Source organism: Mycolicibacterium arcueilense (assembly GCF_058536225.1).
This window is the reverse complement of sequence record NZ_JBZTYL010000007.1, coordinates 2,038,059-2,095,729: the sequence shown is the minus strand read 5'-3', so window position 1 is coordinate 2,095,729 and position 57,671 is coordinate 2,038,059. Positions and strand designations below refer to the sequence as shown.

Genomic DNA, 57,671 nt, shown 5'->3' with positions numbered 1-57,671 from the left:
ACCGCGATGCCCTCGACCAGTCCCAGTTCGACGGTGTGGCTGAGTGCCGGCGCCATCCCGTGGTAACGCAGACCACCGGCATGGATGGGGTCGGGCACGAAATCCATTCCAAGCGTGTGCATCTTGAGCAGCGGGGTCAGGCCTGCCACGTCACCGTGGTCGTAGCGGTACTCCCCCTGCGTGATCGACGGGCACGCCGCCGGCTCGGCCGCCACGACCTTCGGGTTCGACCGGCCATGGATCTTTTCCCGCAGGAACGGGAATGCGAGCCCGGCAAGGTTGGAACCGCCACCGGCGCAGCCGAAGACGACGTCGGCCCCGTTCGGCTCGACGGCGGCGAGCTGCGCCACGGCCTCCTGACCGATCACGCTCTGATGCAGCACCACGTGATTCAGCACGCTGCCCAGCGCGTAGCGCGTGTCGGGATCGCCGGCCGCCACCTCGACGGCCTCACTGACCGCCATTCCCAGGCTGCCGGTGGTGTCGGGGGTCGCCGCCAGGATCGCGCGCCCGGACGCGGTGAGATTCGAGGGGCTTGAGTGCACGGTGCCGCCGTACGTCCGGATCAGATGACCGCGGTACGGCTTCGACTCGTAGGACGCACGGACCTGCCAGACCTCGACCTCCAGGCCGAACTGGGCCCCGGCGAACGACAGCGCGCTACCCCACTGCCCGGCGCCGGTCTCGGTGGTCAGCTTCCGGACCCCGTCGATGCTGTTGTAATAGGCTTGTGCCACAGCCGAATTGGTCTTGTGGCTGCCGACCGGACTGACGCCTTCGTACTTGACGTAGATGTGGGCACCCGTATTGAGTTCCCGCTCGAACCGCCGGGCCCGGATCAACGGGGACGGTCGCCACATCGAGTAGATCTCACGCACGGCATCCGGGATCGCGATGTACGGCTCGGTGGACACTTCCTGCGCGATCAGCCCGCTCGGAAACAGCGCTGCAAGGTCGTCCGGGGCGACCGGTTCCTTGGTGCCCGGGTGAAGGTGCGGCGGGATCGGCTGATCGAGCTCGGCCGGAAGGTTGTACCAGTGCGTCGGCACCTCGACCGTGACCAGATCGGGGTCGGCGGCGTCGGCGTGCAGCGTCATGCGGACACTGTAGTCAGGCTTGCCGTGCTGCTCTGAGACCCGGCAACCCGACGCTGGGCCCACGTGACAAGCAGTGCGGCGGCAATACCCGCTGGCAGCGCGATCGGCGTCACGGATGGCGATACACCGACGAGCATCAGGAGCCCGAATCCGATACCGATTGCCAGCAACGACAGCCGGGGCGGCGTCCAATGCGAATCAGACCGGAACCGGATCGACAGCAGAATTCCGAGGATCAACGCGACAGCGTGGCCGATGGCGGTGAAATCCGCCCCCGCGGCCGCGACCACCAACGCGGTGGTCACCCAACCGCCGATCCATGCCGGGCGCCACCTCATGGGTATCGCAGCGGTCAAGGTGCCGAGGACTGCGAGGGCGCCGTAGCTCAGCCCGACATCGTTGGCGTGCGCGACCGAGATGGGCAGCCAGCCGAGTTTGATCGCGGCGGCCAGTCCCGCGGCGACGATCAGGGTGGCACCCAGATGGCCGAGGGCGAACGCCTGGATCAACCGCCTGCCGCGCCAGAGCAGCTCGGCCAATGCGAGCAGGCACACCAGGCCCGGGAGTAGCAGATACGTGTATCCCTCAGCAGTGACGAAGGCGCTGCCGAGGAGTGTTCCCAGATGGCCCCGCCCGAGGTTCTCGAGGTTGGTGCTCAGATGGCCGACCACCCGGTCCTGCGTCTGGGGTCCCAGGATCAGCAGCAGCGACGCGATCACGAAAAGTGCCGTCGCGTAACTCAGGGTCACTCGGACCCGTAGCAGGCTGGAGAACACGCGCGACAACATCTCGATTCAGCATACCGGCGCCGAAGCTACCGAAATGCGCTGGTCAAATGGGTCGAACGGTGTGGAGTGAGTTCCAAGGTCAGCAATGCGGCCGCCGCCGGAATGACATCGACCAGTGGCAACAACACGTACCGCCGCTTCGCCATGGCATCGAACTTGCGGACGTACCGATACAGCGACTCCAGCTTGATGAGCCGGTCGCCGACGTGCGCGAGGGCCCGCAGCGCGCGCACGGTGACCTCACCGCTGCGCTCATCGCTGAAGAGCTCGGGGAACGGCGCGAAGGCCAGCGACACGCGCTCACCCTTGTGCGACGCCGCCCACCTGATCATGTCCACGGTCAGTCGCTCGTCGATCCCGTTTGGTGCGCCCGACCGGCGCCACGGCAGGTCCAGGCTCAGCTCGGTGCCACCACCGGCACTCACATAACGTTGAAATGCCTGAATCCGACCGGCACGATCGCGTCCGTAGATCAGCCACACACCGGGATATCGGCCGGACAACGTGCCGCCGAGCATCATGGAGAATCCACGCTCGGCCGTGACGGCCTTTCCCGACTGCCGCATCACGTCGAGAAGTTCTGCCCGCAACACACCGTCGATGTCGGATTCGGCGACCACCTCGGTGCTGACACCGGCGTTGTGAGTCCGCTGGACCGCCTGCCTGAGATTGCGGCGGCGCCGGCCCCGGAGGTCGAAGTCGTTGACTTCCACCACGACGTCACGCCCGATCGGAATGGCCCGCAATCTGCCGCCCGTCACGGCTCGGTCACGCCACAACATCAACCGATGTTCCGAGGCTCCCAACACCACAATGCGCCAACCCCGCGCCCGGCACAGGGCCGCAAACGCGGCAACTACTTCCTCATAGCGGGCCCGGTTTCCGATCGGATCGCCGCTGACCACCGCCATACCAGCCAGGGCGCGGTAGGCCAGGACGGCTGTGGCGTCCGCAGAGAACACGTAGCTCTTGTCCGAACACATCGCAAACGGCGCCAGTGGATCGCGCGTGGTCCGGTCGACCAGCGTTGACACCGCGGGCAGAGCGCCTGGCTGTGATTTCGATGGTCTCGGCCTGACCAACATCGCCGCTGCGAGCACGAGGCAGATCCACCCGTCCGCCGGGTGCCCGATCACCAGCGCAAACGCCCCCAGCATCACTGCGGCTGCCGCGGTGGCGCCGTGGGCCACGGTCATCGGGCGTCCGAGGAGCAGACCGTGCAGCAGAATCGTCGCGGCCAGTGACACCGCGATCAGACTCATCAGCACCGGCTCGTGACCGATCCGGCCCGTGTCGTGATCAACGAGCAGTGCCGCCGTACTGCCCGCGAGGGTCAGCACCACCACGGCCAGCAGCAGGTGCAGCCGTAGCCTGCGGTGGGCACCGAGACCGACACCGACAGTGTCCGCCGTCACGCCGGTAGGTGGGCGTGAGGCCGGTGCCGGTGACGAAGTCACATCTACGATCTCCCCGTGCTGCCCGAAGTTACGGATCAATCCCTCACCAACCAATATACGAACCGGGAGTGAATCGCGCCGCCCGAAAAGGACCGATCGGCCGTCAATTGGGGTAGCCGCGGGAGTGGTTGCGCCAGAACAGGTTTCAGCGACGTCCCGAAATACGGTTGGACCTGGCTCGGTGCCGCCTGACGGCGTCACGGTTGGCGCAGCCGTGACTGCAATACTTCTGCGTGCCGGGTCGGGTGAAGTCGACGAATGCCGTGGCGCAGTCATCCAGTGCGCATCGGCGGATACGTTGCATCCCGCGTTCAGTGAGAAAGTGGGCTGCGGCAGCGCTTGTGGCGCCGGCCAGCGTGGCGGCGAAGCCCGCGTCGGCGTCGCGGTAATGCAGATGCCAACCACTGCCGTCATGATCGGTGATCGACGGACCGGTGGCGAAGCGAGCCAGCAACTCGTTGAGGATGAGCACCCGGTTCTCCTCGGTGCCGGCATCGATGACGTCCGTCCAGCGCTCGAGAAAATCGCCCACCTGTTGGAGGTCGGCGCGCGTGACGCGACAGTGGATCGGCATGCCCAGACCTGTCCAACGCCGTTCCAGATCACCCGGCGTCGTGGCCGGGCGATTGACCAGATCGAGCGCATTCCGCAGCAACGGCTCGACGTAATGGTTTACATGCACAAGACCATTACAGCAGGGTCGGATCATGCCGTCGACCTCTCCCAACTCCATTCCCGTCCACGATGCCGCAGGCGATCGAGACACCGATTGGCGCCCCTTGGTGACCTGCTGTCTCGCGACTTTCCTACTGCTGGCGTTCACGACTGTCGTGACGGTCAGCGCCGAGTCCATCGCGGGCCGGCTCGGCGCCGGATTCGCGGTAGCCCAATGGATCATCGACGTCTACACCCTCGCGCTGGCGGCGCTCGTAATGGCGATGGGCACGCTCGGGGACCGGCTGGGTCATCGCCGGTTGTTCTTGATCGGGCTGATCATCTTCGGGGTTGCATCGGCGGCTTGTGCGACGGCAACCAGCGGCGCGGTGCTTGTTGCGGCGCGGGCCATTCAGGGCGTGGGCGGTGCCGCGATCTTCGGTACCGCCGTCCCATTGTTGACCCAGCACTACCACGCCCGGACGCGTGGGATCGCGTTCGCCGTGTGGGGTGCAGTGGCCGGGATCGGCAGCACCGTGGGGACCATTGCCGGCGGAGCGGCAACCCAATTCGTCACGTGGCGTTGGTTGTTCCTGGCGGCGCTGCCGATCTGTGCGGCTGCAGTGACCACCGGCAAGCGGTCGCTTTCGCGTGACCATCACGCGACCGTACGACTCGATGTCCCGGGATTGGCACTCATCACCACGATGATGACGGGGGCGACCTACGCGGTGATCAATGCCGGCGAGTCCGGGTGGACTTCACCCGGAACCATCGGTACCGCCGCGGTGAGCCTCGCCGCGATCTGGATTTTCGTCGGGGTCCAACGCCGCGCCGCGAATCCCACGCTGCCTCCGGACCTTTTCGCCACCCGCGGTTTCCTCGCCGTCCTCATCGCCGGATTCGCCTACTACTTCGCTGCTTTCGCCGCACTGCCGGTCCTGTCCCAATGGTTGCAGTCCAGCGCCGGCATGGCGCCACTGCAGGCTGCCCTGGTGCTGACGGTGCAACTTGCTGCGTTCGTTCTCGTTTCGCTCGCATTCAGCGCGCGCTTGCACCATGCACCGCGCAGCTGGGTACTCGGCGGTGGGACCGTACTGACCGGTCTGGCCTGCCTGGCCGGTGCCGGACTTCTGCTTCGCCCGGATTGGACCTCCCTGATCGCGGTGCTGATCGTCACCGGCATCGGGGCGGCGATCGTATCCCCTGTGCTTCCCGCAGTTGCGGCGACATCGGTCCCGCCCGCGCGGGCGGGAGTAGCGGCCGCGGCTGCCAATGCTGCGCGCCAACTCGGTCTGACCATCGGTATCGCATTGTGCGGCACCATCAGCCAGTCAGCACACACCGGCAGCGGCCCGACAACAGGTGTAGTGGTGGCCGCCCTTCTCACCTCTGGTGCGGTGGGGCTCTGTGGCGGTGCGCTCAGCGCCCTGTTGCTCCGTGACCGACGACCATTGAGCGAATGAGATCAGGTTTAGGGCTCGCGCAGACCGGATAGCCAACGTGTCCGTGAGATTCATCCGCATACGGATTGGAGGTCTACGGCTATGAATATCACCAGGATTATCGCCGGCGCGGCTGTCGCAGGTGGACTGGCGGCTGGCGCCGCCGGCCTGAGTGCGGCCACTGCGGGTGCGACCCCGGCACCGATGCCGAATCAACCGATGGTGGCAATGACCATCCCCGGCGGGCCTAATCCCGCTCCGCCGCCTGCCTGGGCGCCGCGTACACCGGCTCCGCCGATGTGGGGTGCCGGCAATCCTCAGGTCTGGGATCAGGGCTGGCAGCACTGGGGCGTCTGGATGAACGGAGTGTTCGTGCCGACGTTCTGACCGGAGTACGTCCTCCGTCACCGTGGGGTTTCCCGCGGTGACGGAGTCGTATTCAGATCATGTTCCGTGAGACGAGACTGCCAACGGCGCGACGCTCCGAAGCCCGTAGGTTGGTCGGCATGACCCAGTTGGAACTGAAGCAGATCGACACACCCGCCGGAGTCCTGCGGTATTGCGACACTGGTGAGGGACCGACGCTGCTGTTCCTACACGGCTCGGGTCCCGGGGTCACCGGCTGGCGCAACTTCCAGGGAATCCTGCCGACGTTCTCGCGGCAATTTCGTTGCCTCATACTGGAATTCCCGGGATTCGGGGTCACCGACGATATCGGCGGCCACCCCATGGTCACCGCGCAGGGGGTGGTGGGGCCGTTTGTGGATGCCCTCGCCATCGACCGCGTCCACATCGTCGGCAATTCCATGGGCGGTGGCGTCGGGATCAACTTCGCCATCCGCCAACCTGACCGCATCGGCAAGCTCGTCACCATCGGCGGAATCGGAACCAACGTGTTCAGCCCGGGACCCAGCGAGGGCATCCGGCTGCTTCAGGAGTTCACCGAAGACCCGACCCGCCAACGCCTGATCGACTGGTTGAACTCAATGGTCTACGACCCGGCGCTGGTGACCGACGAGTTGATCGAACAGCGCTGGGAGTTGGCGACCGACCCCGAGACGCTCGCCGCTGCCAAACGGATGTACGGCAAGGCGGCCTTCGCGGGAATGATGGCCGCCATGCGGTCATCCGACGCCCCGATGCCCTGGGCGCAGATGCACAAGGTGGCCGCCCCAACGCTGCTGACCTGGGGCCGAGATGATCGGGTCAGCCCCCTCGACATGGCCCTGATCCCGATGCGGACGATCCCGAACGCCGAACTGCACGTGTTCCCCAACTGCGGGCACTGGGCCATGATCGAGGCGAAAGAAGCCTTCGAGCAGACCGTGCTGGGCTTCCTGACCCGCAGCTAGGGCACAAGAAATTCATCATTGAATCTGCGATACAGCTCTGTATATTGATCGTGTGCGCCACGCCACATGAGTCGCTGGCCTGCCCTCACCGCTCCTTCAACGGAAAAGGACCGCAATGGATCTGGTCGATCGCATCGCCAAACACCGCCGTATGGCCGAGAGCTACCGGGACAAATACGTACTGCGGAAGGTCCAGGAAGGCGAGTCCTATGACGAGTGGGAGTTCACCGACGATGCCGTGTACACCTCGCCCTACTTCGTAGCCGGACAGGAACTCGTCCTCAAAGATGTGGCGACGTCCTTCGACGTCGCGGCCACCGTCGAGGCCAAGGCCTACTCGGTGGTCTTCCCGGACTGGAAGCCCGTCGACCACAAGTTCTGGCCGGCAGAGAACGGCCTCGTCATGCGCTACCGCTGGGAAGGTACGACGGCCGACGGCGAGACGATGGGCTTCTACTCGATCAGCTTCATCGACACGAACGAGGACGGCCAGATCACCCATTGGTCGACCTACGTCAACGACGAGGAGTACGGCCCCTTCCTGGAGAAGGCGATCGGCGCTCGCGGGCCGTTCCACGGCGACGAATACATGGAGGCCCTGGCCCGCCACTTCGAAAAGCACAACCTGACCTGGTGAACGTGGGCTGCCGTCCCGAATCTGATAGTCGGCTGTCAGCGCTCAATATCGTTGAATCCACGAAGTTTTCATCCCGTTACCGACCGCACAGCGCCTACCAATCATCAGCACAGGGCAAACACAACCCTTCGAAATAGCTTTGCTCTCCGTGCGGCACCGTCGTCGCACTGGTCAGAAACGGAGTAGAGCAATGGGTTTCAAGAGATCCGTGGGCATATCGGCGATGGCGGCAGGAATCGGCATGGCTGGGCTACTGGGCCTCGGCATCGGTACCGCCGGCGCCGACCCGGGCCCTGGTTGCGACCGCCCGGGCGCGCCGCAGTGTGACCGGCACGACGACCGCGGCGCCAGGCCCGATGACTGGCACGGCCGCGGCATCGACGAGGGCCGTCGCGACCATCAACCCTTCGAATGGAACGGCCAACGGGTGACCCCGATGCCCTCCGGTGACGGCCGCGGCTGGGGCTTCTGGTTCCTCGATCGTTGGGTTCCGATGTAGACAACCGGCTCTGGTGGGGCACTCATCCCCTAGTGCCCCACCAGAATCCGGAATCAGGATGCTCAACGTGGTGTGGAGCAAACTGCTTTCACTGCGCCGTCCATCGCGGTGGCCGCGGTCCAGTCCGCTTGGTCGGGCGGCTCGAACTTCGGCAGCTTGGCGGCGTAGGTGTCCGTGTACCGCGACTGCGCCCGCAACAGACCGGCCAACAGCGGATCCGAGGCCTTGTCCGCCAAGCGGCGCAATTCGGCGGCTTCCTGATGCAGAAGCGGGATGACCGACATCGTCACCGACCGTTGCTTGCGCGACCAGCGCGCGGCCGGAATCCGATGATCGGTCTTGACCCAGGCCTGCTGCTTGCCGTCGTACCCGGCGCTGGACCGCTGCCACTGCGCACAGACCGGATCCGGCTTGACAGCGGCAAATGCCTGCGCAGGCTTGCCGCCGGGCTCATCGGTCACAGTCGACGCAACGACTTCGGCGGGAACAGGTTTCGCCGTGGACGGGGGTGGCCCCGCGGTCTGCTGCTCATCGTCGCCGGAGATGGTGACCGCCACGACGCCACCGACGAGCAACGCGACGGCGGTGGTCGCACCGATCGCTTTCCACATCCGCGCAGCGGGCATCCTGGCGCTGACCTGCCGGCGGCCGGCACCCCCGCCGGCGCCGAGGGCCACGTTGAAGGCTGCGTCCGGCCGTGCCTGTAGCTCGGTGACAGCCACCTCGACCGCCGCGGTCGGCGTTCCCAGATCCGTGAGTGCCTTGACGAACCGCGCGACCGACACGAGATCGCGTCCGTAGAGATTCGTTTGCGGTTGTCCCGCCGGGAGGAACCGCTCGACCAGGTCCTCACGCAGCTGCGACGCCCGGGCGATTTCTGCCGCGGTCAGCCAGTGCCCCGGAACATCTTCTGTCCCAAACCCGGTCATCGTTTCGCCCTTCCCACCCACACCTGAAGATTGGTACCGGATCCTGTGCACGCTCGGCAACCGCAAAGCGCTTCTACGTCACCACGTTGCTGTCACAAGTTGGGCACCGAAAGATCACGGCCCCTCGAAATCGGGGCGACACGGGATCGCCTGGCAAACAACCACTCTCGGTCAGACCGCGGTGTTCACGACGGGAAGTTCACCACCTGGCCCGAGAACAAGGTGTCCGGGCGGCTGATGTAGTTGGCCGCGGCGGCAACTGCTGCCCGAGTCTTCACATCGTGGTCTCCGTACTCCTCGACGCACAGTGATTCGAGGGTGTCACCGGCGATGTGTCTACGACGGTTCAGGCCCGGAACGATCAGGACCTGGCCCGGTGTCGGATCGATGGACGCGTCGAGATTGTTGGCGTTGGCGACGACGGCCGCGAGGTGATCATCGCCGTACCAGCGGCCGGCCAATCCCGCGAAAGTCTCCCCTGCGGCTACCGTGTGGTGTCCGACGTTGGTCAGGTCGGGCAGCAGCAACCACGTGCCGCGATGGATCTCTCGCTGCGCCACTCCGTTGACCACTTCCCAGATGAACTGGATGGCCGTGCTCGGTGTCCCATAGAAGGACTGCGTGAGCTGTTGCCGGACAGCCGGACCGTCATCGGCGGTGAACAGGTGCCGATAGGTGACGTACGGGATCAGCAGCTCCTGCCCGATGTCGATCAGGGCCGGATTGCTGAGGTGATTCTGTTCGGCGATCACGGGATAGAGACCGCCATCGCCATATTCGCGCTCGGCGATCCCGAACAAGGTGTCCCCGAGTGTCACGGTGTAGTTCTTCATCTGTCCGTGCCTTTCTGATTGTTTGCGGCGTCGATCGGCTCAGTGTCGGAGCCAGGGACAGTGGCGGTCGCGCGTAGCGCACTACCTCAAGTCGCGGAATCGGACTTGAGGTAGTGCGCTACGCGTGACCACGCCCGCCGGATCCGGCCATGCTGTGAATGCCCGACCTGTCAGTTCAGTTGCCGGACGGTGATGACGATGACGAATGAGACGTGGACATGACCGCGTTGACCACACAGCACTCGGCCGTGGGCGACCGCCGGACTCTCACGCTCGCCGGCGCCGCGAAGGCGACTGCCGGTAACCGACCAACCGGTTCCTCACTCCGGGACACCTTGCGCCACCGGCCGCTGTCGGTGTGGCGTGAGGTCGCCCGGGGCCGGCTCGCCGATCTCGAAGTCGACCTCGACGAGCTCGCCGCCGACCATGGCCACGACCCGCGTTACCTCGACGCCCGGCGGCGACTCGTGGAGGCCATCGAGATCGTCAACGCGCCACGCACGGTGCGAGGGCTGCTCAACGGGGCCGCCGTGGAAGCCACCTGGCTCCGGATTCACGCCGTGGACATCGCGGTCATCCGGCTGGCGACACCCGGAGTGGTCCGCGCCCGGCTGCCCGAAATCGTCGCCACCGGCAAGGAATTGATCGGCGACACAGATCAATCGGTCGTGGCGATCCGCGAAATTCTGGGGCATTCGAAGTGGACCGAACACGATCGGGAAGTTTTGGCGCACAGTGCCAGGGCGGTACATGCCGCCTCCGACAGCGAGAGCATGCGACTACGCAGCTTCCGCAACATCCTGCTGGGCGCGACGGCGGTGTTGGGATTGTTGGCCATCTGTTTCGGGGTTGTCGGCGCCCTTCGACCTGACACTTTCGGTCTGGTCTCAACCGGCACGTCGACACCCCGTGCCGACGTCGCGATCGCCGAGCTTCTGGGCCTGGTGAGCGCCAGCCTTGTCGGTGCGGTGGCAATCCGCCGGATGAAAGGAACATCGACGGCTTATGCGGTGCCGATGGCCTCGCTGCTGCTCAAACTTCCCACCGGCGCATTGACCGCTGTCGCCGGATTGCTGATGGTCAAGGCGGGCATCGCCGGGGACGGGGTCAGCGTCACCACCAGCGCCCACGTAGTCGGCTACTCGTTGCTTTTCGGAGCGTCGCAGCAAGGCATCACCGGAATGGTGGACCGCCAGGCCCAGAGCCTGCTCAACAACATCTCGTCGAAGGACAATGCCTGACCGACTCGTCTACTTGGCATGATGCTGCTCATGGAGCAATACCGCCGCGGGGAATTCGTATTCGACGTCACGGACAGCGGACCTGCCGACGGGCCGGTGGTCATACTGCTGCACGGCTTCCCCCAGCAGAACACCAGCTGGGCGCAGATCGCCCCGCTGCTCACCGCAAAGGGCTTCCGGTGCCTGGCACCCAACCAGCGCGGGTACTCGCCCGGTGCCCGGCCGACCCGCCGCCGCGATTACCGTTCGGTGGAATTGGTCGAGGACACCCTGGCGCTGATCGATGCGAGCGGTGCCGACCGAGTACATCTCGTCGGCCACGACTGGGGCGCCGCGGTCGCATGGGGCGTGGCTGCCGGCGCACCCGAGAGGCTGGCCTCGTTGTCCGCGCTGTCGGTGCCCCACCCGATGGCGTTCGTGCGGTCCATGCTGACCAGCCGGCAGGGTCTGGCGTCCTGGTACATGTATGTCAATCAACTGCCCTGGGTGTCCGAACGATTGATGCTCGGGCGCGACGCCCGTGGTAAGGCCATTGCCAAATCCTTGATCCGCAGCGGGCTGACACCCCAAGCCGCTGAACGTGACGCTCGGGCCATGACGGAAACCGGGGCCCTGACCGCGGCGCTGAACTGGTATCGCGCCATGCCGCTGAACGGATCGGGCCTGCGCGCAACGGACAAGATCACGGTGCCGACGCTGTACGTCTGGAGTGACCGCGACATCGCGATCACCGCGAAGCCGGCGCGCGACACCGCGAATTACGTGAGCGGTCCCTACCGTTTCGAAACGCTCCACGGAGCGTCACACTGGCTTCCGGAGGAGAAGCCGACGGAGATCGCGGACATGTTGTTGCAGTGGTTCGCAACCCATCCCGTGTGAGCGGAAGGTGACAGAGTGCTGACCTTGGGAGTGCTTCTCGGCGACGGTATCGGCCCTGAGATCGTGGATTCGGCCACCAGGGTCGCCGAACGGGCTCTGGCCACGGCGTCGGTCGACGTGCACTGGCGCGAACTGCCGTTCGGCCTCGAGGCGATCGGCGAGTACGGGACCCCCCTGCCGGAACCGACACTGGCCGAACTCGACGGGCTGCCGGGATGGATCCTCGGACCGCACGACAACGCCGGATACCCTGAGCAGTTCCGCGGCACCTTGTCGCCCGGCGGGGCAATCCGCAAGCGCTACAACCTGTTCGCCAACATCCGGCCTGCGCGCACCTTGAGTACTGCGATCGCTGCGGTATGCCCCGATCTCGACGTCGTCATCGTCAGGGAGAACACCGAAGGGTTCTACGCCGACCGCAACATGTACGACGGTGCAGGCGAATTCATGCCCACCCCCGATGTCGCGCTGGCCGTCGCCGTCTTCACCCGGACCGCGTGTGAGCGGATCGCCCATCAGGCGTTCCAGTTGGCCGTCGCTCGGCGTAGGTCGGTCACCATCGGCCACAAGACGAATGTCCTGGCCAAGACCACCGGGCTGTTCCGCGACGTGTGTCTGACCGTCGCCGCTGACTACCCCGATGTGGAAGTCCGTGGCGAGCACATCGATGCATTGGCGGCTCGATTGGTGAGCCATCCCCGCGATTTCGACGTGATCGTCGCAGAGAACATGTTCGGCGACATCCTCTCCGACCTGGCCGGCCAATTGAGCGGCTCACTGGGGATGGCGCCCTCCATCAACGCCTCGCACACTCACGCGATGGCGCAGGCCGCACACGGATCGGCGCCCGACATTGCCGGACGCGACATCGCCAACCCCGTGGCGATGATCCTGTCCACCGCGATGTTGCTGCGCTGGTTGGCCGGGCGCGACGGCGGCACACCGGCACTCGGCGTCGCCGCCGACCGGATCGAGGAGGCCATCCGTCGTGTCCTCGACGCCGGTGTCGGAACGCCCGACATCGGTGGCAGCGCGTCGACCTCGTCCTTCACCGAGCACGTACTCGCCGCACTGCAGTGACTGCTAGGAACGGCGCGCCACAAGTCGATAGCCACCGTAAATCAACAGCGCCGCAAGGAAATTGACGAAGTAGGCAATGTCGGCGCCATGCCAGGCAGTTGCCACCGCACCCTGGATCAGGGTGGTGTTCATGAACGGCATGGCCACCACGTAGGCAACCAGGAACGCGAGCAGGGCGGCCACCGCGTCACGTCGGGCCGTGGGTTCGGCACTCGGGTCGATGCTGGTGCGTCCCCTGGTGCGGAGCAGCCAATCCACCACGTTCACCGCGACGAACGCCGGGATCCAGTAGCTGACCAAGAGCAGGACATCGGTGAACCTGGTCGCGGTGTCGGCGGCGTGCAGCCACAGGATCAAGCCGAACGCCAATGCCGTCACGATGATCGCCGACACCGGCCTGCGCACCCGCACGCCGATGGTCTGCAAGGCCAAGGAACCGCTGTAGTCGTTCATCACCCCGGACCCGATCGCCGCGAGCGCGATCACCAACAAAGCCAGGCCGCCGAGCAGACCGCCACCCATGACCGCGTGAACACCGTCGGCCGTCTGCTCTCCGATGACCGATGCGGCCGCGATTCCGATGCCCTGGACGAAGACGTAGGCCAACACGATCCCGGCGAACGAATAGCCGAACACCTGCCACCGCGACGACTCCGTCGGAAGGTACCGGCTGAAATCGGCGGCATAACTGGCCCACGAGATGGCCAGACTCAGCGCGATCGTGACCTCGAAAACGAAGGCTCCGGCCAGATCCGCGCCGCCCGCGGTCGGCGCCACCACGATGTCGTGGCCGCTGATCAGTTTGACGGTGAACACGGCGAACGTGAGAAACAGGATGACGGTCAGCACTGCCTGCAGTCGGTGGATCAGCTCGTAGCCGAAGAAGCCGACGACGCCCTGCACGGCCAGCACGATCAGTACCGCGCTCCAGAACGGGATGCCGAGTAGCGCCGCGAGCGCCTCGCCGCCGAACAGGCCGACGAGTGCGTCCCACGCTATCGACGATCCCCATTGCAGGATGCCCGGCACCACCACCAGACCGCCGAAGGCCATGCGTGCGTTGGGAAGTTGTCCTGTCCCGGTCCGGGGCCCCCACGTCGACAGGTAGGCCACCACGGCCGAACCCAGGACCGTGCCGATCACCATGGCCAGCAGTCCGAGCCAGAAGCCCAACCCGAGGGTGATCGCCAATGTCCCGGTGAACACTCCGGTCATGTTCACCTGCGGCGCGAACCAGACCGTGAACAGCCGGGCCGGATGTCCGTAGCGCTGGTCGGCGGCGAGCGGCGCGATCCCGTGGGTTTCGACCGTCAGATCGCCCGCACCTGTCGGGCGGCGTCCGCTGAACGTTGACGCGTTGAGTGCGCTGACTCCGAAAGCCATTTGTCTATTCGACCACGCACCCGGTGTACGGGCGCGTGCCGCACCATGGCCATAATCGAGAAACACAAAGATTAGCTATGGATCGGAGCGGAAGTGGCGAGGACCGAAGCTGACCGGTCCGACTCCCCCGCGGTGATCGGCATGTCGCGCCGCCCCGGTGTTCTGATTGCCGGCCTCAGTCTGGTCGCCCTCACCGTCGCCGTCCTGCAGACCGCGGTGGTCCCGATCCTGGGCATCATCGCCCATCAGCTCAACACCTCCTCGGTTGCGGTCAGCTGGGCCGTCACCGCCAACCTGCTGGCGGCGGCGGCCTCGACTCCGCTGATCGGGCGGCTCGCCGACCTCTACAGCAAGAAGCGGGTCCTGCTGGGTGTTCTGGTGGTCGTGCTGACGGGGTCGGTGCTGGCTGCGGTCACCGCGTCGGTACCGCTGCTGGTCGTGGCTCGCATCCTGCAGGGCGCCTCCTATGCGCTCTACCCGATCAGCATCGCGATCCTGCGGGAAGAACTCGCCGAGGATCGATTGGTCGGCGCGATGTCGGTGCTGTCCGGAACGCTGGGCTTCGGAGGCGGTGTCGGCCTCGTCGTCACCGGGCTCCTGATGTCCGGTGACGCCGGATATCACCGCGTCTTCTGGCTCACCACCGCTTTCACCGCGGTCGTCATCGTGGTGGCGGTGATGGTCGTTCCCAATCGCACGCCCGAAGCGGGTGGCGCGATCGACTGGCTGGGTGCCGCCGGTCTGGCGATCGGCCTGTCTTCGGTGCTCTTGGCGATCACCCAGGGCAATGCGTGGGGATGGAGCCATCCGGGCACGATCGGTTTTCTGCTCGGCGGCGCCGGCGTGCTGGCCGGCTGGTGGTGGTGGGAACGGCGAGCCGCCGATCCGCTGGTCTCGACAACGATGCTGGCCCGACGACCCATCCTGCTCACCAACCTGGCCACGATCCTGGTCGGTATGGGTCTGTACTTCGCGTTCCTCGGCCTGACCCAGTTCGTGCAGATGTCGCGCGAGGCCGCAGGCTACGGATTCGGGGCCGGCGTACTGCAGGCGAGTGTCTACTTCCTTCTCCCCGGAGCACTCACCGGTTTCCTGGTGGCGCTGGTCAGTGGCCGCTACATCGACCGGTACGGCGCGCGCCGGGTGCTGATGGTGGCCGCTGTCGCGGGTATCGCCGGATTCGTCATGCTTGCCGTCACACATGACCGGGCCTGGCAGGTCGTCCTGGCCGGAATGCTGGCCAACGCCTACATCAGCCTCGGGTACGGCGCGTTGCCCGCACTGGTCGTCAGCGAGGTGGACAACAGCGAGACGGGTATCGCCACGAGCATGAACGCGATCGCACGAACCATCGGCAGTTCCGTGGCGGCGGCGGTCGTGGCAGTCCTGCTCGGGCATCGGACGGTGCCCTCTGAAGGCAGCTTCGTGACGATCTTCGTTGCCGGTGCGGTCACCGCCGCGTTGGCGATGGCTCTCATCGCGGTGTCCCGGGCACCTGACCGCCACGGCGACTCCGTGCACACCCTCTCTGAGTCCCGCGCGATGAACCACGAGTGGGGCTGATCCGTCTCGTCGCCGGTTTTCGCGTCGCGACAAACCACTGAGCTGCGAAACTTGAGGCCAGCCAGTCGCTGCCCTCCCGATCGTCGACCGACCAGAATCGCCGTGGCCGTTGAGCCGCCACGCCATGGAATCACGCTGCCAAGGTGCTTCAGACGAAGGATTCCATTGAAAAATTGTTAATTCATTGCGGAATCGCTTGCGAAGGTCGGAACAATCGGCGATTGTTTACCGACAGCTTCCGCGGCTGTACTGGAGGAGGATTCCGCTGACCGGCCCAGAAATCACCGCCGTCGACAAGTCGACGGGACACGACGGCTCGCCACGCACCGGCACGCCAGTCATAGAGATCGACCACGTCACGAAACGGTTCGGCGACTACGTAGCCGTAGCCGAGGCGGACTTCTCGATCGCCTCGGGTGAGTTCTTCTCGATGCTCGGCCCCTCGGGCTGCGGGAAGACCACCACGCTGCGCATGATCGCCGGATTCGAAAGCCCGACCGAGGGTGCAATCCGGCTGGAGGGCGTCGACGTCTCCCGTGTGCCACCGCACAAGCGCAACGTCAACACCGTCTTCCAGCACTATGCGCTGTTTCCACACATGACGGTGTGGGACAACGTCGCCTACGGACCGCGCAGCATGAAGAAGGACAAAACCGAGATCAAACGCAGCGTCGACGAGCTGCTGGAAATCGTTCGGCTCACCGACTTCGCCAAGCGCAAGCCGGGCCAGCTCTCGGGTGGTCAGCAGCAGCGCGTGGCACTGGCTCGCGCCCTGGTCAACTACCCGAGCGCGCTGCTGCTCGATGAGCCGCTCGGCGCCCTTGATCTCAAACTGCGCCACGCCATGCAGTTCGAGCTCAAGCGGATCCAGCGCGAGGTCGGCATCACGTTCATCTACGTCACCCACGATCAGGAAGAGGCGCTCACGATGAGCGACCGGATCGCGGTGATGAACAACGGAAACGTCGAGCAGATCGGCAGCCCCACCGAGATATATGACCGCCCGGCAACGGTTTTCGTCGCCAGCTTCATCGGGCAGGCCAACCTGTGGGCCGGCCGGCAGACCGGGCGCTCCAACCGCGACTTCGTCGAGGTGGAAGTGCTCGGCACCACGCTCAAGGCCAAGCCCGGCGATACCACCATCGAGCCCGGTGGGCACGCAACTCTGATGGTCCGCCCGGAACGGGTCCGCGTCTCGATGGATGTTCCCACCGGGGAGGTGGCCACCGTCCCCGCCACCGTCAAAGACCTGACCTTCCAGGGCCCGGTTCTTCGGCTTTCCCTTGCCGCGCCTGATGATTCGACGATCATCGCCCACGTCGGCCCCGAGCAGGAACTTCCGCTGCTGCGTCCCGGCGATCAGGTCCACGTGGGTTGGTCGCCCGACGCGTCGCGGGTGCTTCCGGCCGCGGACATCCCGACCACCGAAGATCTCGAAGAGATGCTCGACGATACGTAGGCGCTCTCCACCCGCCGCCCCTCCCCTCGACGAAAGCGTCCGAATTCACCGAAAGGTCGCCCATGCCTGACAATATCGATCCCCGCCTGCTCGCCCGCCTGACCTCGAACCGCACTTCACGGCGCCGCTTCCTCGGTGGCGGCGCTGCGGCCGCCGCGGCCTTCGCGCTGGGCCCCGCCGTGCTGGCCGCATGCGGGACAGGTGGTGACGGTGGCTCCGCCGAGACATCGTCAGCCGCCCCCGACGACGGCTCGCCGGCCACCGGCAACGTGCGTATCTCGAACTGGCCGCTGTACATGGCCGACGGATTCGTCGCAGCGTTCCAGACCAAGACCGGCCTGACCGTGGATTACAAAGAGGATTTCAACGACAACGAGCAGTGGTTCGCCAAGGTCAAGGAACCGTTGTCCCGCAAGCAGGACATCGGGTCCGACCTCGTGGTGCCGACCGAGTTCATGGCGGTCCGGCTCGCAGGACTCAAGTGGCTCAACGAGATTCGTGACTCCCGTGTCCCGAACAAGAAGAACCTCCGCGAAGACCTGCTCAACTCGAAGGCCGATCCGGGCCGGAAGTACACCGCACCGTATATGACCGGCATGGTGGGCCTGGCCTACAACAAGGCCGCCACGGGACGCGACATCACCAAGATCGACGATCTATGGGATCCCGCCTTCAAGGGCCGGGTCAGTTTGTTGTCCGACACCCAGGACGGGCTCGGCATGATCATGCAGTGGCAGGGCAACTCCGTTGAGGATCCGACCACCGAATCCATCACCAAGGCCGTCGATTTCATCCGCGATCAGAAGGACAAGGGTCAGATCCGGCGATTCACCGGCAACGACTACGCCGACGATCTGGCAGCCGGAAACATCGCCGTGGCCCAGGCATATTCGGGTGACGTCGTGCAATTGCAGGCCGACAACCCGGACCTGCAGTTCATCGTGCCGGAGTCCGGCGGCGACTGGTTCATCGACACCATGGTGATCCCCTACACCTCGCAGAACGAGAAAGCGGCCGAGGCCTGGATCGACTACGTCTACGACCGGGCGAACTACGCCAAACTCATCGCGTTCACCCAGTTCGTGCCGGTGCTGTCCGACATGACCGACGAGCTCGCCAAGATCGACCCCAAGCTTGCGAGCAATCCGCTGATCAACCCACCCGCCGACGTCCAGGCCAAGCTCAAGTCCTGGCCGGCGCTCACCGACGAACAGACGCAGCAGTTCAACAGTCTGTACGCCGCAGTGACCGGAGGCTGACGCCGATGGCAGGCGTGGCCACCAGTAGCCGGCAGCGGAGCAAGATCGCCCCGTACCTGATGATCCTGCCGGCGTTGGTGTACCTCGGGATCTTCTTCGTGGTCCCGTTCATCTCGCTGGCACGCACCTCGTTGTCGACATCCGGCGGTTCGGTGTACCTTCCGACACTCGAATTCGACTGGAACTTCGGCAATTATGCGCACGCGTTCAGCGAGTATCAGGACCAGATCCTGCGGACGTTCGGCTACGCCCTGGTAGCGACCCTGCTGTGTGCGCTGCTGGCCTTCCCGCTGGCCTACGTCATCGCCTTCAAGGCCGGCCGGTACAAGAACCTGATCCTCGGCCTGGTGATTCTGCCGTTCTTCGTCACCTTCCTGATCCGCACGATCGCCTGGAAGACGATTCTCGCCGACGACGGTGTGGTGGTGAGCGCGCTCGGGTCCATCGGACTGCTGCCCAGCGAGGGGCGGCTGCTGTCGACGAGTTGGGCAGTGATCGGTGGCCTGACCTACAACTGGATCATCTTCATGATCCTGCCGCTGTACGTCAGCTTGGAGAAGATCGATCCCCGACTGATCGAGGCCTCCAAGGACCTGTACTCCTCGAACACCCGCAGCTTCACGAAAGTCATTCTGCCGCTGTCGATGCCGGGGGTTCTGGCTGGAAGCATGCTGGTATTCATTCCCGCGGCCGGCGATTTCATCAATGCGGACTACCTCGGTAGCACGCAGACCACCATGATCGGCAATGTGATCCAGAAGCAGTTCCTGGTGGTCAAGGACTATCCGGCGGCAGCCGCACTCAGCATGGTGCTCATGGCGATCATCCTGGTCGGCGTGCTGCTGTACACACGGGCGCTCGGCACGGAGGATCTCGTATGACGTTGACCGCGATGGCCGACGCCACCAGTCCGGCCGAACCGAAAGTCGTCAAGGGCTCACCACGATGGGGCGACTGGGCGCTGCGGATCGTCGCCGGCCTGGTGTTGCTGTACCTGTTCCTGCCGATCGTCGTGATCGTGTTGTTCTCGTTCAACAAGCCGGCGGGCAAGTTCAACTACACCTGGCAGGGGTTCACGCTCGACAACTGGGCGCACCCGTTCAAGTACCCGGCGCTGACCGACGCCCTCAAGCTGAGCCTGAACGTCGCGGCGGTATCCACCGCCATCGCCCTGGTGCTCGGCACCCTGGTCGCCATCGCCCTTGTGCGCCAACGCTTCCGCGGCCACAAAGCGGTCGATACGTTCCTGGTCCTCCCGCTGACCGCGCCCGAGGTCGTGATGGGTGCCTCCCTGCTGACCCTGTTCCTCGACCTCGGCTGGGCGGCGGGCTACACCACGATCCTCGTCGCCCACGTCGCATTCGAGGTCAGCTTCATCGCCATGACGGTGCGGGCCAGGGTGCGCGGATTCGACTGGACACTCGAGGACGCGTCCATGGACCTCGGCGCCAGCCCGACCAGAACCTTCTTCAGAGTGACTCTGCCGCTGATAGTTCCGGGCATCGTCGCCGCGGCGATGCTGTCGTTCGCACTCTCGCTCGACGACTTCATCATCACCTACTTCGTCAGCGGCTCCACCGTCACGTATCCGCTGTACGTCAATGCGGCGGTCAAGGCTGCGGTGCCGCCGCAGATCAACGTGCTGGCCACGGCCATCCTGGTGATCAGCCTGCTGCTGCTCATGGTCGGAACGCTGTACCGGCGCAAGCGGATCGACGTCACCTGATCTGATCAGGAGGCGTCGAGCTGCACCGTGACGGCCACCTTGCCCCGGCCGTCACGGTGGGCGACCGCATGCCCTGTGCGGTCCCTGCCGTCCAGGTTCCGCAAGGTCAGCGGTCCCCCCTCGCCGAGGAAGTTGCGCCACCAGTTCTTGCTGTCCGGCGCCATCACATGGATGGTCACCTGATCGCCGTCCCGCTTCACCGAAACCGGGGTTTCGAACCACTGACCCGACCGCCGCCCGGTGTAACCGATCACCACCACACCGTGACCGATCCATCGGCCGAGCACCGGAACCCGGGTCAGGCCCACAGCTGCCGCATTCAACCACCGCGAGACCGGGGAATTGAAGACTCCACCACGTGCCATTGGCGCCAGCATAGCCGGATCAACCGATCTCGGCAGGGACCGGCGTGGCGCGCGCACCCGTGCGCGCTGCCCCGATTCCCGCCGCCACCACCAGGAAGATGCCGATCACCGCCGCCGCGGCCGGAGTCTGATGAAGCAGAACGAAACCGACCAGCATCGCAAAGGCGGGCTCCAACGCCATCAGCGTCCCGAACGCCGCCGTGCTCAGATACCGCAACGCGGACATCTCGAGGGCGAACGGAACCACCGGCAGCAGGATCGCCAGCCCCACGCCGATCAGCAGCAGCTGCGGGGTCAGCTGTGGAAATACCGACGGTCCGACCACCGCGGTGCCGACCAGGCCGGCCACCGGCATCGACACTCCCAGGCCCTTGATGCCGGCCACCTCGTCGCCGACCCGTTGTGTCAGCAGGATGTAGCCGGCCCAGCACAGTGCGGCGCTCAGGGCGTAGAGCACACCGATGAGGTCGACGTCGCCCGTCCAGGGCTCGGTGAGCAGCACCACGCCGGCGGCCGCCAAGCCGGGCCACAAAATCCGATTGCGGCCCTTCCCGTGCGCGACGGCCACCCCGAGCGGCCCGAGGAATTCCAGCGCGCTGGCCGTGCCGAGCGGGATCCGGGACAGGGCTGCCATGAAGAGCATCGTCACCCCGGCGGTGACCACGCCGAGTGCGACGCAGGTCCAGAATGCCGATCTTGTGAACGCCGAGGGGCGTGGTCGCACGATGACGAGTATCAGGATTCCCGCCCACGCCAGGCGAAGCCATGCGGCACCCTCGGCACCGATGTCATCGATCAGGCCGACGGCAACCGCCAGCCCGATCTGCACGCAGAGCATGGAGGCCACGGCCATCAGCGCGCCGGTGCGCGCAGGATGCCCGGTCGTGCTCACAAGTCGTTCCCTTTGGGGACAACGATGTTGGCCAGAACCATGCGCAGGAACGGACGGTAGACCGCCTGGTCGTCGACAAGGCTGTTCAGCGTGACGCCGTCGTTGGCGGCCAGAATGACCCGGGCCAGGTCCAGCGCCGGGATGCTCAGATGGCCGCCCAGGCGGGCGGCGCCCTTGGAGATGTAGTCGGCCAGCGCGCGGACCGTCTCCTCACGCTGCGCAGCCACGCGCTCGCGCGCCTCGGGGTTACGCAGCAGGAACAGCGTGTACTCGGATCCGAGGACAGCCCGGTCAGGCCCCTCGGCGGCCACCAGATCTCGCCAGCGGTCGCCGAGTTCGTCGGCGTCGAGATCCTCGAGCGCGTGGAACGTCTCGATGACGTCGGCGAATCCGTCGAGGAATTGTTGGCGCTGCCGTTCGATCACCGCGAGGAACAATTCGGCCTTGCTGCCGAAGTGCGAGTAGATGGCACCCCGGGTGTATCCCCCGACTTCCGCGATGTCTTCGAGTGCGGCGCCGTCAAACCCCTTGCGTGCGAATACCTCTTCGGCAGCATCCAGCAGAACGTTGCGCGTGTGTTCCAGGCGGCGTTGCTTCGTCCAGCGTTCGGCCATGACCCCATCCTGTCAAACGTTAGCCAGCGGGTGTGGCGGTGCTCCTCCACGATCGTCGCTCCTCCGAGCAACGATATGCACTGTTGTATTAGATATACGGATATGTATAGTAGTGATCGCAGTCACAGGATGGGTACGCTCTGTCCTCCTGCTCCGCCTCGCAGCCCCGATATCGAATGAAGAGGTCAGCCCGTGCAGACAGCACGCCCCGGCAACTGGGTCGACACCGCCACCAAGCTGGACGACATCGCACCTGATGCCTATCGGATGCAGATTCCCACCAGTCGCTATGTTGCGCCGGAATTCGTTGCCCAGGAGCGTGATTCGATTTGGAAGAAGGTGTGGCAGGTCGTCGGACGGGTCGACGAGTTGGCCAAGGCCGGCGACTGGAAGCAGTACCAGATCTTCGATCAGTCCTACCTCGTGGTGCGCGGTAAGGACGAGAGGCTTCGCGCATTTGTCAACGCCTGCCGACACCGCGGCAACGTGCTGTGCCGCGAGGTCCGCGGGAACGCCAAGCGCGGCTTCCTCTGTCAGTACCACCTGTGGTCCTATGACCTCGACGGCCGACTCAAGGGCATGCTGCGGGAGGCGCTGGCCGGGCCGATCGACAAAGAAACCCACGGCCTGATCGAGGTCTCGGTGGGAACCTTCGCCGGGTTCATCTTCCTCAACCCTGATCCGAATGCCGAACCTCTCGCGGACTTCATCGGCGAGGAGGTCGCGACGATGCTGGCGCCGTATCACCTCGACGAGATGGTGACGGTGATGGACGTGACCGAGGCCATCGACTGCAACTGGAAGGTCGTCCTCGATGCCTTCCAGGAGGGCTACCACATCGACGGCATCCACCCGCAGTTGCTGCGGGTGATCAACATCGACCCCGCCACGAGCCGGTACCGGTTCTTCGACCAGCACAGCGTGTCGATGGCACCGTTCGATGTCGTCGGAGCCACGCCGGAGCAGCAGGTCGACGGCATCATGGATCTACCCGAGACCTTCCCGTCGACGGTTGCGGTACTCCCCCGGTTCCAGGAACTTGTCGCCGAGTACCGCGCCGACGATGGCTCGTTGAACTTCCCCGACGGCGTCACCGCCCGCACGCTGCTGCAGCGCGCAACGCGAGACACCCTGACCGGCATGGGACTTGACGTCAGCGAGCTGACCGACGCCCAGATGAGCGACAACCACGGCTGGGTGTGGTTCCCCAATTTCTTCATGACCATCCGAGCCGGGGAAGCCACGATCATCATGTCGCTGCCGCACCCGGACGGTGATCCCAACCGCTGCATCTGGCATGTGGCCAGCTACATGTGGCTGCCCGACGAGATGAAAGCCGCGTTCACCGCGGAACCGATCGTCGTCGACCAGGCGGGCAGCTACAAGTATTTCGAAGCGCTACAACAGGATTACGAGCAGATGCCACGCCAGCAGATCGGGTTGCGCAACACCGCTCTGAAGCACATGGCGTTGGTCAAGGAGGAAGTCGTCATCGCACACTTCCATTCGGTCGTCGACAAGTATCTGGCAGCAGCGGGCTCCTGACGCCTCCCATCGCCCATCCGAGCACAGAACAGGAACTTCACCGTTGAAAGATGTCAGCGAAGTTGTCGACGACTACACCGGTCGACGCCGCACCGTGGTGCAGTACGCGGTCACCACCAAACAACTGGTGGGCGCCGCCAAACAACCCGGCTTCGGGACCGAGGGTTGGGCCCCGCTGGCCGCCTTGGTCGCTGTCGACGAGTTCGAACGCGTCGGCAATTTCAAGGAGGTCATGAACTGGGAGCAGTACATCGACTTCATGACGAACTGGGCCGCCGCTTCGGAGTGGGACGGCTTGTTCAAGCGCGTCAGCGAAGTCGACGGCGTCGTGTTCCTCGAACTCGAGGAACGCACCAGGATGGGCGACTTCGAGTCAGTGGTCAACTCGCTCTCGGTGTATGAGTTCACCGCCGACGACAAGATCCGCCACATCGACCTCTATCTGCAGATGGCGCTGCCGAACACCGAGATGCTGACCAGTTACGAGGGGGTAGCGATCTCGGAGTGACGGTGAAGTTCGCCCGGTGCTCACGGTTCTGACACCTTCCGATGCCACCGTGTCCATGTGCGGAGCGAACCGCGCCGGGTTTCACCGGCCGAGCGATTCCACCAGATGTGTGTCGTGGTGGTGCGGGCGCTGCCGACCCCACTGAATTCTGTTGTGGCGCCGACATTCCTCGGTTTCGCGTTGATCAACACCTTCACCTTCGGGGTCGACCTGACGATCCTGACACTCCTGCACGGCGGGTTCCGGGCGCCGCTTCCGGTCGCGGTGACAGTCGGATACGCCGCGGCTTTCGGCCTGGCCTACTACCTGAACCGGACTCTGAACTTCCGCTCACACGCGGCGGTCGGTCCTCAGCTGACCGTGTACGTGGTGGCGGTCGTGATCAACTACCTGGCATTCATCCTGGGCGTATCCAGTGGGCTGGCAGCCGTGGGGCTGGAGTATCACCTGGCCCGGATCGTCGCCGGCGGATGCGAGGCGGTGTTCATGTACAGCGCCATGCGCTGGGTGGTGTTCCGGTGAGTTCACCCATGGACGACAAAATCGACCAGTACGTCCGTCACTGCCGCGATGGCGGTGCGGGAAATCACCTCGTAGCCATGCGTACTCAAGGTCGGCAGACACAGCAGGCCCGCCCGGGGGGACAGCCCGGAGGATTTCGTGTGTGACGCATCGGACTCGAAGGCACCGAGCACCGCTGCCTGCGGCGAATATCCGAGGTCGCGGGCAATCGCACACAGGCGATCGGCAACGCCCTTGTCGTATAAGCACTGCGCGTCGCTGTAGGCCACGATCGGCCCGCCGGTGACCGTGGTGCCGTACTCCGCTTCCGTCGGTCCGACTTCCACCGCAAGCGTGAGATCCCCGGGCAGGGTCCGGCAGGCGTGAGCCGCCCCCACCCCGCCGACCTCCTCGTTCGTCGTGAACACCAGGTACAGGTCGCCGGCCGGGTGCCGACCGCTGTCACGCAGCCGTCGGGCGAGCAGGATCAGCGCGAGTACCGCGGCACGGTCGTCCATGAAGTAGCAGCCGAAATAGTCACCCACCTCGATGAGTTCACGCTTGCTGCGGTCGATACACACCCGGGTGCCCGGCCCGACACCCAACTTGGCCAACTGGTCGGGCTCCATCCCGGTGAATACGTAGACGTCCGGCCAATCCAGTGCCTTGTCGCCCTGGTCGGGCTTGGTCTGCCAGACGTGCTGGGTTTCCTGTGTGGTGTGCTCCGAGCCCAATGCGAGGACCCCGCACAGGGTTTCGTCGTCACCCAGAATCGCGACGGGGCCCAGACCGAAATTGGCCGGGTACATGGTGCCCAGCGGGGTCAGCCGCAGCGTGCCGTCCGGCTCGATCCGCTTGACGAGCATGGAAAGTTCATCGAGATGGGCCAAGATCCGGGTGGTTGCGGCACCCGGCTTCGCCCCCCTGATCAATGCAACGAGATTGCCTGCGGCATCGGTCGAAAGCTCGTCGACGAGGTGCTCCAGCTCCCGGTGGCAGATCTCGCGAACCTGGTCCTCCTGCCCGCACGGGCCGTAGGCCGACAAGAGCTCCTGCAACAGCGCACGTTCGAACCCGTCATCCAGCCCGGCCATGTCTGCCCTATTGCCGCTGCGGCCGGTCTGGAAACCTCGGTGCTGGTCAGGCGGTCACCGCGGTGCGGTGCGATCCGGGAACGGGTCGTTGTTGAAATCGATCTGAGCCGCCGGGTTGCTGATCGCGGTGACGAGGCCGGTGCCGAACGCCCCGGCACTGTCGTACAACGTCGAGGCGCCGACCGCGATGCCGTCAGCGGCCCGATGCGAATCCGCCTCCACACCGATCCACTCGTCTCGCGGGAGCCGGGACAGCGCGACCGTGAGGTCACCGTTGATGTAGCCGACGCCGGCGGTTCCCAGGTTGGTGACCAGGCTGGTGCCCTCGGCCGCCATCGCCGCCCGCACAAACGGCGAATTCGGGTGGCCTTGCACCACGGTGATGGTGCGGTTCATGAATCGCTTGCGCGACGCGTTCTGATGGTCGGCGATGGCGCGACTCCAACCGCCGGCATCGCTGCCCATGTATGTCGTCCGGTCCCCGTCGAGCGCGGCGGGCGGTTCGAAGCCGGTCGTCGAGGTCCATTCCTCACCACGTGGAGGTTCACCCAACCGGTATTGAACCAACGTCGCCCGCGCGACGGTCACGCCGTCCTGGACCAGTTCACACTCGGAGTTGCGCACGCGCCTGCCGTCGCGGATCAGCGCCACCTTCGTCGTCGTCGGTAGCCCGCGGGCGGCCTTGAACAGGTCGACCGTCAACCGGGCGGGCAGGAATTCGGGAAGGCCGAAGGCTGATTCCAATGCCCGGGCGGCCAGGCCGACGAGCGCCGGGCCGTTGAGATGATCCTGACCCCAGTGGCTCTGCGCAAAGCGGGTCGGCTGGAACCGGTCCTGCTCGGACTGCACGAAATGGGCGACAACCTCGGTCATCGGCGAATCGTCGCATATGGGCTAACTAATTTGGACGGCGGGGATCACGAAGGGCGCCGGGCACCCAGCCAGCGCTGCTGGAGCCGGATGAAATGCGCGTCGACGACGGCGCCGTGACCGGGAACGTAAACACCGTCCTCCCCGCCCGCGGCCAGCACCGCCTCCAGGGTGACCGACCAGGATTCGAGGTCGGAGTCGGCGTCGATGACCGGGTCACCGGACTGCTCGACGAGATCACCACAGAACACGACCGTGTGCCTGCCCGGCACCGTGACGATCAGGTCGTGGTTGGTGTGCCCAGGACCGGGGCGGCGGATGCGCACGGTCCGGCCGCCGAGATCGATCTGTCCACCGGACACCTCGTGCACGGACTCCGGCATTGCTGCAATGGCCCGCTCGACGTCGTCGGGGTCGGCGCCGTAGCGGAGCGCCTCCTCGCGGAGCTGCGCCCGACCGTTGGCCATGGAAGCGGCAACTTCTGGGGCACAACAGATTTCGGCATCCCTGAACCAGGAGCACCCGAGGACATGGTCAAAATGGTTGTGCGTCAGGATGATATGCCCGACCCGATGACCCGTGAGTACCGCGACATCGGCCTCGATGCCGCGTGCCTCGGCCAAAGTCGTACCGGCATCGACCAACAAAGCGTGCGTGCTGCCACTGACCAGACCCACCGTGACGTCCAGGAAGGGCAGGCGGGTGCGCCACACACCCGCGCCCAACTGTTCCCACTCGTAGTTCACAGCCCCGTGCCGGCCAGGGGATCCACCCCTGCGAAGCTACTCCTATGCGCCGCCTCCTGTCCTTTGCCTGCCTACTGGCCGCGCTGGGCGCCGGCACCACTGCCCCGTCGGCCAGTGCCGCCTGTACGACCGGATCGGACTGCGACTTTTCGGAGCGGCTGGCCGCTGCCGACGCCTACTTGGCGACCCGTCCGGGCACGGTCGGGTACGTGCTGCGTGACCGCGCCACCGGGGCGGTATACCGGAATGCGCACGCCGGCGAACAGGTGTGGACGGCGTCCACGATCAAGCTGGGCATGGTGGTCGACCTGCTGACCAGGCAACGAGCCGGTACCGTCACGCTGACCGAGCCAGACCGGGCCCTGATGGCGGCCATGCTGCGCTCCTCTGACGACGATGCGGCCGACACGTTGTGGTCGCGGTACAGCGGCGCCGATCTCCAGGCGTTCAACGCCGACTTCCCCGCGTACGGGCTGACGGGGCTGCAACCGCAGCGCGGGTTCAGCAGAACCTTCCCGTACTGGGGCTTCCAGAAGGCCACCCCCGAGGATCTGGACCGGTTGATGACCTACACACTGACCAGCCTGACCCCGGGCGAGACGGCAGGCATCGTCGATGCGCTCCAGCACGTCGACACCAACCAGCAGTGGGGCGTCTGGGGTGCCGGCGCGGCGATGAATCCCGGCAACAAGGACGGCTGGTCACTCGAACAGGGCGGCTGGGTGGTCAACAGCGTAGGTTTCGCCGGACCTCAGCAGCGCTACACGCTGGCGATCATGAATGCCCTCGGCGACCAGGGCGGCTACGACGACGGAGTCCAGACCACCACGCATCTCAGCGAGGTACTGCTGGCCGGGCGACGCTGACCTGACCGGACAGGTTTGCCCTGGCGGGCTCTGGGAACTCCTAGCTCATGTTGATCAGACGAATCGCCCGCCCCATGCTGTCTGCGACCTTCATCGCCCGAGGCGTCGAGACCCTGCGCGACCCGAGCACCTCCACCGAAACGACACGCAGAACCCTGGGTGCGCTGAGTGCACTGCCCGGCCCGGTAGGGGCCGGGGTCCCGAACAACGCCGACACGGTCGCCCGGGTCAACGCCGCGGTTCAGGTGGGCGGTGGGCTACTCCTGGCGCTCGGCCGGGCCCCCCGCCTCACCGCAGCGGCGCTGGCCATCACGATGATTCCGAGAAGTGTTGGCTCACAGGCATTCCTGAAAGATTCAGACCCGCAACACGCCGCTGCTCAGCGTCGTGAGTTTCTCACCGACGTGAGTTTGTTGGGCGGCCTGATCATCGCCGCAGCCGACACGGCCGGCAAGCCGTCGTTGGCCTGGCGCGGACGCCGTGCGGCACGGAACGTCTCGGCCAGCGTCGCCGCCGTCGTTCCCGGTGTATCCGCAAGCAGTGACGCCCTCACCGACAGTGCGTTAGCCGAGAAGGTCGGGCAGGGCCTGGCCGTCGGTGCCGAGCGTGGCCGTGAACTCGCCGATGCGGCCGTGGAACGGACGACTGAATGGGCGACCGAATTGGCGCAACTCGCGCGGGAACACGGTCCCGAGGTGGCCGACGCAGCCCGCGAACGCGCCACCGAGTTCGCCCACATCGCCCGTGAGCGGGCACCCGAACTCGCCGAAGCCGCGCGTGAACGCTCCGTTGCGCTGGCCGATGTCGCGCGAGCCCAACTCGAGCAGCGACGGAGTCGGTAGCGTTGACGGCATGAGTACGGGCGACTCTCCACCGGAATTCGGTCAGTACGGACAACCGGGCGGCTACCCGCCGCCCTACGGCGGGCAAGTACCGGGTGGGTATCCCCCGCCCTACGGCACCCAGGCCCCCGGCGGCCTCGGCCGGCGCTGGCTGGCCCGGGTGATCGACGGGATCGTCGTCATGATCGGGGCGTTCTTCCTATCGTTCGTCACCGACTCACTGTCGAGCTACTGGGTGACCGGTCTGTTCACCGGACTCCTCATGTTCATCTATTACGTGGCGTTCGAAGTGGGAATGGGGTCTACACCCGGCAAGAAGGTACTGGGGCTCGCGGTACACGGACCCGGCGGCACACCGAAGCCGACGGCCGCGCAGTCGGCGATTCGCAATGCCTTCACCCTGCTGACGATCATCCCGTGGGTGGGCGGCCTTCTGGCGGTCATCGCGATGATCGTCATCGCGGTGACGATCAGCGGCAGCCCCACCAAACAGGGCAAGCACGACGAACTCGCCGGCGGAACCCAGGTGGTCCGGGGCTGAGAACCCTTGCGTGAGGGGCCCGGCGTCACGGGCACCTCACGTTTCGGGGCGCGGTTCACCGGCTCAGACGAACAGCCCCAGCACGAGGACGAATATCAGACCGGCCACCGAGAGTGCCGTCTCCATCAGCGACCAGGATTTGATGGTCTGGCCCACGGTCATCCCGAAATACTCCTTCACGAGCCAGAATCCGGCGTCGTTGACATGGGAGAAGAACAACGATCCGGCACCCACGGCGAGCACCACCAGGGACACCTCGCCGGTGCTCATCCCCTCGACCAGGCCGAGCATGAGCGACGACGCGGTGATCGTGGCCACGGTGGCCGAGCCGGTCGCCAACCGGATCAGTACGGCCAACACCCACGCCAGCAGCACCACCGAAAGATTGGCCCCCTTGGCCCATTCGGCGAGCAGAGTGCCGATCCCGGTGTCGACCAGGACCTGTTTGAACCCGCCGCCGGCCGCCACGATCAGGATGATGCCGGCCACCGGCGGCAGAGACGACTCGATGGTTTTCACGATCTCGCCGCGACCCATCTTGGCGCCGCCACCAAGGGTGAACATGCCGACGACCACCGCAATCAGCAACGCCATCAAGGGTTGGCCGAGGATGTCGAACGTCTGACGCAGCAGATGCGACTTGTCGTCGACCAGGATGTCGACGAGCGCCTTGCCCATCATCAGTGCCACCGGCAGCAGCACACTGAACATGGTGAGGCCGAACGTCGGTCGTGTCTTCGTGGCGGTCACCGTGCCCGCCGCGCCGGCTGCGCCCTCGCCGTTCGAGCCCGCGCTCGCAGAATCCGCGGCGTCGAACCGGTCCGGAACCTCAAGGACCACCCAGCGCCCAGCCAACTTGCCGAACAACGGGCCCGCCACCACGATCGTCGGAATTGCCACCAGCACACCCAGCGCGAGCGTGACACCGAGGTCGGCGTGAAGCAAGGAGATCGCGGCGACCGGACCCGGATGCGGTGGAACGAATCCGTGCATGGCCGACAGGCCCGCCAGTGCCGGGATACCGACTGTGATCAAGGACAGTTGCGAACGACGGGCCACCAGGTAGATCACCGGCATCAACAGCACCAGACCGATCTCGAAGAACATCGGCAGGCCGATGATCGCGCCCACCAACGCCATTGCCCACGGCAGCATCCGCGGTGACGCGTGCCCGACGATGGTGTCGACGATCTCGTCCGCTCCCCCGGAATCGGCCAACAGCTTGGCGAACATCGCGCCGAGAGCGATCAGGATCCCGACGCTGGCGGCGGTGGACCCGAATCCGCTGGAGAACGAGGCGAGCACGTCACTGATGTTCTCGCCCGCGGCTATGCCCACGGTCAGCGCGCCGAAGATCAGGGCCAGGAACGGATGCAGCTTGACGATCGTGATCAGCACGACGATCAGGGCGATGCCGGCCAGTGCGGCCAGGACCAACTGCGCACCACCCGCCACCGGCTCAACCAGCTCCGTCCCGGCCGCAAGGTGAGTGAGCGTCGAGGTCATCGGTTCTCCTGTTCTGTTGTCGCAGCGCCAGATTGGGCCACATATTCGTTGACGATGGCATCGATGCTCTGATCCACATCGATGGCCAGACCGGCCTCATCAGGGCCGAGCGGCTCCAGCGTCGCGAATTGGGAGTCCAGCAGCGTGGCCGGCATGAAATGCCCCGGGCGACTGGCCTGGCGTCGGCGGATCACCTCGCGTGATCCGCTCAGGTACAGAAACACGACGTCGGGGCAGTGCCGCCGCAATTGGTCGCGATATTTGTGTTTGAGTGCCGAGCAACTCATCACACCGCCTTCGTGGTGCTCGGCGAGCCAGTCACCGATCGACTCCAGCCAGGGATAGCGATCGGCATCGTCGAGAGCGTGGCCCGCCGACATCTTGGCGATGTTGGCGGCGGGGTGAAAGTCATCCGCATCGGCGAACGGAACACGCATTCGCTGTGCGAGCGCGGCGCCCACTGTCGATTTCCCCGACCCCGATACGCCCATGACCACGACTGGTGAACCCATACATCCCTCACAATGTGTGTCTGCCGTCACACAGCATGACTTAAAAATCATACGTTTGCAACAGTGTCACGATTACATCTGTTTTTTAACAGCTCAATGTGCGATATGACAGGATGTAACCGTGTCCTCGCCCTCAAACGTCGGCGCGCTGCATGCCAGCCTGCTCACCTCGCTCGGCACCGGAATTGTCTCCGGCGAGCTGGCGGCCGAGCAGGTGCTGACCCTGGACCGGCTCAGCGCCGAGCATGAGGTGTCCCGCAGCGTCGCGCGCGAGGTGATCCGGGTGCTCGAGTCGATGGGCATGGTGGAATCGCGACGCCGGGTCGGGATCACCGTCCAGCCGGCACGCAAGTGGAATGTGTTCGACCCCAGGCTGATTCGGTGGCGCCTACAGGCCGGCGACCGGGCAGCGCTGCTGGCATCACTCTCAGAGCTGCGACGGGGTTTCGAACCGACTGCCGCGGCACTCGCCGCCCGGCGGGCGAATCCGGATCAATGCCGGGTCCTGGCCGCCGCGGTGTCCGACATGGTGGTACACGGGCGATCCGGCAACCTCGACGCATACCTACTGGCGGACAAGGTTTTCCATCAAACGCTGCTCGAGGCCAGCGGCAACGAGATGTTCCGCGCGCTCAACGACGTCGTGGCCGAGGTCCTGGCGGGGCGCACCGAGCACGGACTGATGCCGCACTCCCCCAACCCGGCCGCCATCGAGCTACACGACGAGGTCGCCCGGGCCATCCGGCTGCGCGACGAAGACGCCGCGGAACGGGCGATGCGGGCGATCATCGACGAGGCCGCCACGGCGGTGATCGATCCGGTCAGCCCCGATGCTTAACTGATGGAATGAGTCGCACTCCCGCGTTGGCACGTCGTTTCTTCGAGCGGCTGGAGCCGGTACACGGAGTCACCTACTTCGCCCCCGAGCCCCGCGCGGCACTGGACGCCGCGGGCTACCGCGGCTTCTGGATGGGGTACTTCGCCAGCCGCTCGGCTCCACTGGGCATCGTGGCGCCAGAAGTCGTCACGGCCGCGTTCTACAACTTCACCGCCGAGCGAGTTGCCAAGGCGCTGCCGGCGGTCTGGGGCATAGCCAGTCCGGCAACGCTTCTGCAGATGCGATCGGAAACAGCTGTCGCGGCGCTGCGTCGCTCCGGGGTGACGGAATCCGAATCCACTCGTCGGGCCGCCGAGCTGACCGCCAAGGCGGCCGGCACGGCACCGCTGGAGGGACGGCCGCTCTACGCCGCCAACCGGGCCTTGCCGTGGCCCGAGGAACCGATCGCGAAACTCTGGCATGCCGTCACCCTGCTACGCGAGCAACGCGGTGACTCCCACATCGCCGTGTTGGTCGCCGAGGGGATCAGCGGCCGGGAAAGCAATGTCCTGCATGCCGCGGCCGGTCGGGTGCCGCGGGAGATGATCATGCGCAGCCGCGACTATGACGACGAGCAGTGGGAGTTCTACGTCGAGCGACTGCGTTCCCGCGGCTGGTTGGACAGCCAGGGCGAGCTCACCGACGCCGGACGCGACGTCAAGCAGGTGGTTGAAGACCGTACCGACGAGTTGTCCGTGGCGGCGCTGGACGCGTTGTCCGATGAGGAGATCAGCACCCTGTTCGCGACGCTGACGCCGATCACCCGCCAGGTGGTGGCCGCTGGTGACGTGCCGGCGGCCACGCCGATGGGCCTGCGTCGCGATGATCTCGACGACGACAGCGCCCATCTGGGCTGACGGACTCAGCGCGGCGCGTACATGATCAGGCCGACGCCGGCGAGTGCCACGAGTGCGCCGGTGACATCCCAGCGGTCGGGCCGGAAGCCGTCGGCGGCCATGCCCCACAACAACGATCCGGCGATGAACACCCCGCCGTAGGCCGCCAGCACCCGACCGAAGTGGGCGTCGGGCTGAAACGCCGCGACGAAACCGTACGCGCCGAGAGCGATCACCCCGGCCCCCATCCACACCCAGCCGCGGTGCTCCCGTACGCCCTGCCACACCAGCCAGGCCCCGCCGATCTCCAACACCGCGGCCAGTAGGAACAGCGCGATCGATTTGCCTACCATCACCAGCCCAGCGTGCCGTGAATGTGCACAAATGCCGAATCCGCGCGGCGTGTCGCCGGCAGACCCGCACGCTCGCGGTACCTGGGGGTCAGGCCACGCCGAGATAGGCGGCGCGAATGCTGTCGTCCGCCAACAATTCCCGCGCAGCACCGGTGCGGGTGACACTGCCGGTCTCGAGGATGTAGGCCCGGTCCGAGCGGCTCAGCGCCTGTTGGGCGTTCTGCTCGACCAGCAGCACCGTGGTGCCCCTGGTGTTGATCTCGGAGATGATCTTGAAGATCTGTGAGATCACCATCGGTGCCAGCCCCATCGACGGCTCGTCGAGGAGCAGCACCCTGGGCCGCGACATCAGGGCGCGGCCGATGGCCAACATCTGCTGTTCCCCGCCCGAGAGGGTGCCGCCCACCTGGGAACGCCGTTCGGCCAGCCTCGGAAACGTGGTGAACACCCAGTCCAACCGTTCGTCGTGCTCGCCGCGGGACGCGAATTTGCGCCCATAGCAACCCATTTCCAGGTTTTCCACCACGGTCATACCGGGAAAGACCCCGCGCCCTTCGGGAGCCTGGATCAGCCCGTCGATGACGCGCTGGTGGGCTTTCACACGCGAGATGTCGCGGCCCTCGAACCAGACCGAGCCCGAGGTCAGCGACCGCAGGCCAGAGATCGCGCGCATCATGGTGGTCTTGCCGGCGCCGTTGGAGCCCAACAGCGTGACCAGCTCCCCCTCGTGCACGACGAGCGAAACTCCGTGCAGCGCCTTGATGCGACCGTAGTGCACCACCGCGTCGCGCACCTCAAGCAACACCGGGCGACTGGCCTCCGTCGGTGACGATTCAGGAGATGTTGTCATCGGGTACCCCCAGATAGGCGGCGATCACACGCGGATCTTCACGGATCTCCGACGGTAGGCCGTCGGCAATCTTGCGGCCGAACTCCAGCACCACGATGCGGTCGGTCACGCCCATCACCAGTCGCATGTCGTGCTCGATCAGCAGCACCGTGTAGCCGTCGTCGCGGATCTTGCGGATCAACTCGATAAGAGACTCTTTCTCGGCCGGGTTGAACCCTGCGGCGGGTTCGTCCAGGCACAGCAGCTTGGGCTCGGTGGCGAGCGCCCGGGCGATCTCGAGGCGGCGCTGATCGCCGTAGGGAAGGTTCTTGGCCTTCTCTTCACCACGATGCGCGATCCCGACAAAGTGCAGCAACGCCACGGCGCGTTCGATCGCCGAGCGCTCCTCGCGACCGTGTCGCGGGGACCGTACCAAGGCACCCGGCACCGAGGTCTTGTGCCGCGCATCGGTTCCCACCATGACGTTCTCCAGTGCGGTCATCTCGCCGAAGAGGCGGATGTTCTGGAAGGTGCGGGCGATGCCGCGGCGGGTGATCTGGTGGCGTTTGATGCGGCCCAGTGGGGCGCCGTCGAACACGACCGACCCTGAGCTCGGCCGGTACACGCCGGTGATCGCGTTGAAACATGTGGTCTTACCCGCACCGTTGGGTCCGATCAGGCCGAGGATCTCGCCGCGGCGGATGTTGAAACTGACCGAGTCCAGGGCCACCAGTCCGCCGAACTTCACGGTGAGATCCCGGGTCTCCAGCAGGATCTCACCTTCGGCGGCCTGGATGTCACGGTGAACTCCGGCCAGCTCCTCGACGCTCTCGGTCACACCGGGCATGGGCTCGCTCATCCCACGGGCTCCTTGTCCGTGGCGCCGCGCAACAACTGCCGTGCCGATCTGCCGTAGGTCAACAGCTGCTGGCGCACCGGGAACAGTCCCTGCGGCCGGAAGATCATCAGCACCACCAGCGCCAGACCGAAGAACAGGTACTTCAGGTCACCGAGGTTGATCCCGAGGAACTCGACCCCAAGGAGTCGGTTCGGCAGATACACGACGATGAAGGCGCCGAAGATCACGCCGAGTTTGTTGCCCTGTCCGCCGAGTACCACCGCACACAGGAACAACATCGAGTTGATGATGTTGAACGTCGGCGGTGCCACGTACTGGACCTGCCCGGCGTAGAGAGCACCCGCGAGCCCACCGATCGCGGCGCCGATCACGAAGGCCCACAGCTTGAACCGGAAGGTGTTGACGCCCATCACCTCTGCGGCGTCCTCGTCCTCGCGGATGGCCACCCAGGCGCGCCCGACCCGGCTGCGTTCCAGGTTGCCGACCAACAGCAGGATGCCGATCATCAGGATCAGACCCAGCCAGAACCACCAGGTGCCGTAGTTGGCCTCGCCGACCGAGTTGCCGCTGGAGAACACGCCGTTGGGCAGCTTCTCGCTCTCCCCCACCCGCGGGTAGGCGACCTGATTGAGCCCGCGCGAACCGTTGGTGATGTCGGACAGATTGTCGGCGAGCAGCCGGATGATCTCGCCGAAGCCGAGGGTGACGATGGCCAGGTAGTCGCCGCGCAACCGAAGGGTCGGCGTCCCCAGGATCAACCCGGCCAGCGCGGTGACAGCCATCGCCAACGGCACACAGGACAGCCACGCCCAGTCCTTGCTGAAGAAGCCGTCGGGACCCACCTTGTTCCAGGGGCTGTCGGGGCTGGTCAACAGGGCGACGGTGTAGGCGCCGACAGCATAGAAACCGACATAGCCGAGATCGAGGAGGCCGGCCTGACCGACGACGACGTTGAGGCCGATCGCGATGACGGCGATCATCGCGAACTGCGCCATGGTGCCGCCGAAACTGATGCCAGGGGTGTTGAGGAAGCTCGGGGTGAACAACGGCAGCAGTGCCAGGAGCCCGAAACCCACCACGCCGACAACCCATTTCACGGCCCGCGGCAGGGTGGACCAGTATTCGCGGATGGCGTCGCCGGGGGCCAGCAGCGTCCTGGTCACCGTACCGGCCGATTCTGCACCGTGATGCTCGCTCATACCCGTGCCTTCCCGAGGCTCTCACCGAGTATCCCGGTCGGCCGGAACAACAGCACCAGCACCAGCAGCACGAACGCCACGACGTCACGCCATTGCGTTCCGAATACCACCTGCCCGTAGTTCTCCATGATGCCCAGCAGCAGACCGCCCAGCAGTGCGCCCCGGAGATTACCGATGCCGCCGAGCACCGCCGCCGAGAACGCCTTGATACCGAGCAGGAATCCGCCCGAGTAGATGATGCCCTGAGGCACCTTCAGCGTGAACAGCAGCGCGGCGACTCCGGCCAGCAGACCGCCGAGCAGGAACGTGGACATGATGATCCGTTCCCGGGAGACCCCCATCAGCGTGGCCGTGGTCGGATCCTGCGCCACCGCACGGATTCCGCGCCCGAATTTGGTGCGGTTGATCGCGATGTCGGTCAGGAGCGCGACCACCAGGGCCGCACCGATGATCACCAGCGTCACGTTGGTGATCACTGCCTCGAACTTCGTGCCTTCGAACAGCGTGAACTGTATCGTCGGCCGGACCAGCTTGATGGGCTGCTGGGCATTGGTGCCGCCGTAGCCTTTCAAGATTTTCGGTAGCACGAAATGCACGAATTCCTGTAGCACGAAAGACATTCCGATCGCGGTGATGAGGAATGTCAATGCGCGGGCGTTGCGTTTTCGTAGCGGCCGGTAGGCGATGAATTCGAGACCCACGGCCGCCGTTCCGGAGACCAGCATCGCAAAGACCATGGCAACGCCGAGGTAGAACACCGTCAGCATCACGCCCTTGTCGTACGGCGTGCCGGGCGTGAAACCCAAGATGACATCGAGGCAGAAGTACGTCCCGAACATGCCCAGCATGAAGATCTCGGAATGGGCGAAGTTGATCAGCCGCAGGACGCCGAACACCAGGGTGTAGCCGACTGCCACCAGAGCATAGATCGCACCCCAAGACAGCCCGTCGACGGTCAGTTGGAGAAATCGGTCCTGCAATCCATCCAGGTTGAAACTGATGTTGGAGGCCAGACAGGCGGACTGCTCGACGCACTGGTGGATCATCCGGCGGCGGCTCCTGATTCAAGGGTGTGAAGCGAAACGCGTCCGAGTCCTGGGGACGGTCTCGGACGCGCTTCGCTCAAGGGGCTACTGGACTTCGTACATCCAGATCAAGTTCGTGGTGAGCTCGCCCTTGTCGGTCCACTGGTACTTGCGCGCCACACCTTGGCCCTCGTACTTGCGGACGTAGTCGAGCATCGCCGGCCGCGTGATGGCGCCCGAGTCGATGCCCTTGAGCAGGATGGTGCCCAGGTCGTAGCCCTCGGTGCTGTAGGTGCCGGGCGCCTGGCCGAACTTCTTCGTGTATTCGTCGGCGAATGCCCCGGTGGCCGGGCCACACGGGCAGGACAGCAACGCACCCTTCGACGCTTCGCCCGCCTGGTTGACGAACTGCTGATCCTTGGTGCCGTCGGCGCTGACGAACGTCGCCGTCACCCCGCCGTCCTTGAGCTGCTGCACGAACGGTGCGGCCTCGGAGTAGTAACCGCTGTAGAAGACCGAATCCGGGGCCGCGCTCTTGATCTGGGTGACCGCGGCCGAGAACTCCTTGTCGCCCTTCTTCACCGAGATGTTGCACGACGAATCGGCAACCGGACCAAGGGTTTCACGCACAGCCTCGGCCAACCCGAGCCCATAATCGGTGCTGTCGTCGACCACGCACACCTTCTTGTGGCCCAGCGTGTTCTTGAGATAGTTGGCCACCGAGGGACCCTGCACGCCGTCATTGGCCAGGCCTCGGAAGAATGTCCGCCACCCGTTCTCGCTCAACGTGACGTTGGTGGCCGAAGCGGTGGCGGCAACCAGTCCGGCCTGGTTGAACACATCGCCGGTGGCCTTGGTCTCCCCGGAGAACGCCGGTCCGACGAGGCCGATGATCATCGCGTCGTCGACGATCTGCGGCGCCACGCCGGTCGCCTTCTGCGGATCGCCTTCGGTGTCAAAGCTCTTGAGCTGCACCTGGCAGCCGGCGTTGGCGGCGTTGTGCTTGTCGACAGCGAGCTGGACGCCGTTCTTGATGTTGATACCCAGGGCAGCGTCCGGGCCGTTGAGCGCGCCCATCATGCCGAGCATGACGGGCGGGCAGACGGCCTTGCCGTCGCCGGCGGGCTCGGCGGGCGCGACGTCCTGGGCGGCCTTGATCTCGGCACCGTTCTCGTCGATCTGGACCTTCTCGACGATCTTCAAATTGGTCTGCGATGCCCCGCCTTCCGGTGAGGACTGGTTACAGCCGGCAATCGCCAGGGCAACCACACCCGCACTTCCGAGAGCAAATGCTTTCCGTGCCACGCGACCGCGCACGCTTCACCTCCGGGTCAGAGTTGTCAGCGGTACCGACGCCCTGACCTTGCGAGGCCGGGGCGCCGGAGCTTCGGGTAGAACATAGCCAACCACCGGCCCGAGCGCGGGATGTTGAGTCAGGCTTCTTGCGCGTGTGCTGCCTGAACGCGGAATTTCGGCCCGGCAGAAACCCACAATTAACAACCGGGCCGGTCGGTCAGTTCTCCGGAGCGGGTGCTTCCTCGGATTCTTCCAGCGTTTCCAGCACCACTTCGGCCACCCGCCGCATGGTGGTCCGGCGGTCCATCGCGGCCCGCTGGATCCACTTGAAGGCCTCGGGCTCGGTCATCTGGTGTTTGCTCTGCAGCAAACCCTTGGCCCGTTCGACCAGCTTGCGGGTCTCCAACCGGTCCCCCAGCGTCGCGACCTCGTTCTCCAACGCGGCGATCTCGCTGAACCGGCTGACCGCCACCTCGATGGCGGGAACGAGGTCGGTGATGCTGAACGGCTTGACCAGATACGCCATGGCCCCGGCATCGCGGGCACGTTCGACCAGTTCACGCTGGCTGAACGCGGTCAGGATGACGATCGGGGCGATGCGCTTGCTGGCGATCTCCGAGGCCGCGTCGATCCCGTCGCGCCGAGGCATCTTGACGTCCATGATCACCAGGTCAGGGTGCAGGGACTCGGCGAGTTCGACGGCCTCCTGTCCGTCACCGGCCTCACCCACGACCTCGTAGCCCTCATCCCGGAGCATCTCGGCGAGATCGAGGCGGATGAGCGCCTCGTCCTCGGCGATGAGCACGCGGCGGGGACTGTCAGCGTCTTTCGGTGACCCGGTCATGGAGAACATTGTGTCGTGGAGGCCGCCGTTCGGCGAGCGCGGGGTTATGAGCTGCTCGATCAAATGTGTGAGCTTCGTGATCGAACGTGCGTTTGAGTAAGGCGCTTGAAGGTTGGAGTGGGCACGTGGCAACGGTTTGCATCCGCCGACTGCGTACCGGTGGTTCCGTGAGGATCGTATGCCGGTGCCTGTTCGCCGGTCGGGTCGGGGATGATCTGGGTCAGATGCTCCGGTGGCCGGGGCCGATCGCACAGTCGTACCTGCGCGGGTGTGTTCGTCGGATCAGCGGTTGGATCCGGACCGGCAGGTCGCCTGACTGGCTGATTGGGCTACCTCGAACGGTCACGTCATTGGTGAAGTTGTTACCGAGGTCGGGTCAGGCCTGAACGGTTAAAGGCCGAAGGTGCACAGGATTTGTCGGACCCGTCTGCTTTCGTGGTTGCCGTGGAACACCGTGGCCGGTTGGCACGCTTCGGGGGTGAGCACCTCGACGCCGCGTTGTCTGTGCTACGCCGCAAGGTCATCCTCACCGACCCGGACGAAACCTCAGCGATCTGGTTCGCGACATGATCGAGGTGCTGACGTGATGTGCGTGCGCCTTTACCGCCGACGGGGCGTTCAGAACCAGACTGCGCGCGCGGTGACAGCAGCCAAGAATGCCGAGGCTGGTGTCGATGGCTAGGTTCGAGATCCCCCCGGGGTGGACGGCACAGGCATACCGGTTCGCATTGGATCCGACCCCAACACAGTTGCGGGCGTTGGCTTCTCATGCGGGCGCGGCACGGTTCGCCCATAACCACATGCTGGCGTTGGTGAAGGCGGTGATGGATCAGCGCGCAGCCGAGCGCACCTACGGCATGCCCGACTCTGAGTTGAGCCCGGTGCTGAGTTGGTCGTTGCCAGCGCTGCGCAAGGTCTGGAATCAACGTAAGCCGTCGTGTGCGCCGTGGTGGGCCGAGCACTCCAAGGAGGCCTACAACACCGGCCTGGACGGGTTGGCACGGGGGCTGGACGCCTGGTCGTCATCGCGGCGCGGCCAGCGCGCCGGACCGGCGGTCGGGTTTCCCCGATTCAAATCGGCTCGCAGCCAGAAGTCGGTGCGGTTCACCACCGGGGCCATCCGGGTCGAGGCCGACCGCCGCCACGTCACCCTGCCGCGACTGGGTACGGTCCGGACGCATGAGTCGACCCGTAAGCTGGCCCGCCGGGTCGAGGCGGGATCCGCGCGGATCTTGTCGGCCACCGTGCGCTGCGACAGCGCCGGGCGCTGGCATTGCGCCCTGCAGGTGATTGTCGAGGCCAAGACGCGGCCGACGCACGCACGCCGGTCGGCCCATCCTGTGGTTGGTGTCGATGTCGGGGTGAAAGCCGATGCCCTACTGGTGGTCGCCACGCCCGACGGTGTTGAAGTCGAGCGTATCGGCGCGCCGAAGTCGTTGACCGCGGCGCAAGCCGGGTTGCGGGCCCTGCAGCGCCGGGCGGCCCGCCAGCGGGGGCCCTACGATCCAGCTGCCAAGGACAAGCGGACGCCGTCGAAGCGGTGGCGCAAAACCCAGGCCCGGATCGGCCGCACGCACTCCCATGCCGCGGCGGTGCGTCGCGACGTGCTGCACAAGGCCACCACCGCCCTGGCCCAGCAGCACGATGTGGTGGTGGTCGAAACCTTGAACGCGGCGGGTTGGCGCACCGCCGGTGGGGCCCGCAAGAAGGGGCTGAATCGCGCTTTGGCTGATGCTGCCCTGGCCGAGATCCGTCGCATGCTCGGCTACAAAACTCGTTGGTACGGCTCTCATTTGGAGGAAGTCGACCGGTATTTTCCGTCGTCGAGGATGTGCACGGGCTGTGGGAGGCGAAAGTCAAACCTCACGCTGGCCGATCGAGTCTTCGAGTGTGACGGCTGTGGTATGCGGATCGATCGTGATCTGGGTGCTGCGATCAACCTCGCCCGACTCGGCGTACCCACAGTGTTGGGTGAACAGAGTCCCGCCGGGAGTGGCCCGGTGGCAGGACGTGGAGCCACGCGTGAGACCGACCCCGCACCAGCGGGTGACGCAGCCGGCGATGAAGCGTCAACCCCGCACCACCACATCGTGGATCAGACGGGGACCGCCTCACCGCAAGGCGAGGCTGCCTAATGGGAGCCGAACTCACAGCCGCTCACGGAAAGGCAACGGCCATCCTCTATGGTGTAAAGCCGCAGTACCGATCGGGACGCCCTCGTATCCCAACTGGCAGAGGAAACGGATTCAAAACCCGTACAGTGTGAGTTCGAATCTCACCGAGGGCACCAGGGACCGGCACGTGAACGTAGGTCTTCACGCCCGCCGTGCACACAACCTCAAGCCGCAGTCGGCCCGCAGGATCGAGATTGCTGCGGGGCGTCCGATGAGTACAGAACACCTTCTTGGCCGACGTGCTTTACTGACCATGGCACCTGACCTCCCACCTCCCGTTCATGTCTGACCAGTACGTCTCCCCCACGTTGTCGACGAGACGGACGGCTTCGGTCTCAGACATGTTGAACTGCTGCGTCAGCCATGCGACAGCCTCGTCAACATTGAACGGCATCTCCCCATTGGAATTCTTGAGGTGGCGCTGGTTCTCCGTGCAAAACGCCTCACCTGGCGTCTCCGCCGCAGCTATCGGCAAGGATGCAAGGGCGAAGAAACTACTCAACGCGACTGCACTCACAAAAGTCCTCATCCAAGCCATGTCAATTCTCCGTTCTGTTACCTACGGCGAAAATCCGTCAGCGCCCCTCTTTGTTGGATGGCGACCCAGTCTTATCTGACCGGAACAGGCAGAACGTTCTCCTGCCTGCTCTGTGCGCCACGCCAGCCGACGCAGAAGCAGCGCAGCGTCACGGTGCCATGTCCGGGCAGACGTCTATGTAGACAGCACGCGCGATCTGTTCGGCGGTAGCGAGGCCGAAGTCGTACTCATCAGCGATGCCGCGAGCCGACGACCCCTTGCATACCGCCTCGGCTGCCAGAGCTGTCGGGATACCGCGACTATCGACGAGGTATCCGAGGTCGTGGTTCCTCAGCGCATCCACGTACGGGATTGCCCAATCAAACTCGCTCTCGCAGCAGTCCGCCCGTGCGGTAGGAGGCACCCCCAATGGGATACCGCTACTGGCCAGCAGCATGATCAGCAGCTTCCTCATGGACTCAAAGTTCGCCAAGCTCCGAGGTCCGTCGCCGACGTCGCCCCTCATGCTGCGAATGGTAGATCCTGGTCGTGGTCGTTGCTCGAAGAATCGTTTGCGCCGAGGTCCTGCTGTTCCGGCGCGTCTCACGAAGTACTGCGAACGTCCATGGTCAGCAGCTCAGAACTGGACCCGAAATGCCGGCGGATGCAATGGCCACCACACCGTCATTGGAAGGCAGTGGCGCAGACGGACAGCGCGGCGGGGAGATGCCCGATGAGCGCGGCGACGACAGCGTGCTCAGTACTTTCACCGCCCTGGTCTTGCAGATGACCGCAGCCCGGATCAATCCGCCGTAGCCGAGCATTGCCGGTGGGACACTCAGTACCGCTCCTCCGTGCGCCCGCATGGCCTCCGCGGTCGACGGGTGGCGGCACTAGTCCTGCGGAAAGCGCTTGCACCGCTCGGTCGTAGCTTGGGACCAAACACACCCGCCTGGTAGGTGCCCGACGGTAGGTTGAGCCGTGCGCTGCGTTGCGCCCGCCGGCGGTCGATACCGCGGCGGACGACAGGAGGATCGTGAAAGCCGTTGCGAGAGTAGTCGGATTCGGGCTCGTTGAGCTCATCGTTTTCGGCCTGGTGCTGTTCTTGCTCGCGGGAACATTCGACTACTGGCAAGCCTGGGCTTTTCTGGTGGTGTTCGCCCTCTCAACCTGGATCCCGAGCATCTACCTGCAACGCGCGGACCCCGCGGCGCATCAACGTCGCAAACGCGCCGGGCCGGCCGCCGAAAGCCGCACGCTGCAAAAGGTCCTCATCGCCGGGTGGTACGCCTCGTTGGCAGCCATGGTGGTGGTCAGCGGCCTCGACCATCGCTTCAGTTGGTCCTCGGTGCCGCCGGCGATCTGCGTGGCCGGTGATGTCCTGGTGGCCGTCGGACTGGGCGTCACGAGCCTGGTGGTCATCCAGAACAGCTTCGCGGCCTCCACCGTTCAGGTGGAATCGGACCAGAAGCTGGTGTCCACGGGCCTGTACGGGCTCGTACGCCACCCCATGTACACCGGCAACGTACTGACCATCGTCGGCTTCCCGCTCGCGCTCGGGTCCTACTGGGGGCTCCTGCCCGTCCTCCCCGGACTCCTGATGCTCGTCGTCCGCATCCGCGATGAAGAGAAGCTACTGGTCGAACAATTGGACGGATACCGCGAATACGCGCAGAAAGCGCGCTACCGCCTCGTGCCCTACATGTGGTGATGGCCGCGCCCACCCCACCGGGGTGGGCGCGGCGATCGCTCATTGAGCGGGGGCGTTTTCCAGGTGCTGAGCCAAGCCCCGCACCGACGGGGCGCCGAACAGTGTGAGCACGGTCAACTCGACATCGAGGGCCGCGTTGATCGCCGCGACGGCACGCATCGCGGAAATCGAATCGCCGCCAGAAGCGAAGAACGACTCCTCCACCCCGATGCGGTCCACCCCCAGCACCTCGGCGTAGATGCTGGCCACGATCTGCTCGACCAAAGTGGCCGGCGGGCAGTAGGCACCACCGGTCTCGTCAGCCCCCGATGCCGGCAGCGGAACGGTCTCTGGCTGAGCCGAGACCGCCTTGCCGGCCCAGCCGTGCAGCCGCCGTTGCCCGGAGCCTTTCACGAAGTCCAACGACGACAAGCGGCGCCCGGGATGGGCGGTCATCTCCACCAACACCTTCTTGAACCGCTCCATCAACGCGTCGATGGATTCCGCGTCGAACACATCGGTGTCGTACTGGACGCGCAGTTCCAGCTCCCGGCCCGGACCGGCCTGCACCGAGATCGGGTAGTGGTAATAGTCGCGGCTACTGAAACCGGTGATGGCCAGCCCGTCCCCACCGGGTTGCGTCCCGGCGTCGGTCGGATAGTTCTCATAGACGAAGACCGTGTCGAACAACCTGTCCTGGCCGGTGATGCGGTGGATGTCGCTGAGCGCCACATGCTGATGCTCGAGTGTGTCGTTGTGTGCACTCTGCAGTTGATCCAGCAGATCGCCGGTAGTGGTGTCCGGTGTGAAGGTGGCCCGCACCGGCACCGTGTTGATCAGCAGACCCACCATCGAATCCGCACCATCGACCTCGGCGGGCCGGCCCGAGACGACGGTGCCGAATGCCACGTCGGACTGGCCGGTCAGTGAACTCAGCAGCATTGCCCAGGCACCCTGCAGCACCACGTTGACCGTGGTGTGATGCGAACGCGCCAGCTTGGTGAGCGCCCGGGTGGTCTTCGCCGGCACCCGGTAGGAGTCGACGCGACGCTCCCCGAACCGCAACTTCTGCGGCGGCCCAACGAGAATCGGGGTGTCGAACCCGGCCAGCACCTCACGCCACGCGGCGTGCGCGGCCGGGCGATCGCGTTCGGCCAGCCACGTCATGAACCTGCGGTACGGCGAGGCCGCGGGCAACCGCAGCCCGTGGTAGCCGGCGAAGATCTCCTGCATCAGAATCGGCATCGACCAGCCGTCCAACACGATGTGGTGATTGGTCAGGACGAAGCGGTGGCGGTCGCCCGCGATGCGGATGAGCGCGGCCCGGAAGGCGGGTTGGTTCCCGAGGTCGCACACCGCTGCACGCTCGGCCGCAAGGATCTCCTCGATCTCTGCGGCGATGCCAATGCCGTTGGCGTCCAACTCGATATACCGCCAGGGTGCCACGGGTTCAGCGGGAATTGCCTGCACGGGCTGCCCGAACTGTGGGCAGAAGCGGGCCGCCAGATGCGGATGCCGGGCGACCACGGTCTGCACGGCATCGTGGAGCTGGTTCACGTCGAGCGGGCCGCTCAGTGCGAGATCCAGCTGCACCGCATACACATCATCTCCGGAGCTGCTGGCCACTCCGGCGTGATACAGGAGTCCTTCCTGCAATGGCGTCAGTGGCAGCACATCGGAAATGGGGGATTCTGCGTGCAGCGCGTCGATCTGCTGCTGGCTCAGTCGAACCGGGGCGATGTCGGACGGAGCCAACCCGCCCCCACCCCGCCTGACATGGGCGCAGATACCCGCCAGGGCGTCGAACCACAGGCGGCTGATCCGCGTGACAGCGGTGTGATCGAGTGCCGACGGCGCAAATGTCCAGGTGGCGTTCAGATGCGGGCCGGTGTCGGTGTCGATCGTGACGGCGTTGAGCTCGACGGAGTGCGCCAGCGCAATGGGGATCGCCCCGGCTGCGCCGGTCATCGACAAGCCGTCCTGGCTGAACCGCCACACATCCCCCGAGGCGAAAGCAGCCGGGGAGCCCAACCGTCCGAGGTAGTTGAACCCGATCACGGGATCGGATCCCGCCAGGTCCACGTCGGGGTTGAGATACCGCAGCAGACCATAGGTCAACCCATCGGGCAGCGCTCGAAGCTGCTCCTTGGCCTCCTTGATCACCGCACCGAGCGCGGCATCACCGGCCACCACCTGTGTCCACCGCAGCCCGCCTCCGCGGGCTCCGAAGCTCAACGACACCGGGTACTTGGTGGTGAACCATCCGACCGTGCGCGAGAGGTCGACATCGCGATCGTCGGCGCCGCCCAACCCCGCCAATTCCTCTTGGCGCCCATGACCTTCCACGTCGATGGCGACCGGCGCGCCGCCGGTTCCCAGGTACTGCGTCCAGGCGAGGGCAAAGGCGATCAACAGGATTTCCTGCACGCCGGCGTGAAATGCCGCAGGAACCTCGCCGAGGAGCATGCGCGTGGTCTCGACGTCCAGAAACTCCGTGAGGTACCCGGCGGTGGCGAACGTGTCTTCCGCCGGTCGGGGTGCCGGCAACGCGGCCGGGACGGACGTCACCTGCCGCCACGTGTCCGCGTGGCCGACGATCTCGGGATGGTGTGCGTGCTCGGCAAGCAGGTTGGCCCATCCGGTGAACGACGTTCCGGCGGGCGGCAACAGCACCGGCTGCCCGCCACGATGCTGAGTCCAGGCGATGTTGAGATCCTCCAGCACAATTCGCCAGGACACCCCGTCGATGGCCAGATGGTGGACGACCAGTGCCAGTTGGCCCGTGGTCGAACTCCACAACGCGCTCAACATCGCTCCGGCAGCAGGATTCAACCGCGACCGGGCCGCCGCCAGCGCGTCTTCCGTCAGCACGTCCACGGTGCGCAGGTAGTCGCGGGCATCCACCCCGTCCGCCTGCGGCACCGTGAGAGACCAGCCGCCCGATCCGTCGTCTCCCGCCCGCAATCGGAGCATGCCGTGCCGATCGAGCAAGGCCTGCAACAGGACTACGACGTCGTCCTCGGCGGCGCCGGTCGGGGCCTGCAGCACCACAGTCTGATTGAACTCGTCGACCGGACCGTCGGGAGTTTCCAGGCCCTTCAGCCACCGCATGATCGGGGTCGGTACCACCGGTCCGAGTCCCTCGTCGATCTCGCCGCTCGCGCCGCCGGCCATCCTGACCACCCGCGCCAACCGGGCCACGGTCTGCTGGACGAAGATGTCGCGCGGACGACCGGTCAAACCGGCACCGTGCGCCCGCCAGATCACCTGCATGGCCGAAATGCTGTCGCCACCAAGGTCGAAGAACGAGTCGTCGACTCCGACCTGCTCCAGTCCGAGGACTTGCGCGAAGATGCCGGCCAGGATTTCCTCTAGTTCAGTGGCCGGGGCGCGGTAGTGATCGACGTCTTGATACTCGGGCGCCGGCAGGGCGCGGGTGTCGAGCTTGCCATTGACCGTCAAGGGCAACGCCTCGACGGCGACGATGGCGGTGGGCACCATGTAGGGCGGCAGCGTCTCCCCCAACGTGGCGCGCAGTTCCGCGGGGTCGCCGTCCCCGGTGATGTAACCGACCAGGCGCTTGTCGCCGGGACGGTCTTCCCGGGCGATCACCACCGCCTGCTCGACACCGTCCAAAGCCATCAGCGCCGACTGGATCTCACCCAGCTCGATCCGGTAGCCACGGATCTTGACCTGCTCATCGGCACGGCCCAAGTACTGCAGTTCTCCGTCAGCACGCCAACACACCAGATCGCCGGTGCGGTACATCCGCTGTCCCGGCGCTCCGAACGGGCACGCCACGAACCTCAACGAGCTCAACCCGGCCCGGCCCACATATCCGGCGCCCAAACCGGCACCGGCCACATACAGCTCCCCCACCACGCCGACCGGTACCGGCTGCAACGAGCGATCGAGTACGAAGAACGCAAGATGGTCCAGCGGCACACCGATCGGGCTGACACTGCCTTCGACATCGGGGGCGGTGATCTCACGGAAGGAGGCGTGCACCGTTGTCTCGGTGATGCCGTACATGTTGATCAACCGCGGTAACACCGGATGGTCCTGCAACCACTCACCCAGCCGCGCAGGCTCCAGTGCCTCACCACCGAACACCACCAACTCGAGATGGAGTTCAGACTCCAGCGCGACGGAAAGCTCATCCGCGGTCTGCAATGCATAGAACGCCGACGGCGTCTGGCTCAACACGTTGACGCGTTCATCGACCAGCAACGCATGGAACTCTTCAGGCGACCGCGCCACCGAATCGGACACCACCACCAACCGCCCGCCGTGCAACAGGGCGCCAAAGATCTCCCAGACCGAGAAGTCGAAAGCCAGCGAATGACTTTGTGACCACACCAGATCGGCCGACAGCTTCAGATCGGTATCCAGCGCCTCCAGCAGCCGGATCACATTGCGGTGCGGGATCGCGACACCCTTCGGCACGCCGGTGGTGCCCGAGGTGTAGATCAGATAGGCGACGTCGTCAGGTGCGGGTCCGCCGTGTGGGGCACTACTAGGCCGGGAGGCGGTCGGAGCCTGGTCGACGGCAATCACCGTCAACTCATGCGCGCTCAGTCGGCGGGCCAGATCGGTGGTGGTGACCACGGCAACCGGCGCGGAATCGGCGAGGACGAACTCCAACCGCGAGTCGGGCACCGCCGGATCGATGGGCACATACGCCGCACCGGTCTTGAGTACCGCGAAAATCGCGACGATCGACTCGATCGACCGGGTGAACAGCAACGCCACCCGATGCCCCTGACCCACCCCGTGCTCGACCAGCAGGTGCGCCAACCGATTTGCCGCCTGATCGAGGTCCTCGTAGGTGATCCCGCTTCCTTCGAAACTGACGGCCACCGCGCCAGGGTCGCGGGCCACCTGCGCCTCGAAGAGTGCCGGAATCGACACCGGTGCGGGTGCCGGACGGGTCAGCGTCGCCCGGTTGCCCACCTCGTCCAGTCGCTTCTGCTCATCGGCATCGAGCACATCGATCGCGGACAAGCGGCGGGTCTGGTCGGCGGCCATCGCCTCGAGCACCCGCTGCAACCGATCGACCAACGCTTCGATGCTGTCGCCGTCGAACAGGTCGGTGCGGAACTCGACGGTCCCGGAAATGCCTGCAGCCTCGCCGGTTTCGGTCCACCGCTCGGCCAACGAAAAAGACAGGTCCATGCGGGCGGTGTGGGTGTCCAGCGGTAGCTGAGTGACCTGCAGGTCCCCCAGCGCCACCGCGGAATCGCCGGTCGCTCCGGGAACGTTCTGCCAGGCCAGCATCACCTGCACCAGCGGGTGATGGGCCAGGGACCGGGACGGATTGAGCCGCTCGACGAGCACCTCGAAGGGCACATCTTGGTGCTCGAATGCACCGAGACTGCGCGCGCGTACCTGCGCCAGGATCTCGGCAACGCTGGGATCTCCTGTCAGGTCCACCCGCAACACCAAAGTGTTGACGAAGAACCCGATCAGCTCATCGAGGGCAGGGTCACGGCGTCCGGCGATCGGGAATCCCACCGCCACATCGGAACTCGAGCTGAGTTTCGAGAGCAGCACCGCCAGGGCGGCCTGCATGACCATGAACTTGGTCGCGTTGTGATCGCGGGCCAGGCGGGCGACCTGCTGCTGCAGAGCGGCCGGCCACTCCACATCGACCCGGTCACCGTTCTGATCGGCGACCAACGGATAGGGCCGGTCGGTCGGCAACGCCAAGCGCTCGGGCATCCCGGCCAGGTTGTCCGCCCAGAATCTCAGTTGCTCGGAGATACGGCTGCCGCTGTCCTCCAGATCGCCGAGCTCCGCACGCTGCCACAGGGTGTAATCCGCGTACTGGACCGCCAAGGGCTGCCAGCCGGGAGCCTGCCCAGCACACCGTCCGGCGTAGGCGACACCCAGATCAGCCACCAGCGGGGTGATCGACCAACCGTCGGCGGCGATGTGGTGCACCACGGCCACCAGCACATGCTCGTCGTCTGCCGTCCGAAACACCTTTGCCCGCAGGGGGATCTCGTTGGCGAGGTCGAAGCTGTGCCGCGCCGCCTGCTCGATCCCCTCCTGCAACCGGTCAGGTGCCCAGTCGACGGCATCGATTACTTCCCAACCGAATTCGGTCTGCTCGGCGGGAACGATCAGCTGTTGAGGCGTGCCGTCTACCGTCGGGAACAACGTGCGCAGGCTCTCGTGGCGCTGTAACACGTCGGCGAACGCTGCGCCGAGGGCATCGACATCGAGCGGACCGTTGAGGCGCAGCCCGGCCGCCAGGTTGTAAACCGGTGACGGTCCGTTCAATTGGTCGATGAACCACAGTCGGCTTTGCGCGAAGGACAACGGCATCACCGTCGGCCGCTCGCCGGCCACCAAGGGCTGTTGTCGACCTTCGTCACCACCGATGCGAGGCGTCAACTGGGCAACCGTGGGAGCGTCGAAGATGACACGCTCTTCCAGTCCGGCGTCCAGGGTCCGATTGAGCGCAGCGACCAACCGCATGGCCTGCAGCGAATCGCCACCGAGATCGAAGAACGAGTCGTCGATGCCGACGCGGTCCAACCCGAGGACCTGAGCATAGATGCCGGCCACGATCTCCTCGGTGGGCGTGGTCGGAGCGCGGTAAACGTCGATGTGCTGGAATTCGGGTGCAGGCAACGCCTTCTTGTCGAGCTTGCCGTTGACGGTCAGCGGGAACGCGTCCAAGGCAACCACGGCCGTGGGCACCATGTAGGGCGGCAGCGTCTCGGACAGGGCCGCCCGTGCCACGGACGGATCGGCGGTCCCGATCAGGTAACCGACCAGCCGCTTGTCGCCGGGACGGTCCTCCCGGGCGATCACCACCGCCTGCTCGACACCGTCCAACGCCGTTAATGCGGCCTGGATCTCACCCAACTCGATCCGGTAGCCACGAATCTTGACCTGCTCATCGGCGCGACCCAGATACTGCAGCTGCCCATCTGTGCCCCAGCGCACCAGATCCCCGGTGCGATACATCCGCATACCCGGTGCACCCTCGCTACCGAAGGGACAGGCCACAAATCGCGTCGAACTCAACGGAGCCCGGCCCACATAGCCATAACCCAAACCCGCACCGGCCACGTACAACTCGCCCACCACACCGGCAGCCACCGGACGCAACCAGTCGTCGAGCACGAAGAACGCCAGATCAGCCAGTGGCACACCGATCGGACTCACATCGCCTTCGGCATCCGCGGAGGTGATCTCACGGAACGAGGCATGCACCGTCGTCTCGGTGATCCCATACATGTTGATCAACCGGGGCGATCCCGGATGCACAGCCAACCACGGCCCGAGCCGGGACGGATCCAGCGCCTCTCCGCCGAACACCACCACCTCGAGGGCCAGCCAGTTCTCCAGCCGGTCCGTGTCCACCGCGGCCAACGCATAGAAAGCCGACGGAGTCTGACTCAACACACTGACCCGCTCAGCGACCAACAGGGTATGGAACTCCTCGGCCGAACGGGTCACCGATTCGGGCACCACGACGAGCCGCGCACCATGCAGCAGCGCACCGAAGATCTCCCACACCGAGAAGTCGAACGCCAACGAATGACTTTGTGCCCATACCTGATCCGGCGACAACGCCACATCACGATCGATCGCATCCAACAACCGCGTCACATTCCGGTGCGGAATCGCCACCCCCTTGGGCACACCCGTCGTGCCCGAGGTGTAGATCAGATACGCAACGTCATCGGCGGCCGGTTCGATCAGTGGCGCGGTGCCCGGCCGGCTGATCACCTCGGGATCATCGACGTCGATCACCGTCAACCCGCGCCCACTCAGCCGATCCATCAGATCGGCGGTGCTGACCACTGCTACCGGCGCTGAATCAGCGAGGACGAATTCTATGCGGGCATCCGGTACCGACGGATCGATCGGCACATACGCCGCACCGGTCTTGAGCACACCCAGGATCGCCACGATCGCCTCAACCGACCGCGGAAACAGCAGCGCAACCCGCTGCCCCGGACCGACACCGCGCTCGACAAGCAAGTGCGCCAACCGATTCGCAGCCCGATCCAGGTCCCCGTACGTGATGTGGCGGCCGGCGCAGCTGACGGCAACCGCAGCCGGATCACGCCCCACCTGCGTGGCGAACAACACCGGAATCGCCGCTGATGACTTCGGCGCCGCCCCGTTCAAGGCTGCGCGATTACCCCACTCGTCCAGTTCCTCAAGATCATCGTCGTCGTCCAGATCCATCGACAACAATCGCCGGTTGGCGTCTGCACTCACGATTGTTGTTCCTCCCCGGTCATGGCCTCCAGCACCCGCTGGAAACGCCCGACGATCTTGTTGACGCGTTTGGCGGTGAACACGTCCGTGTCGAACTCGACACGGAGAACCAGCTCCGTCCCCGGCATCGCTTGCAGGGTCAGCGGATAGTGGTTGTACTCGCGGCCGTTGACCTCCGTGATGGCCAATCCGTCGGCCATCGATGCCGCCACGTTCTCCACCGGATAGTTCTGGTACACGAACAGGGTGTCGAACAGTTGATCGTGGCCGATGGCACGGTGGATCTCGCTGAGTGCCAGATGCTGGTGGTCGAGGGTGTCGCCGTGCCGTCGTTGCAGTTCGTCGAGCAGGCCGGCGATGGTGGTGTCCGGCGTGATGGTGGCCCGCACCGGCACCGTGTTGATGAGCAGGCCGACCATCGAATCCGCGCCGGCCACTTCTGCCGATCGACCCGAGACCGCAACGCCGAACGCCACATCCTGCTGACCGGTGAGCCACATGAGCACCTGCGCCCAGGCGGCTTGCAGCACGGTGTTGGCGGTGGTGTGTTGCGAGCGGGCGAGCTCGTTGACGGCCCGGGTGGTTTCGGCGGGCAGCCGGAACGTCTCGGTGGCTCGCCGCCCCGGCCGGGTCCGGTTCGGCGCGACCAGTGTCGGTGTCGCGAAACCAGCTAGCACCTCACGCCACGCGGCATGGGCAGCATCGACATCCCGCTCGGCCATCCACGTCACAAATCGGCGATACGACCCGGGAGCCGGCAGGCGTTGTCCGTAGTAGCCCGCGAATATCTCCTGCAGCAGGATCGGCAGTGACCAGCCGTCGAGCACGATGTGGTGATACGTCATGACGAACCGGTGCTCGCCGTCGGCGGTCCGGATCAGCGCCGCGCGGAAGGCCGAGTGGTGGGCCAGATCGCAGACCGCGGCACGCTCGCCGGCGCACAGCTGCTGCACATCTGTGTCCGTGGCCATTTCGAGGTACCGCCAGGGCACATCGGGATCCGCCGGAATGATCTGCACGGGTTCGTCGAATCGCTTGTCGAAGCGGGCCGCGAGGTTCGGGTGGCGCCCGACCACCGCACGCACTGCCTCGCGCAGCCGGTCGGGGTCCAGCGGGCCGGTGACCGTGACATCGAGCTGCATGGCGTAGACATCGTCTTCGTCATTACCGCGGGTTGCGTTGGCCTGGAACAGGAGTCCCCGCTGCAGCGGTGTCAAGGGCAGAACGTCGGCAAGGTCGTGGTCCTGGCTCAGCTCATCGATCTGAGACTGGGTGAGATCCGCCGGAACGACGTCAGACGGGGTCAGACCGCCGCCACCCCCACGGACGTGTGCACAGATACCGGTGAGGGCGTCGAACCAGAGTTGGCTGAGCCGGCCGACCTGCGCCTCGTCCAGAGCCGACGGGGCCCACGTCCACGAGGCGTAAAGACTTGGACCGTCCTCGGTTTCGGCCGTGCTCGCGTTCAGTTCGACGGTATGCCCGAGTGGCATCGGAATCGCCGCGGCAGTCGTGACGGCCGCCGCTCCGTCGACGCTGACCTGCCACAGCCCGGTCATATCCGCGTGCTGCGCCGCGCCCGATCCGCCCAACCTACCGAGGTAGTTGAATCCGACCGCAGGGTCGGAACCGGACAGATCGATGTCTGGGTTGAGGTAGCGCAGCAGTCCGTATGTCATTCCCTCGGGCAGCGAACGCAGTTGTTCCTTGGCGTCTTTGACCACGCGGCCGAGTGCCGGATCACCGGCCTTCACGTCAGACCAGCTCAGGCCCGTCTGGCGCGGTCCGACGTCCGTCGCGACGTTGAGCACCACCGGGTACTTGGTGGTGAACCAGCCTACGGTGCGGGACAGGTCGACGACACGATCGGAAAGCCCACCCAGCTCTGCCAATTCCTCGTGACGGCCGTGGCCCTCGACATCGATGGCCACCGGCAGGGTAACTCCCAGGAACTGCGTCAAGGCCAACCCGTAGGCGATCAGCAGGATGTCCTGCACCCCGGCATGGAACGCTGCGGGGACTTCGCCGAGCAGTGCCCGCGTCGTCTCGACATCCAGCGACGCGGTGAGGTGACCGGCGGTGGCATACGTGTCCCGCTCGGGTTGCACCGCAGGCAGCACGGATGGAGTCGCCAACGCTCGGCGCCAATCGTCGGCGTGAGCCTCCACCGAGACGGAGCGGGCGTGCTCGTCGAGCAGTGCGGCCCACTGCGCGAAGGACGTACCCGTCACCGGCAATTCCACCGACTGGCCCTGGCAGTGCTGGGCCCAGGCGATGTTGAGGTCTTCCAACAGGATCCGCCACGAGACCGCGTCGACGGCCAGGTGGTGAATGGTCAACACCAACTGCTGGGTGGATGTCACCCACAGCGCGCTCATCATGGTCCCTGCGGCCGGGTCGAGTCGCGACCGGGCTGCCGCCAACGCCTCATCCGAGAGCACGTCGACCGACTCCAGATGTGCTCGCGCCGAACCCTTCTCGGGGACCAGCAATGACCAGTTCCCGGCGTGGTCGTACTCGGCACGCAGCCGCAGCATGGCATGCCGGTCCAGCAGAGCACTCAAGACCAACTCGGCGTCGGACTCGGAGGCTCCCGGCGGGGCCTGGACCACCACGGTCTGGTTGAACTCGCCGGTCGGGCCCCCGGCCCGCTCCACCTGTTCCAGCCAGCGCATGATCGGGGTCGCCGCCACCGGCCCGATCCCCTCGTCGACCGGACCGTCGTCATCGCTCGTCACGCCAACCACTTGTGCCAGTCGGGCGACTGTCTGCTCGACGAAAATGTCACGCGGACGGCACATCACGCCGCACGCCCGGGCCTGGGCGACCACCTGCATGGACAGGATGCTGTCTCCGCCCAGATCGAAGAATGATTCGTCGACCCCGACCCGCTCGAGGCCGAGAACCTGGGCGTAGATGCCGGTGAGGATCTCCTCGACGTGGGTGGAGGGTGCGCGGTACCGATCGGTGTCCTGGTACTCCGGTGGCGGCAGCGCGCGGGTGTCGAGTTTGCCGTTGACCGTCAACGGCAGCGCCTCCAGCACCACGATCGCGGTCGGGACCATGTATGGGGGCAGTCGGTCGGCCAACGCCTTTCGCATCGCGCCCGGATCCACTGTCCCGGTTGTCTCTTCGGTGACATAGCCGACCAGGCGCTTGATGCCCGGATGGTCCTCGCGGGCGATCACCACCGCCTGCCCCACGCCGTCCAACCCGCCCAAAGTGGCCTGCACTTCGCCGAGCTCGATGCGGTATCCACGGATCTTGACCTGGTCATCGGCGCGACCCAGGTACTGCAGCTGTCCGTCGGCACGCCAGCTGACGAGATCCCCGGTGCGGTACATCCGCGTCGCGGGTTCCCCCGGCTCGCCGAACGGGCAGGCAACGAACCGGGCTGCGGTCAAGGCCGACCGGCCGAGGTAGCCGCACGCCACGCCGTCGCCGGCCACGTACAGCTCGCCGACCACTCCGGGCGCCACCGGGCACAGCCACTCGTCCAACACGAACAGCGCAGACGTAGCGACGGGCACACCGATGGGTGCGGCGCCCGAGTTCGGCCCCAGGGGCGCGCTCATCGACGCGTACACCGTGATCTCGGTGGGTCCGTAGGCGTTGATCACTACCCGCCCGGGGGCCCAGCGATCAACCACCTCACCGGGGCAGGCCTCACCACCGAGCAGCAACGCGACCGATTCCAGGCCCTGCGGTGACAGCGCCCCGGCGGCCGACGGTGTCTGGGTGAGCACGTTGACCTGCTCGCGGACCAGCAGGGCATGGAAATCGTCCGGTGAGCTCACCACCGACTCGGGCACGACCACAAGGCGCGCACCACCCAGCAGAGCCGCCCAGATCTCCCACACGGAGAAGTCGAAGGCGTACGAATGGCACTGCGTCCACACCTGATTCGCCGGGAGGTCCTCAGGTGTGGACCGGGCCAGGTGCGTCAGATTGTCGTGGGTGACCGCCACGCCCTTGGGCAGACCGGTGGTTCCCGAGGTGTAGATCAGGTAGGCGATGCCTTCGGGCGCTGGGTCGGGCAGTGGTGTAGCCGGTTGGTCGGCCAAGGCCGGATCGTGAATGTCGATGATCTGCAGGCGATGTCCGGCCAACAGATCAGCCAATGCGGCGGTGGTGACCGCGACGACAGGTGCGGCATCGGCCAACATGAACTCGATCCGGGTCGCGGGCAGCGCCGGGTCGATCGCCAGGTACGCCGCTCCGGTCTTCAGCGTCGCCAGCATCGCGACGATCGCCTCCGCGGAGCGGTCCAGTAGCAGGGCCACGCAGGTTCCGGGACCGGCGCCGTACCCGATCATCTGTTGGGCCAACCGGTTAGCGGCCTCGTCGAGTCCGCGGTAGGTCAGCGAATGCCCGTCGGAGGTCACCGCGACGGCCTCCGGAGCCCGAGCGACCTGGGCGGCGAACAGCTCGGGAACCGATACCGGTGTGCGGGTGGACCGGGCGAGTGCGGCCCGGTTGCCGATCACGTCGAGGTGGGCGTGTTCAACAGCGTCGAGTAGGTCGAGCGAGGACAGATGCCGGTCGGTGTCGGCGGTCATCGCGACCAGCACCTGCTCGAATCGTTTGACCAGTGTTTCGATGCTCGCCGCGTCGAACACGTCGGTGCGGAACTCCACCGTGCCGCCGATCCCGGCGGGTGCCCCGTCCGCGGTGCGGCGTTCGGCCAGCGAGAAGCTCAGATCCATTCGCGCCGTGTGGGTGTCCGTCGGCATCTGGCTGACCTCAAGATCGCCGAGCGCGAGCCCGGAGCCTGATGCGTTCGTGGCCTGTCCGGGGACGTTCTGCCACGCCAGCGCCACCTGAATCAATGGGTGATGGGTCAGGGAGCGGGTCGGATTGAGCCGATCGACGAGCACCTCGAACGGCACATCCTGATGCTCGTAGGCGGCCAGGCTGCGCGCCCGCACCTGGGCGAGCAAGTCAGCCACGGTGGGGTCACCGGCCAGGTCGGCCCGCAGCACCAGGGTGTTGACGAAGAAGCCGATCAGCTCATCAAGCGCAGGATCCCGGCGTCCGGCGATGGGGAAACCCACTGCCACATCGGAACTTCCGCTGAGTTTGGAGAGCACGGTCAGTAGCGCCGTCTGCAGCACCATGAAGCTGGTCGCGTTGTGCTCCCGCGCCACCCGGGCCACCTGCTGCTGCAGGTCGGCGGACCAGTCAAGGTCGATCGTGGCGCCGCGCTGATCGGCGGCCGGTGGGTAGGGGCGGTCGGTGGGCAGAT

Annotated in this window: 50 protein-coding genes, 1 tRNA gene and 2 pseudogenes (2 of these 53 cut by a window edge); 26 read left to right on the top strand and 27 right to left on the bottom strand. The window is 65.6% G+C overall.

The features are described from left to right. The 4 genes from AC4LGL_RS14270 to AC4LGL_RS14255 all read right to left on the bottom strand — a co-directional run. Positions 1-1,097, bottom strand: partial view of a TrpB-like pyridoxal phosphate-dependent enzyme gene (locus AC4LGL_RS14270; protein ID WP_491839247.1) — the 5' portion only. 205 nt of this gene lie to the left of the window's left edge; only the first 1,097 of its 1,302 coding nucleotides appear in the window; its start codon is at positions 1,095-1,097; its stop codon lies off the left edge, out of view. Beyond that, a complete protein-coding gene (locus AC4LGL_RS14265) occupies positions 1,094-1,885 on the bottom strand; it encodes a rhomboid-like protein (RefSeq protein ID WP_491839246.1) in 792 nt (263 codons plus the stop codon). Before AC4LGL_RS14265 ends, AC4LGL_RS14270 begins: the two co-directional genes overlap by 4 nt. A gap of 26 nt (positions 1,886-1,911) precedes the next feature. Next, positions 1,912-3,300 (bottom strand): MprF family protein, encoded by a 1,389-nt coding sequence (locus AC4LGL_RS14260; RefSeq protein ID WP_491839245.1) that lies wholly within the window; start codon positions 3,298-3,300, stop codon positions 1,912-1,914. Between the two features lie 187 nt (positions 3,301-3,487). Continuing rightward, positions 3,488-4,024, bottom strand: a complete 537-nt coding sequence (locus AC4LGL_RS14255; RefSeq protein ID WP_491839244.1) for a CGNR zinc finger domain-containing protein — start codon at positions 4,022-4,024, stop codon at positions 3,488-3,490. Positions 4,025-4,049: 25 nt separating this feature from the next. Here AC4LGL_RS14255 and AC4LGL_RS14250 point away from each other — a divergent pair, with 25 nt between their 5' ends. The 5 genes from AC4LGL_RS14250 to AC4LGL_RS14230 all read left to right on the top strand — a co-directional run bounded on the left by AC4LGL_RS14250 (position 4,050) and on the right by AC4LGL_RS14230 (position 7,929). Further along, positions 4,050-5,462, top strand: coding sequence for an MFS transporter (locus AC4LGL_RS14250; protein WP_491839243.1), 1,413 nt, complete (start codon positions 4,050-4,052; stop codon positions 5,460-5,462). 81 nt (positions 5,463-5,543) lie between these two features. Further along, the gene (locus AC4LGL_RS14245) at positions 5,544-5,828 is read left to right on the top strand and encodes a hypothetical protein (RefSeq protein WP_491839242.1); all 285 of its coding nucleotides are present in this window, start codon (positions 5,544-5,546) and stop codon (positions 5,826-5,828) included. A 119-nt stretch (positions 5,829-5,947) separates the two neighbouring features. Beyond that, positions 5,948-6,793, top strand: coding sequence for an alpha/beta fold hydrolase (locus AC4LGL_RS14240; RefSeq protein ID WP_491839241.1), 846 nt, complete (start codon positions 5,948-5,950; stop codon positions 6,791-6,793). Positions 6,794-6,908: 115 nt separating this feature from the next. Continuing rightward, positions 6,909-7,430, top strand: a complete 522-nt coding sequence (locus tag AC4LGL_RS14235; protein ID WP_064881473.1) for a nuclear transport factor 2-like protein — start codon at positions 6,909-6,911, stop codon at positions 7,428-7,430. Positions 7,431-7,620: 190 nt separating this feature from the next. After that, positions 7,621-7,929, top strand: coding sequence for a hypothetical protein (locus tag AC4LGL_RS14230; protein WP_055114037.1), 309 nt, complete (start codon positions 7,621-7,623; stop codon positions 7,927-7,929). A 62-nt stretch (positions 7,930-7,991) separates the two neighbouring features. Here AC4LGL_RS14230 and AC4LGL_RS14225 read toward each other — a convergent pair whose 3' ends face one another. Together AC4LGL_RS14225 and AC4LGL_RS14220 are read right to left on the bottom strand one after the other, a co-directional pair. Then, on the bottom strand, positions 7,992-8,858 hold the full coding sequence (locus tag AC4LGL_RS14225) for an ESX-1 system-associated protein (protein ID WP_491839240.1): 867 nt from the start codon (positions 8,856-8,858) through the stop codon (positions 7,992-7,994). 185 nt (positions 8,859-9,043) lie between these two features. After that, on the bottom strand, positions 9,044-9,691 hold the full coding sequence (locus AC4LGL_RS14220) for a LysM peptidoglycan-binding domain-containing protein (protein WP_491839239.1): 648 nt from the start codon (positions 9,689-9,691) through the stop codon (positions 9,044-9,046). A gap of 218 nt (positions 9,692-9,909) precedes the next feature. On the opposite strand from AC4LGL_RS14220, the gene AC4LGL_RS14215 reads away from it, so the two are divergent. The 3 genes from AC4LGL_RS14215 to AC4LGL_RS14205 are packed head-to-tail and all read left to right on the top strand — an operon-like array spanning position 9,910 to position 12,891. Further along, positions 9,910-10,932 (top strand): hypothetical protein, encoded by a 1,023-nt coding sequence (locus tag AC4LGL_RS14215; protein WP_491839238.1) that lies wholly within the window; start codon positions 9,910-9,912, stop codon positions 10,930-10,932. Positions 10,933-10,962: 30 nt separating this feature from the next. Continuing rightward, the gene (locus AC4LGL_RS14210) at positions 10,963-11,811 is read left to right on the top strand and encodes an alpha/beta fold hydrolase (protein ID WP_491839237.1); all 849 of its coding nucleotides are present in this window, start codon (positions 10,963-10,965) and stop codon (positions 11,809-11,811) included. A gap of 15 nt (positions 11,812-11,826) precedes the next feature. Next, the gene (locus AC4LGL_RS14205; RefSeq protein WP_491839236.1) at positions 11,827-12,891 is read left to right on the top strand and encodes an isocitrate/isopropylmalate dehydrogenase family protein; all 1,065 of its coding nucleotides are present in this window, start codon (positions 11,827-11,829) and stop codon (positions 12,889-12,891) included. 3 nt (positions 12,892-12,894) lie between these two features. Here the strand turns inward: AC4LGL_RS14205 and AC4LGL_RS14200 are convergent, their stop codons facing one another. Next, a complete protein-coding gene (locus tag AC4LGL_RS14200; RefSeq protein WP_491839235.1) occupies positions 12,895-14,274 on the bottom strand; it encodes a purine-cytosine permease family protein in 1,380 nt (459 codons plus the stop codon). Between the two features lie 141 nt (positions 14,275-14,415). Between AC4LGL_RS14200 and AC4LGL_RS14195 the strand changes: the two genes are divergently transcribed. From AC4LGL_RS14195 to AC4LGL_RS14175, 5 genes are all read left to right on the top strand, one after another. Further along, a complete protein-coding gene (locus AC4LGL_RS14195) occupies positions 14,416-15,837 on the top strand; it encodes an MFS transporter (protein ID WP_491839373.1) in 1,422 nt (473 codons plus the stop codon). A gap of 280 nt (positions 15,838-16,117) precedes the next feature. Beyond that, a complete protein-coding gene (locus AC4LGL_RS14190; protein WP_491839372.1) occupies positions 16,118-17,296 on the top strand; it encodes an ABC transporter ATP-binding protein in 1,179 nt (392 codons plus the stop codon). A 62-nt stretch (positions 17,297-17,358) separates the two neighbouring features. Beyond that, on the top strand, positions 17,359-18,555 hold the full coding sequence (locus tag AC4LGL_RS14185; RefSeq protein WP_491839234.1) for a polyamine ABC transporter substrate-binding protein: 1,197 nt from the start codon (positions 17,359-17,361) through the stop codon (positions 18,553-18,555). 5 nt (positions 18,556-18,560) lie between these two features. Next, positions 18,561-19,436, top strand: a complete 876-nt coding sequence (locus AC4LGL_RS14180; RefSeq protein ID WP_003885200.1) for an ABC transporter permease — start codon at positions 18,561-18,563, stop codon at positions 19,434-19,436. Next, entirely contained in the window at positions 19,433-20,281 is an 849-nt protein-coding gene (locus AC4LGL_RS14175; RefSeq protein ID WP_491839233.1) for an ABC transporter permease, read from the top strand. Before AC4LGL_RS14180 ends, AC4LGL_RS14175 begins: the two co-directional genes overlap by 4 nt. A 5-nt stretch (positions 20,282-20,286) precedes the next feature. Here the strand turns inward: AC4LGL_RS14175 and AC4LGL_RS14170 are convergent, their stop codons facing one another. Genes AC4LGL_RS14170 through AC4LGL_RS14160 form a run of 3 tightly spaced genes read right to left on the bottom strand, consistent with a single transcriptional unit; the run spans position 20,287 to position 22,152 of the window. Further along, positions 20,287-20,646, bottom strand: a complete 360-nt coding sequence (locus tag AC4LGL_RS14170; RefSeq protein WP_491839232.1) for a PNPOx family protein — start codon at positions 20,644-20,646, stop codon at positions 20,287-20,289. Between the two features lie 19 nt (positions 20,647-20,665). Further along, positions 20,666-21,499, bottom strand: coding sequence for an EamA family transporter (locus AC4LGL_RS14165; RefSeq protein WP_491839371.1), 834 nt, complete (start codon positions 21,497-21,499; stop codon positions 20,666-20,668). 35 nt (positions 21,500-21,534) lie between these two features. Further along, complete coding sequence (locus AC4LGL_RS14160; RefSeq protein ID WP_491839231.1) at positions 21,535-22,152, bottom strand: TetR/AcrR family transcriptional regulator; 618 nt, start codon at positions 22,150-22,152, stop codon at positions 21,535-21,537. A 192-nt stretch (positions 22,153-22,344) separates the two neighbouring features. On the opposite strand from AC4LGL_RS14160, the gene AC4LGL_RS14155 reads away from it, so the two are divergent. The 3 genes from AC4LGL_RS14155 (at position 22,345) to AC4LGL_RS14145 (ending at position 24,727) form a co-directional block, all read left to right on the top strand. Next, complete coding sequence (locus AC4LGL_RS14155; protein WP_491839230.1) at positions 22,345-23,697, top strand: aromatic ring-hydroxylating oxygenase subunit alpha; 1,353 nt, start codon at positions 22,345-22,347, stop codon at positions 23,695-23,697. Between the two features lie 43 nt (positions 23,698-23,740). Beyond that, complete coding sequence (locus AC4LGL_RS14150) at positions 23,741-24,205, top strand: hypothetical protein (protein WP_491839229.1); 465 nt, start codon at positions 23,741-23,743, stop codon at positions 24,203-24,205. A gap of 105 nt (positions 24,206-24,310) precedes the next feature. Further along, entirely contained in the window at positions 24,311-24,727 is a 417-nt protein-coding gene (locus tag AC4LGL_RS14145; RefSeq protein WP_491839370.1) for a GtrA family protein, read from the top strand. A gap of 2 nt (positions 24,728-24,729) precedes the next feature. Here the strand turns inward: AC4LGL_RS14145 and AC4LGL_RS14140 are convergent, their stop codons facing one another. From AC4LGL_RS14140 to AC4LGL_RS14130, 3 genes are read right to left on the bottom strand one after another with little or no spacing between them, the layout of a single operon-like run. Further along, positions 24,730-25,800, bottom strand: a complete 1,071-nt coding sequence (locus AC4LGL_RS14140; RefSeq protein WP_491839228.1) for a M42 family metallopeptidase — start codon at positions 25,798-25,800, stop codon at positions 24,730-24,732. A gap of 54 nt (positions 25,801-25,854) precedes the next feature. Further along, positions 25,855-26,673: an acyl-CoA thioesterase domain-containing protein gene (locus AC4LGL_RS14135; RefSeq protein ID WP_491839227.1), complete on the bottom strand. Its 819-nt coding sequence runs from the start codon at positions 26,671-26,673 to the stop codon at positions 25,855-25,857. A 44-nt stretch (positions 26,674-26,717) separates the two neighbouring features. Beyond that, positions 26,718-27,416, bottom strand: a complete 699-nt coding sequence (locus AC4LGL_RS14130; RefSeq protein WP_491839226.1) for an MBL fold metallo-hydrolase — start codon at positions 27,414-27,416, stop codon at positions 26,718-26,720. A gap of 44 nt (positions 27,417-27,460) precedes the next feature. On the opposite strand from AC4LGL_RS14130, the gene AC4LGL_RS14125 reads away from it, so the two are divergent. The 3 genes from AC4LGL_RS14125 to AC4LGL_RS14115 are packed head-to-tail and all read left to right on the top strand — an operon-like array spanning position 27,461 to position 29,665. Further along, positions 27,461-28,282, top strand: a complete 822-nt coding sequence (locus AC4LGL_RS14125; protein WP_491839225.1) for a serine hydrolase — start codon at positions 27,461-27,463, stop codon at positions 28,280-28,282. 47 nt (positions 28,283-28,329) lie between these two features. Next, positions 28,330-29,124, top strand: a complete 795-nt coding sequence (locus AC4LGL_RS14120; RefSeq protein WP_491839224.1) for a DoxX family membrane protein — start codon at positions 28,330-28,332, stop codon at positions 29,122-29,124. Between the two features lie 10 nt (positions 29,125-29,134). Continuing rightward, positions 29,135-29,665: an RDD family protein gene (locus AC4LGL_RS14115; protein ID WP_491839223.1), complete on the top strand. Its 531-nt coding sequence runs from the start codon at positions 29,135-29,137 to the stop codon at positions 29,663-29,665. Between the two features lie 63 nt (positions 29,666-29,728). On the opposite strand, the gene AC4LGL_RS14110 is transcribed toward AC4LGL_RS14115, so the two are convergent. Continuing rightward, complete coding sequence (locus AC4LGL_RS14110; protein WP_491839222.1) at positions 29,729-31,171, bottom strand: GntP family permease; 1,443 nt, start codon at positions 31,169-31,171, stop codon at positions 29,729-29,731. Beyond that, positions 31,168-31,683 (bottom strand): gluconokinase, encoded by a 516-nt coding sequence (locus AC4LGL_RS14105; protein WP_491839221.1) that lies wholly within the window; start codon positions 31,681-31,683, stop codon positions 31,168-31,170. The genes AC4LGL_RS14110 and AC4LGL_RS14105 overlap by 4 nt, the downstream gene beginning before the upstream one ends. 121 nt (positions 31,684-31,804) lie before the next feature. Here AC4LGL_RS14105 and AC4LGL_RS14100 point away from each other — a divergent pair, with 121 nt between their 5' ends. Beyond that, the gene (locus tag AC4LGL_RS14100) at positions 31,805-32,521 is read left to right on the top strand and encodes a FadR/GntR family transcriptional regulator (protein ID WP_491839220.1); all 717 of its coding nucleotides are present in this window, start codon (positions 31,805-31,807) and stop codon (positions 32,519-32,521) included. 8 nt (positions 32,522-32,529) lie between these two features. After that, positions 32,530-33,417, top strand: a complete 888-nt coding sequence (locus AC4LGL_RS14095; RefSeq protein ID WP_491839219.1) for an SCO6745 family protein — start codon at positions 32,530-32,532, stop codon at positions 33,415-33,417. A 5-nt stretch (positions 33,418-33,422) separates the two neighbouring features. Here the strand turns inward: AC4LGL_RS14095 and AC4LGL_RS14090 are convergent, their stop codons facing one another. The 7 genes from AC4LGL_RS14090 to AC4LGL_RS14060 all read right to left on the bottom strand — a co-directional run bounded on the left by AC4LGL_RS14090 (position 33,423) and on the right by AC4LGL_RS14060 (position 39,801). Further along, on the bottom strand, positions 33,423-33,749 hold the full coding sequence (locus tag AC4LGL_RS14090) for a YnfA family protein (protein WP_491839369.1): 327 nt from the start codon (positions 33,747-33,749) through the stop codon (positions 33,423-33,425). Between the two features lie 88 nt (positions 33,750-33,837). Further along, positions 33,838-34,599, bottom strand: a complete 762-nt coding sequence (locus AC4LGL_RS14085) for an ABC transporter ATP-binding protein (protein ID WP_491839218.1) — start codon at positions 34,597-34,599, stop codon at positions 33,838-33,840. Then, a complete protein-coding gene (locus AC4LGL_RS14080; RefSeq protein ID WP_491839217.1) occupies positions 34,583-35,437 on the bottom strand; it encodes an ABC transporter ATP-binding protein in 855 nt (284 codons plus the stop codon). The genes AC4LGL_RS14085 and AC4LGL_RS14080 overlap by 17 nt, the downstream gene beginning before the upstream one ends. Then, on the bottom strand, positions 35,434-36,636 hold the full coding sequence (locus AC4LGL_RS14075; RefSeq protein ID WP_491839216.1) for a branched-chain amino acid ABC transporter permease: 1,203 nt from the start codon (positions 36,634-36,636) through the stop codon (positions 35,434-35,436). The genes AC4LGL_RS14080 and AC4LGL_RS14075 overlap by 4 nt, the downstream gene beginning before the upstream one ends. Continuing rightward, a complete protein-coding gene (locus AC4LGL_RS14070; protein ID WP_491839215.1) occupies positions 36,633-37,682 on the bottom strand; it encodes a branched-chain amino acid ABC transporter permease in 1,050 nt (349 codons plus the stop codon). Before AC4LGL_RS14070 ends, AC4LGL_RS14075 begins: the two co-directional genes overlap by 4 nt. Before the next feature lie 84 nt (positions 37,683-37,766). After that, the gene (locus AC4LGL_RS14065; RefSeq protein WP_491839214.1) at positions 37,767-38,978 is read right to left on the bottom strand and encodes a branched-chain amino acid ABC transporter substrate-binding protein; all 1,212 of its coding nucleotides are present in this window, start codon (positions 38,976-38,978) and stop codon (positions 37,767-37,769) included. 196 nt (positions 38,979-39,174) lie between these two features. Further along, complete coding sequence (locus AC4LGL_RS14060) at positions 39,175-39,801, bottom strand: two-component system response regulator PdtaR (RefSeq protein ID WP_491839213.1); 627 nt, start codon at positions 39,799-39,801, stop codon at positions 39,175-39,177. A 112-nt stretch (positions 39,802-39,913) separates the two neighbouring features. Here AC4LGL_RS14060 and AC4LGL_RS14055 point away from each other — a divergent pair. The 3 genes and pseudogenes from AC4LGL_RS14055 (at position 39,914) to AC4LGL_RS14045 (ending at position 42,091) form a co-directional block, all read left to right on the top strand. Further along, positions 39,914-40,483, top strand: a pseudogene (locus tag AC4LGL_RS14055) (IS607 family transposase). After that, positions 40,476-41,936, top strand: coding sequence for an IS607 family element RNA-guided endonuclease TnpB (gene tnpB, locus AC4LGL_RS14050; RefSeq protein ID WP_491839212.1), 1,461 nt, complete (start codon positions 40,476-40,478; stop codon positions 41,934-41,936). Before AC4LGL_RS14055 ends, tnpB begins: the two are co-directional and overlap by 8 nt. Before the next feature lie 78 nt (positions 41,937-42,014). Then, positions 42,015-42,091, top strand: a tRNA-Leu gene (locus AC4LGL_RS14045). Positions 42,092-42,219: 128 nt separating this feature from the next. On the opposite strand, the gene AC4LGL_RS14040 is transcribed toward AC4LGL_RS14045, so the two are convergent. Together AC4LGL_RS14040 and AC4LGL_RS14035 are read right to left on the bottom strand one after the other, a co-directional pair. After that, the gene (locus AC4LGL_RS14040) at positions 42,220-42,513 is read right to left on the bottom strand and encodes a hypothetical protein (RefSeq protein ID WP_491839211.1); all 294 of its coding nucleotides are present in this window, start codon (positions 42,511-42,513) and stop codon (positions 42,220-42,222) included. 148 nt (positions 42,514-42,661) lie between these two features. Further along, positions 42,662-42,967, bottom strand: a complete 306-nt coding sequence (locus tag AC4LGL_RS14035) for a hypothetical protein (RefSeq protein WP_491839210.1) — start codon at positions 42,965-42,967, stop codon at positions 42,662-42,664. Between the two features lie 179 nt (positions 42,968-43,146). On the opposite strand from AC4LGL_RS14035, the gene AC4LGL_RS14030 reads away from it, so the two are divergent. Beyond that, entirely contained in the window at positions 43,147-43,308 is a 162-nt protein-coding gene (locus tag AC4LGL_RS14030) for a hypothetical protein (protein ID WP_491839209.1), read from the top strand. 220 nt (positions 43,309-43,528) lie between these two features. Continuing rightward, a complete protein-coding gene (locus AC4LGL_RS14025; protein WP_491839208.1) occupies positions 43,529-44,203 on the top strand; it encodes a methyltransferase family protein in 675 nt (224 codons plus the stop codon). Positions 44,204-44,242: 39 nt separating this feature from the next. On the opposite strand, the gene AC4LGL_RS14020 is transcribed toward AC4LGL_RS14025, so the two are convergent. The 3 genes and pseudogenes from AC4LGL_RS14020 to AC4LGL_RS14010 all read right to left on the bottom strand — a co-directional run. Beyond that, positions 44,243-50,512, bottom strand: coding sequence for a non-ribosomal peptide synthetase (locus AC4LGL_RS14020; protein WP_491839368.1), 6,270 nt, complete (start codon positions 50,510-50,512; stop codon positions 44,243-44,245). Positions 50,513-50,635: 123 nt separating this feature from the next. Next, positions 50,636-52,228, bottom strand: a pseudogene (locus AC4LGL_RS14015) (non-ribosomal peptide synthetase); the annotation flags it as partial. A 194-nt stretch (positions 52,229-52,422) separates the two neighbouring features. Next, a protein-coding gene (locus AC4LGL_RS14010) for a non-ribosomal peptide synthase/polyketide synthase (protein WP_491839207.1) crosses the window boundary here: on the bottom strand, positions 52,423-57,671 show its end. It continues 19,189 nt past the right edge of the window; 5,249 of the gene's 24,438 nt are visible here — the last part of the coding sequence; its start codon lies off the right edge, out of view; the stop codon is at positions 52,423-52,425.

Excerpts from the sequence above, each read along its gene's own strand:
- AC4LGL_RS14170 (WP_491839232.1), bottom strand. The coding sequence starts at position 20,646 with ATGGCACGTGGTGGAGTCTTCAATTCCCCGGTCTCGCGGTGGTTGAAT.
- AC4LGL_RS14090 (WP_491839369.1), bottom strand. The coding sequence starts at position 33,749 with ATGGTAGGCAAATCGATCGCGCTGTTCCTACTGGCCGCGGTGTTGGAG.
- AC4LGL_RS14185 (WP_491839234.1), top strand. The coding sequence starts at position 17,359 with ATGCCTGACAATATCGATCCCCGCCTGCTCGCCCGCCTGACCTCGAAC.
- AC4LGL_RS14080 (WP_491839217.1), bottom strand. The coding sequence starts at position 35,437 with ATGAGCGAGCCCATGCCCGGTGTGACCGAGAGCGTCGAGGAGCTGGCC.
- AC4LGL_RS14020 (WP_491839368.1), bottom strand. The coding sequence starts at position 50,512 with ATGCCGTTGTCCTTCGCGCAAAGCCGACTGTGGTTCATCGACCAATTG.
- AC4LGL_RS14060 (WP_491839213.1), bottom strand. The coding sequence starts at position 39,801 with ATGACCGGGTCACCGAAAGACGCTGACAGTCCCCGCCGCGTGCTCATC.
- AC4LGL_RS14175 (WP_491839233.1), top strand. The coding sequence starts at position 19,433 with ATGACGTTGACCGCGATGGCCGACGCCACCAGTCCGGCCGAACCGAAA.
- AC4LGL_RS14120 (WP_491839224.1), top strand. The coding sequence starts at position 28,330 with ATGTTGATCAGACGAATCGCCCGCCCCATGCTGTCTGCGACCTTCATC.
- AC4LGL_RS14245 (WP_491839242.1), top strand. The coding sequence starts at position 5,544 with ATGAATATCACCAGGATTATCGCCGGCGCGGCTGTCGCAGGTGGACTG.
- AC4LGL_RS14030 (WP_491839209.1), top strand. The coding sequence starts at position 43,147 with ATGCCGGCGGATGCAATGGCCACCACACCGTCATTGGAAGGCAGTGGC.
- AC4LGL_RS14265 (WP_491839246.1), bottom strand. The coding sequence starts at position 1,885 with ATGTTGTCGCGCGTGTTCTCCAGCCTGCTACGGGTCCGAGTGACCCTG.
- AC4LGL_RS14250 (WP_491839243.1), top strand. The coding sequence starts at position 4,050 with ATGCCGTCGACCTCTCCCAACTCCATTCCCGTCCACGATGCCGCAGGC.
- AC4LGL_RS14160 (WP_491839231.1), bottom strand. The coding sequence starts at position 22,152 with ATGGCCGAACGCTGGACGAAGCAACGCCGCCTGGAACACACGCGCAAC.
- AC4LGL_RS14240 (WP_491839241.1), top strand. The coding sequence starts at position 5,948 with ATGACCCAGTTGGAACTGAAGCAGATCGACACACCCGCCGGAGTCCTG.
- AC4LGL_RS14195 (WP_491839373.1), top strand. The coding sequence starts at position 14,416 with ATGTCGCGCCGCCCCGGTGTTCTGATTGCCGGCCTCAGTCTGGTCGCC.
- AC4LGL_RS14085 (WP_491839218.1), bottom strand. The coding sequence starts at position 34,599 with ATGACAACATCTCCTGAATCGTCACCGACGGAGGCCAGTCGCCCGGTG.
- AC4LGL_RS14040 (WP_491839211.1), bottom strand. The coding sequence starts at position 42,513 with ATGGCTTGGATGAGGACTTTTGTGAGTGCAGTCGCGTTGAGTAGTTTC.
- AC4LGL_RS14140 (WP_491839228.1), bottom strand. The coding sequence starts at position 25,800 with ATGGCCGGGCTGGATGACGGGTTCGAACGTGCGCTGTTGCAGGAGCTC.
- AC4LGL_RS14075 (WP_491839216.1), bottom strand. The coding sequence starts at position 36,636 with ATGAGCGAGCATCACGGTGCAGAATCGGCCGGTACGGTGACCAGGACG.
- AC4LGL_RS14105 (WP_491839221.1), bottom strand. The coding sequence starts at position 31,683 with ATGGGTTCACCAGTCGTGGTCATGGGCGTATCGGGGTCGGGGAAATCG.
- AC4LGL_RS14180 (WP_003885200.1), top strand. The coding sequence starts at position 18,561 with ATGGCAGGCGTGGCCACCAGTAGCCGGCAGCGGAGCAAGATCGCCCCG.
- AC4LGL_RS14145 (WP_491839370.1), top strand. The coding sequence starts at position 24,311 with ATGTGTGTCGTGGTGGTGCGGGCGCTGCCGACCCCACTGAATTCTGTT.
- AC4LGL_RS14200 (WP_491839235.1), bottom strand. The coding sequence starts at position 14,274 with ATGGCTTTCGGAGTCAGCGCACTCAACGCGTCAACGTTCAGCGGACGC.
- AC4LGL_RS14070 (WP_491839215.1), bottom strand. The coding sequence starts at position 37,682 with ATGATCCACCAGTGCGTCGAGCAGTCCGCCTGTCTGGCCTCCAACATC.
- AC4LGL_RS14110 (WP_491839222.1), bottom strand. The coding sequence starts at position 31,171 with ATGACCTCGACGCTCACTCACCTTGCGGCCGGGACGGAGCTGGTTGAG.
- AC4LGL_RS14135 (WP_491839227.1), bottom strand. The coding sequence starts at position 26,673 with ATGACCGAGGTTGTCGCCCATTTCGTGCAGTCCGAGCAGGACCGGTTC.
- AC4LGL_RS14210 (WP_491839237.1), top strand. The coding sequence starts at position 10,963 with ATGGAGCAATACCGCCGCGGGGAATTCGTATTCGACGTCACGGACAGC.
- AC4LGL_RS14230 (WP_055114037.1), top strand. The coding sequence starts at position 7,621 with ATGGGTTTCAAGAGATCCGTGGGCATATCGGCGATGGCGGCAGGAATC.
- AC4LGL_RS14115 (WP_491839223.1), top strand. The coding sequence starts at position 29,135 with ATGAGTACGGGCGACTCTCCACCGGAATTCGGTCAGTACGGACAACCG.
- AC4LGL_RS14225 (WP_491839240.1), bottom strand. The coding sequence starts at position 8,858 with ATGACCGGGTTTGGGACAGAAGATGTTCCGGGGCACTGGCTGACCGCG.
- AC4LGL_RS14095 (WP_491839219.1), top strand. The coding sequence starts at position 32,530 with ATGAGTCGCACTCCCGCGTTGGCACGTCGTTTCTTCGAGCGGCTGGAG.
- AC4LGL_RS14220 (WP_491839239.1), bottom strand. The coding sequence starts at position 9,691 with ATGAAGAACTACACCGTGACACTCGGGGACACCTTGTTCGGGATCGCC.
- AC4LGL_RS14215 (WP_491839238.1), top strand. The coding sequence starts at position 9,910 with ATGACCGCGTTGACCACACAGCACTCGGCCGTGGGCGACCGCCGGACT.
- AC4LGL_RS14035 (WP_491839210.1), bottom strand. The coding sequence starts at position 42,967 with ATGAGGAAGCTGCTGATCATGCTGCTGGCCAGTAGCGGTATCCCATTG.
- AC4LGL_RS14165 (WP_491839371.1), bottom strand. The coding sequence starts at position 21,499 with ATGGCCGTGGCCTCCATGCTCTGCGTGCAGATCGGGCTGGCGGTTGCC.
- AC4LGL_RS14125 (WP_491839225.1), top strand. The coding sequence starts at position 27,461 with ATGCGCCGCCTCCTGTCCTTTGCCTGCCTACTGGCCGCGCTGGGCGCC.
- AC4LGL_RS14235 (WP_064881473.1), top strand. The coding sequence starts at position 6,909 with ATGGATCTGGTCGATCGCATCGCCAAACACCGCCGTATGGCCGAGAGC.
- tnpB (WP_491839212.1), top strand. The coding sequence starts at position 40,476 with ATGGCTAGGTTCGAGATCCCCCCGGGGTGGACGGCACAGGCATACCGG.